The 57671-nt window shown below is 59.3% G+C and carries 41 protein-coding genes, 2 tRNA genes, 3 rRNA genes and 2 pseudogenes (2 of these 48 running past the window's edge); 13 read left to right on the top strand and 35 right to left on the bottom strand.

Annotation, left to right across the window (positions count from 1 at the left end; translation table 11 throughout):
* From GQ39_RS28625 to GQ39_RS28615, 3 genes are all read right to left on the bottom strand, one after another.
* Positions 1 to 1276, bottom strand: partial view of a DUF262 domain-containing protein gene (locus GQ39_RS28625; protein WP_052193656.1) — the 5' portion only. It extends 245 nt beyond the left edge of the window; only the first 1276 of its 1521 coding nucleotides appear in the window; it begins with the start codon at positions 1274 to 1276; its stop codon lies off the left edge, out of view.
* Complete coding sequence (locus GQ39_RS28620; protein WP_047537259.1) at positions 1273 to 2016, bottom strand: hypothetical protein; 744 nt, start codon at positions 2014 to 2016, stop codon at positions 1273 to 1275. The genes GQ39_RS28625 and GQ39_RS28620 overlap by 4 nt, the downstream gene beginning before the upstream one ends.
* A gap of 925 nt (positions 2017 to 2941) precedes the next feature.
* Entirely contained in the window at positions 2942 to 3886 is a 945-nt protein-coding gene (locus GQ39_RS28615) for a LysR substrate-binding domain-containing protein (RefSeq protein ID WP_081997990.1), read from the bottom strand.
* A 91-nt stretch (positions 3887 to 3977) separates the two neighbouring features.
* Between GQ39_RS28615 and GQ39_RS28610 the strand changes: the two genes are divergently transcribed.
* The 3 genes from GQ39_RS28610 (at position 3978) to GQ39_RS28600 (ending at position 6876) form a co-directional block, all read left to right on the top strand.
* Positions 3978 to 4385 (top strand): hypothetical protein, encoded by a 408-nt coding sequence (locus tag GQ39_RS28610; protein ID WP_052193655.1) that lies wholly within the window; start codon positions 3978 to 3980, stop codon positions 4383 to 4385.
* A gap of 177 nt (positions 4386 to 4562) precedes the next feature.
* Positions 4563 to 5798: an MFS transporter gene (locus GQ39_RS28605; RefSeq protein WP_201774176.1), complete on the top strand. Its 1236-nt coding sequence runs from the start codon at positions 4563 to 4565 to the stop codon at positions 5796 to 5798.
* Positions 5799 to 5844: 46 nt separating this feature from the next.
* The gene (locus GQ39_RS28600; RefSeq protein ID WP_052193651.1) at positions 5845 to 6876 is read left to right on the top strand and encodes a polysaccharide deacetylase family protein; all 1032 of its coding nucleotides are present in this window, start codon (positions 5845 to 5847) and stop codon (positions 6874 to 6876) included.
* Positions 6877 to 7280: 404 nt separating this feature from the next.
* On the opposite strand, the gene GQ39_RS28595 is transcribed toward GQ39_RS28600, so the two are convergent.
* From GQ39_RS28595 to GQ39_RS28555, 9 genes are all read right to left on the bottom strand, one after another.
* On the bottom strand, positions 7281 to 7532 hold the full coding sequence (locus GQ39_RS28595) for a DUF2790 domain-containing protein (protein WP_047537250.1): 252 nt from the start codon (positions 7530 to 7532) through the stop codon (positions 7281 to 7283).
* 450 nt (positions 7533 to 7982) lie between these two features.
* Positions 7983 to 9353 (bottom strand): exopolysaccharide Pel transporter PelG, encoded by a 1371-nt coding sequence (gene pelG, locus GQ39_RS28590; RefSeq protein WP_047537247.1) that lies wholly within the window; start codon positions 9351 to 9353, stop codon positions 7983 to 7985.
* Positions 9354 to 10868, bottom strand: a complete 1515-nt coding sequence (pelF, locus tag GQ39_RS28585; protein ID WP_047537244.1) for a GT4 family glycosyltransferase PelF — start codon at positions 10866 to 10868, stop codon at positions 9354 to 9356.
* Positions 10865 to 11854: a HEAT repeat domain-containing protein gene (locus GQ39_RS28580; protein ID WP_047537241.1), complete on the bottom strand. Its 990-nt coding sequence runs from the start codon at positions 11852 to 11854 to the stop codon at positions 10865 to 10867. The genes pelF and GQ39_RS28580 overlap by 4 nt, the downstream gene beginning before the upstream one ends.
* Positions 11832 to 13196 carry a PelD GGDEF domain-containing protein gene (locus tag GQ39_RS28575; RefSeq protein ID WP_047537238.1) on the bottom strand — a complete coding sequence of 455 codons (1365 nt, stop codon included), beginning with the start codon at positions 13194 to 13196 and terminating at the stop codon, positions 11832 to 11834. The genes GQ39_RS28580 and GQ39_RS28575 overlap by 23 nt, the downstream gene beginning before the upstream one ends.
* A 5-nt stretch (positions 13197 to 13201) precedes the next feature.
* On the bottom strand, positions 13202 to 13720 hold the full coding sequence (locus GQ39_RS28570; protein WP_047537235.1) for a transporter: 519 nt from the start codon (positions 13718 to 13720) through the stop codon (positions 13202 to 13204).
* 29 nt (positions 13721 to 13749) lie between these two features.
* Positions 13750 to 17388 (bottom strand): tetratricopeptide repeat protein, encoded by a 3639-nt coding sequence (locus GQ39_RS28565; RefSeq protein WP_047537232.1) that lies wholly within the window; start codon positions 17386 to 17388, stop codon positions 13750 to 13752.
* The gene (locus GQ39_RS28560; RefSeq protein WP_047537229.1) at positions 17366 to 20179 is read right to left on the bottom strand and encodes a bifunctional glycoside hydrolase 114/ polysaccharide deacetylase family protein; all 2814 of its coding nucleotides are present in this window, start codon (positions 20177 to 20179) and stop codon (positions 17366 to 17368) included. Before GQ39_RS28560 ends, GQ39_RS28565 begins: the two co-directional genes overlap by 23 nt.
* 62 nt (positions 20180 to 20241) lie before the next feature.
* Complete coding sequence (locus GQ39_RS28555; RefSeq protein WP_047537227.1) at positions 20242 to 21174, bottom strand: NAD-dependent epimerase/dehydratase family protein; 933 nt, start codon at positions 21172 to 21174, stop codon at positions 20242 to 20244.
* A 443-nt stretch (positions 21175 to 21617) separates the two neighbouring features.
* Here GQ39_RS28555 and rimJ point away from each other — a divergent pair, with 443 nt between their 5' ends.
* A complete protein-coding gene (gene rimJ, locus GQ39_RS28550) occupies positions 21618 to 22205 on the top strand; it encodes a ribosomal protein S5-alanine N-acetyltransferase (RefSeq protein ID WP_047537224.1) in 588 nt (195 codons plus the stop codon).
* An 83-nt stretch (positions 22206 to 22288) separates the two neighbouring features.
* Complete coding sequence (locus tag GQ39_RS28545) at positions 22289 to 23728, top strand: ArnT family glycosyltransferase (protein ID WP_047537221.1); 1440 nt, start codon at positions 22289 to 22291, stop codon at positions 23726 to 23728.
* A 51-nt stretch (positions 23729 to 23779) separates the two neighbouring features.
* On the opposite strand, the gene GQ39_RS28540 is transcribed toward GQ39_RS28545, so the two are convergent.
* Both GQ39_RS28540 and GQ39_RS28535 read right to left on the bottom strand, forming a co-directional pair.
* Positions 23780 to 24610, bottom strand: a complete 831-nt coding sequence (locus GQ39_RS28540) for a phosphatase PAP2 family protein (RefSeq protein ID WP_047537218.1) — start codon at positions 24608 to 24610, stop codon at positions 23780 to 23782.
* A 26-nt stretch (positions 24611 to 24636) separates the two neighbouring features.
* Positions 24637 to 25308 carry a histidine phosphatase family protein gene (locus GQ39_RS28535; protein WP_047537215.1) on the bottom strand — a complete coding sequence of 224 codons (672 nt, stop codon included), beginning with the start codon at positions 25306 to 25308 and terminating at the stop codon, positions 24637 to 24639.
* A 19-nt stretch (positions 25309 to 25327) separates the two neighbouring features.
* Between GQ39_RS28535 and GQ39_RS33940 the strand changes: the two are divergent.
* Together GQ39_RS33940 and GQ39_RS33935 are read left to right on the top strand one after the other, a co-directional pair.
* Positions 25328 to 26614: pseudogene (locus GQ39_RS33940) on the top strand (methyl-accepting chemotaxis protein); the annotation flags it as partial.
* Between the two features lie 42 nt (positions 26615 to 26656).
* On the top strand, positions 26657 to 27520 hold the full coding sequence (locus GQ39_RS33935; RefSeq protein ID WP_442961755.1) for a methyl-accepting chemotaxis protein: 864 nt from the start codon (positions 26657 to 26659) through the stop codon (positions 27518 to 27520).
* Positions 27521 to 27639: 119 nt separating this feature from the next.
* Here GQ39_RS33935 and GQ39_RS28525 read toward each other — a convergent pair whose 3' ends face one another.
* The 7 genes and pseudogenes from GQ39_RS28525 to GQ39_RS28500 form a co-directional block, all read right to left on the bottom strand.
* On the bottom strand, positions 27640 to 28008 hold the full coding sequence (locus tag GQ39_RS28525) for a glyoxalase superfamily protein (protein ID WP_047537209.1): 369 nt from the start codon (positions 28006 to 28008) through the stop codon (positions 27640 to 27642).
* Positions 28009 to 28126: 118 nt separating this feature from the next.
* Positions 28127 to 29584 carry an N-acyl-D-amino-acid deacylase family protein gene (locus tag GQ39_RS28520; RefSeq protein WP_047537208.1) on the bottom strand — a complete coding sequence of 486 codons (1458 nt, stop codon included), beginning with the start codon at positions 29582 to 29584 and terminating at the stop codon, positions 28127 to 28129.
* A gap of 1 nt (position 29585) precedes the next feature.
* Positions 29586 to 29666 (bottom strand): annotated as a pseudogene (locus tag GQ39_RS32740) (MurR/RpiR family transcriptional regulator); the annotation flags it as partial.
* A 34-nt stretch (positions 29667 to 29700) separates the two neighbouring features.
* Entirely contained in the window at positions 29701 to 31146 is a 1446-nt protein-coding gene (locus GQ39_RS28515; RefSeq protein WP_047537206.1) for a SulP family inorganic anion transporter, read from the bottom strand.
* Positions 31147 to 31344: 198 nt separating this feature from the next.
* Positions 31345 to 32238 (bottom strand): NAD-dependent epimerase/dehydratase family protein, encoded by an 894-nt coding sequence (locus tag GQ39_RS28510; protein WP_047537203.1) that lies wholly within the window; start codon positions 32236 to 32238, stop codon positions 31345 to 31347.
* A gap of 103 nt (positions 32239 to 32341) precedes the next feature.
* Positions 32342 to 33253: a LysR family transcriptional regulator gene (locus GQ39_RS28505; protein ID WP_047537201.1), complete on the bottom strand. Its 912-nt coding sequence runs from the start codon at positions 33251 to 33253 to the stop codon at positions 32342 to 32344.
* A 70-nt stretch (positions 33254 to 33323) separates the two neighbouring features.
* A complete protein-coding gene (locus GQ39_RS28500) occupies positions 33324 to 33914 on the bottom strand; it encodes an NAD(P)H-dependent oxidoreductase (protein WP_047537199.1) in 591 nt (196 codons plus the stop codon).
* A 162-nt stretch (positions 33915 to 34076) separates the two neighbouring features.
* Between GQ39_RS28500 and GQ39_RS28495 the strand changes: the two genes are divergently transcribed.
* Positions 34077 to 34391 (top strand): putative quinol monooxygenase, encoded by a 315-nt coding sequence (locus GQ39_RS28495; RefSeq protein WP_047537197.1) that lies wholly within the window; start codon positions 34077 to 34079, stop codon positions 34389 to 34391.
* Here the strand turns inward: GQ39_RS28495 and GQ39_RS28490 are convergent.
* The gene (locus GQ39_RS28490; protein ID WP_047537194.1) at positions 34381 to 35145 is read right to left on the bottom strand and encodes a sulfite exporter TauE/SafE family protein; all 765 of its coding nucleotides are present in this window, start codon (positions 35143 to 35145) and stop codon (positions 34381 to 34383) included. The two genes, GQ39_RS28495 and GQ39_RS28490, sit on opposite strands and share 11 nt — an antisense overlap.
* A gap of 471 nt (positions 35146 to 35616) precedes the next feature.
* Between GQ39_RS28490 and GQ39_RS28485 the strand changes: the two genes are divergently transcribed.
* From GQ39_RS28485 to GQ39_RS28470, 4 genes are all read left to right on the top strand, one after another.
* Entirely contained in the window at positions 35617 to 36501 is an 885-nt protein-coding gene (locus GQ39_RS28485) for a LysR substrate-binding domain-containing protein (protein ID WP_047537191.1), read from the top strand.
* A gap of 46 nt (positions 36502 to 36547) precedes the next feature.
* Positions 36548 to 37123: an NAD(P)H-dependent oxidoreductase gene (locus tag GQ39_RS28480; protein WP_047537188.1), complete on the top strand. Its 576-nt coding sequence runs from the start codon at positions 36548 to 36550 to the stop codon at positions 37121 to 37123.
* Positions 37124 to 37186: 63 nt separating this feature from the next.
* The gene (locus GQ39_RS28475) at positions 37187 to 37558 is read left to right on the top strand and encodes a MerR family transcriptional regulator (protein WP_047537185.1); all 372 of its coding nucleotides are present in this window, start codon (positions 37187 to 37189) and stop codon (positions 37556 to 37558) included.
* A 153-nt stretch (positions 37559 to 37711) separates the two neighbouring features.
* Entirely contained in the window at positions 37712 to 38056 is a 345-nt protein-coding gene (locus GQ39_RS28470; RefSeq protein WP_030128140.1) for a cupin domain-containing protein, read from the top strand.
* A 156-nt stretch (positions 38057 to 38212) separates the two neighbouring features.
* Here the strand turns inward: GQ39_RS28470 and mmsB are convergent, their stop codons facing one another.
* Both mmsB and GQ39_RS28460 read right to left on the bottom strand, forming a co-directional pair.
* Positions 38213 to 39100, bottom strand: a complete 888-nt coding sequence (gene mmsB / locus GQ39_RS28465) for a 3-hydroxyisobutyrate dehydrogenase (protein WP_047537180.1) — start codon at positions 39098 to 39100, stop codon at positions 38213 to 38215.
* 10 nt (positions 39101 to 39110) lie between these two features.
* Positions 39111 to 40637: a CoA-acylating methylmalonate-semialdehyde dehydrogenase gene (locus GQ39_RS28460; protein ID WP_047537177.1), complete on the bottom strand. Its 1527-nt coding sequence runs from the start codon at positions 40635 to 40637 to the stop codon at positions 39111 to 39113.
* A 150-nt stretch (positions 40638 to 40787) separates the two neighbouring features.
* Between GQ39_RS28460 and GQ39_RS28455 the strand changes: the two genes are divergently transcribed.
* Complete coding sequence (locus tag GQ39_RS28455; protein WP_047537174.1) at positions 40788 to 41735, top strand: LysR family transcriptional regulator; 948 nt, start codon at positions 40788 to 40790, stop codon at positions 41733 to 41735.
* Here the strand turns inward: GQ39_RS28455 and GQ39_RS28450 are convergent.
* The 11 genes from GQ39_RS28450 to GQ39_RS28400 all read right to left on the bottom strand — a co-directional run.
* The gene (locus tag GQ39_RS28450; RefSeq protein ID WP_047537171.1) at positions 41732 to 42235 is read right to left on the bottom strand and encodes an OmpA family protein; all 504 of its coding nucleotides are present in this window, start codon (positions 42233 to 42235) and stop codon (positions 41732 to 41734) included. The genes GQ39_RS28455 and GQ39_RS28450 overlap by 4 nt on opposite strands.
* 6 nt (positions 42236 to 42241) lie before the next feature.
* Positions 42242 to 43510, bottom strand: a complete 1269-nt coding sequence (locus GQ39_RS28445; protein ID WP_047537168.1) for a diguanylate cyclase domain-containing protein — start codon at positions 43508 to 43510, stop codon at positions 42242 to 42244.
* Positions 43507 to 44082, bottom strand: a complete 576-nt coding sequence (locus GQ39_RS28440) for a YfiR family protein (protein WP_047537165.1) — start codon at positions 44080 to 44082, stop codon at positions 43507 to 43509. Before GQ39_RS28440 ends, GQ39_RS28445 begins: the two co-directional genes overlap by 4 nt.
* A gap of 119 nt (positions 44083 to 44201) precedes the next feature.
* Positions 44202 to 46310, bottom strand: a complete 2109-nt coding sequence (gene recD / locus GQ39_RS28435; protein ID WP_047537162.1) for an exodeoxyribonuclease V subunit alpha — start codon at positions 46308 to 46310, stop codon at positions 44202 to 44204.
* Complete coding sequence (gene recB, locus GQ39_RS28430; protein ID WP_047537159.1) at positions 46307 to 49999, bottom strand: exodeoxyribonuclease V subunit beta; 3693 nt, start codon at positions 49997 to 49999, stop codon at positions 46307 to 46309. Before recB ends, recD begins: the two co-directional genes overlap by 4 nt.
* Complete coding sequence (recC, locus tag GQ39_RS28425; protein WP_047537157.1) at positions 49996 to 53448, bottom strand: exodeoxyribonuclease V subunit gamma; 3453 nt, start codon at positions 53446 to 53448, stop codon at positions 49996 to 49998. Before recC ends, recB begins: the two co-directional genes overlap by 4 nt.
* 218 nt (positions 53449 to 53666) lie before the next feature.
* Positions 53667 to 53782, bottom strand: a 5S ribosomal RNA gene (gene rrf / locus GQ39_RS28420).
* Positions 53783 to 53937: 155 nt separating this feature from the next.
* Positions 53938 to 56829 (bottom strand): 23S ribosomal RNA (locus GQ39_RS28415).
* Between the two features lie 242 nt (positions 56830 to 57071).
* Positions 57072 to 57147 (bottom strand) — tRNA-Ala (locus tag GQ39_RS28410).
* 9 nt (positions 57148 to 57156) lie between these two features.
* A tRNA-Ile gene (locus tag GQ39_RS28405) sits at positions 57157 to 57233 on the bottom strand.
* 122 nt (positions 57234 to 57355) lie between these two features.
* Positions 57356 to 57671 (bottom strand): 16S ribosomal RNA (locus GQ39_RS28400) (it continues 1221 nt past the right edge of the window).
* The 16S, 23S and 5S rRNA genes sit together here with 2 tRNA genes alongside, the layout of an rRNA operon.

The raw sequence follows: 57671 nt of genomic DNA, 5'->3' as shown, positions 1-57671 counted from the left end.
CATCCAACAGGTTCAGCTCGGCCAGCCTGAAGAAATTGGCCGCGGTTTCCTGCTTGACCTGTTTTTTCTCCAAGCGAATCGCACCCAGCAAAAACTCCAAGCGCAGGGCAAAGGCGGTCAGTTGTTCAACTTCGAACTGATCGACATACATCAGGCTGCACAGCATGAAGATTTCGCGCAGGTACTCCTGGTTATTGCGCAGCAGCTGTTTGTAGATCGTGCGGAACGTGCTCACCTGCAGGCATGGCGCAGGATCATTCATCAGCCGTTGCAGCAACGCTGCGTACTTGTCTGCGTATAGAAAGAACCCAACACCTTCATGGATGGGCTGACGCAACGCCATGGGCAGGCTTGCAGGATTTCGACCGACTCGCAGCTGGCTGCCCTGCAGCACGTAATCGCCATCTCCCGCCAGAGTCATGCAGGACGCTAGCCGATTGTGCCGGGTCGCGTAGAGCGGCACGCTGTCAATGCGGCTACGGCTGTCGGCGACGTGGGGCCAAGTGTCGCGCTGGAATTCTGCTAGGAGCGGTTCGTGCCTCCCCGCAGGCGTGTGCGATCCGCGCCAACGCCGCGCACGCCAGAGAAAACGATTGAATAAGTTAGGGGCGAAGTCCTGACCAGGGCTTAGCACCGCCGGGTGGCGTTGCAGGCTCTCCCAACGCTCCGCACAGTGCCGCTGCAGTGCTGCCTTGAGTTCAGTCTTCCCTTGCGCGTAGTCGATCGCACGCAGGTGATAGGCCTTGAGCAGGTCAGTGGCCTCCAAGCGCACCCCGCGGTTGTTCTGGGTGTCGAAAAAGGTGAAAGCGAGATCGGTGCTGTCCACTTCGATCACTGTCAGCCGTAGCCTTTCGATGATCTGCGGCGCAATCGCCTCCACTTGCTTCAATGCCTGCAACCCTTCAGCAATATGTCGCGCGGATTGGCCCGAATAGCTGAGTGCCTGCCCCACTGGCAACTTGCCGGTAGAGCGGTGGTACAACAGCGACAGCGCGGTGATACGCTGCTGACCATCGATAATGAACCGCTTCGACTGGCTTGCGTCGCGATGCAGTAATACGCCCCCCATGTAGTAAGGCAGGGTGGTATCCGCCTGCTCTGCATACGCTGCGAGGTCACTGACCAATTGCGTCAGCTTATCCGGGCCCCAGACGAAACCACGCTGATAGCTGTCCAATGCCAATGGCCAATCGCTTGTATTCAGCAATTCGGCGAAAGGCAGAGTACTGACCCGTACAAGCGAATTCGGCTTGCCGGGTACAAATTCCCAGCTCAATTTTCGTCCCAACGTCTACGCAGCGTCCTGATCAGTGCGTTCCCCCGCAACGCGCGACCGTCTGGCCCACAGAGCGCGACAGAACCTTCCGGCAACCCAAAGACTTCTTCGATCCTTGCCCGGATGGTGCTCACTTTTGCATCCGAGCGCGCGGCCCGATAGCGAGCCGCCTTCCGGTTGCCGATAACGACCGTCGAGTCTTCTTCCTGGTCATCCGAAGCCTCCAGGCCCTCGGCATCCCAGGCCTCTTCCGTTTCATCCTCCTCGATAGGCTCAGCATCGTCGTCACCCTCTTCAGCCTCGTCAGCTTCAGCGGTCAGGTCAGCCAGTGTCTGGGCGTGGGAGTACCAAGTGCTGGCATCCTCTTGTTCCCACACCAAGCCATCCTGAACATGGAAAGTGCGCAAGGCTGCGGAAGACGGAACGTAATCGCTGAATCGCGACTTCACGGCTGGCAAACGTTCAAAGCCGGCCCCCAAGGCACGCAGCACCTTTTCTGGACCTGCAACCAGCAAAAACTCAGACCAGCACGGCTCGCGGAAATTGACGCTGACAGTACCGTACATATAGAGAGTCGCCCGGAGTGATGCGTCCTGCTCGGCCAATTGGGTGAGTACCTGCATCACCGTGCGGTAGATGCTGAAACCTGCGCCCTCGATGGACTGCGAATCGACCTCGACGGTGGGTAGCGGCGATTTACTGTTGACGAACGCGAGCTCCGTCACCGATTTCTTGATCATTGCCTTCATTCCTTGAGCGGGGCCTTGGATGGGCGTCACGAGCTGATTTGCCAAGATTGCAAACGTTGGGATGAGCGCACAGAGCAGCGAGAGCCATCCCGCGCGGAAGCCGCATGGTTGAGAAAGCATAATGCCACTATTACATGATAAGACTCTACAATCCTCCGTCGAAACTGGCTTCATGCTTGAGGTCGCCACCTGGAACAGCAGCGTCAACCCGGGATCAACTGCGTGACTGCGCCAACCTGCTAGGCAAGCTGGTGCCGGTCATTATTCTGCTCATGCTGGAACACCCAGACAACTTGTGGGGGGGCGTTATCCGGTTGTTGTTCAACTAGATGACTGCGATTGGGGCAGAGGTCGGCTTACAGGCCACACAACTGTTTGTCGGCAGGCCAGGAATACTTGTCACAGTATTCCAATTGGTATTCCGTCTTAAAATACAAACCGATATTCAGTCATTTAATCAATATGTTACTGGCTTAATTCAGCTCACCCCGGCTCCACCAAATGATCAAAAAAAGACGTCCAAGGACGTCTTTTTTTGTGCCTGAAATCCAGAAGAATCAAGGCTTTAGGGTCTATTAGCGTCCAACACAATCCACATCACCGGATATTCCAAGCCCCTCAGTGGTAATTTTTGGAATACCAATTGGTGTCATGGAGCAAGAGAAAGCGGATGAGGTCATGCCGTCGATTTTAAGCTCTCACAGGTGAATTGCAGCAATCACCACTCATTGGACAATTTCAAGTAGCAGTTTGGTCGCTGCTCGAACTGATGTAGGCAAAGGGCTTTTCGCGAATAGTCGAGTGGCGCGGCGGTTGATTTTTAAAGGCGATCCATCCGTTCCAAACCAGACTCTAGAAGCGTCAATAACAATGCTCGGTGAATAAAGACCCACAAGGCTTAAGCGGTTGAGCGGCATCAAGCGTTCAACATCGCTTGCGCCTCCCTGGACAACGCGATGCCGGGCAATCGTTGGAGTCGGTCTATCAGCAAGTGAATGAAGGCCAACGTGGCTGCCGAGAATGAGCGACCACGGCGCCAGCGTAATGCAGCGATACGACTCAAGTCTGCATGATCGATTTCCCGAACTTCAAACCGCATGGCATCTTCGATTGCCAGTCGGCTGGCAATGGTAGCCCAATCGCCTCTACCCACCAGCCGCACCAGCGAATCGACGTTCGCGGCCTCAACGCGCACATCCAACGGTAAGCCGGCCCGCGAGAACGCAGAATCGATTTGCCGTCGCATGGCGAAGTTACGATTGAGCAAGGCCAATCGCAAATCCGCGAGTTCCTCCATGGAGACGCGTTCGCTACAGCGGCCCTCACTCATCGCGCGCAAGCGGATCAGCACCAGGTTTTCCTCGAACAACGTGCACTGGTTAATGTCGGCGCTCGACAGATTTGAAAATGCCAGCCCGATGTCGATCTCATTTTCGGTCAGGGCCCGATCTATTTGTGCGGCGGGCATTTCTTCAATCGAGACTTTCAATTCGGGATGTGCAACCAGCATTTCGGCCACCGCAGGGATCACCAATGCCCGTGAGTAGGTGTCGATCGCTCCGATGCGCAGCCTGCCCTTCACCTCCCTTGATCGTCCGTGCACCGAAGCCAGAGCGGTATCAAGATCCTCCAGCAAGGGCTCCAACAAACTAAACAGCTCAATGCCCGCAGGTGTTAGCGCCACACCGCGCCCGACACGATCCAACAGTTGAACGCCCATCAAGCCTCTTAATTCACGTAAATGCTGAGACAAGGCGGGCTGCGTCAAATGCAGCAAATTGGCGGCACGGGTCACAGAACCCAACCGAGCAGTGGCAATGAAACTACGCAGTAAACGAAGATCGATCGCGGATATATTCATAACGGACGCTTATATTACACAAAGAAAAACATAATTTTATTGTGCATAAAAGGACTGCTTAAATGAAGCCTCACTTGCATATGGGTAAAAAATGACCATGCCCCACATCGTATTTGAAAGCACGAGCGGACTTCTTAGCAGACTGAACTTCGTGCAAGTGATGAGCACTATTCACACCGACATTGCGGCTGCAGGCCATGCGCAGTTAGGTGACTTCAAAAGCAGGGTTCATGCCTGCCACGCAACGCTCGCTGGAATCGATCCTGATGCAGAGTTCGTAATCGCCACGCTGATCACCACCAACCCTCGCCCGACTGGGGTCCAGCGACAGATGGCGCAGATCATCCACGACACACTGGTGGCGGCAATCAACGCATTCGATGCCAAGTTCTGGTGGCAGTGCTGCGTCTTCATCGAAAGTGTCGAGCGCTCGTCCTATCTGAAAACCGACTCGAAGCACCACTGCGGCGTGACACTCACTGCCCCTCAAATACCCTGACACGCAACACAGCCCTTTCGGAAGGTCGTCATGACATACAACTCAAATAATTCGTCATCACCCAGCGTCCCCTTGTTTGAAACTCCATCGCGAGGCGACAGCCTGACCTCTGCTTCACCATCTACCCACTTCCCCCAAGTGCTTAACTCAATCTACCTGCGTATTACCTGGAGATTGATGCCGGTGTTGTTGCTGGCTCAGGTTCTGGCGTTTCTGGATCGGGTCAACGTAGGTACGGCAAAATTGCAGATGGCAACCGACCTGCAACTGAGTGCCAGCGCTTATGGACTAGGTGCCGGTATTTTTTTCATCGGTTACTTCATCTTCGAAGTGCCGAGCAATCTGCTATTGCACCGCTTGGGCGCGCGCGCGTGGATCGCACGCATCATGCTGAGCTGGGGCCTCGTCTCCGCAGCGGCGATGTTTATTCAGACGCCTACTGGTTTCTACATCCAGCGCTTCTTTCTAGGCATTGCCGAGGCCGGATTCTTTCCGGGTGTAATTCTGTACCTGACCTATTGGTTTCCTGCACATCGACGCGGACGCATGACCACTCTGTTCATGACGGCCAGCGCATTGGCGGGCGTGGTCAGCGGCCCCGTCTCAGGCTGGATCATGTCAGGTATGGACGGCGTCCAAGACTTGTCGGGTTGGCGCTGGATGTTTCTCATCGAAGGACTGCCAACAGTGTTAGTGGCCGGCCTGGTTTATTGGGTGTTACCGAGTACGCCGAAACAGGCGAACTGGTTAAATCGAGATGAGAAGGCCCTGCTGGAGACCGACCTTGCAGTGGCAGAACAACAGAAACACGAGCATCGCCTCAAGGATCTGTTCACCCCTATTACCCTGATGTTTTCACTTGTTTATTTCCTGCTCTTGATGGGTCTGTACGGCATCAATTTCTGGCTACCCACGATCATCAAGGGCTCTGGTATCAACGACACACTAACTATCGGCTGGCTGTCGGCAATCCCTTATATGTGTGCGGCAGTGGTAATGAACCTGGTCGCTCGCAGTGCCGACAAAACCCGTCGCTGGGGACTGCATGTTGGGCTCAGCGCACTGGTCGCCAGTGCCGGTTTTTTCACTACAGTCATGAGTGATCAGCAAATTGCCATGTCTCTGTTCGGGTTAACGCTGGCTAGCGCTGGCGTCCTGTCTGCATTGCCGCTGTTCTGGAATCTCCCAACTCAACGTTTGACCGGCGTGGCTGCCGCTGCGGGCATAGCGTTAATCAATTCCATCGGCAACCTTTCCGGTTTTGTCGGCCCCAGCGTCATAGGTTGGCTGATTGACCGAACCCAACACACCAGCGCCGGGATCCTGTTTCTAAGCATCACGGCACTGTTGGCCGGCGTACTGACGCTGCTTTATTCCGCGAATAACACAACCACGCGTAACCAAAGGATTTGAACCGATATCGTGACATGGCATGTCACTCCAACACTAAGGTAATCCCATGAAACCGTATGACTCAGCGCCTGCCGATCCCCATATGCCTACCAACCCGGAGCGACGGACATTCATCCAGCACGCCAGCGCCGGAGCAGCCATTCTCGCGGCAGGTTCATTGATGACACCCGCCATGGCGGCTACAGCGGGTGGCACCAGCACGAGCAAGATCCCAAACCAAAAGGGTAAGTTCTGGCCCGGAGATACCCGTCTAGTGGTGTCGGTATCCATGCAGTTCGAAGCGGGCGGCCAACCGCCAAAAGGAACTGACAGTCCTTTCCCTCACGTTGATTTCCCCGATAGTGTGCCCTCTGACGCCGCGACCAACACCTGGTTCGCCTACGGTTACCGGGAAGGCATCCCAAGGATGCTGGACCTTTGGGATCGTCATGGGGTCAAGGTCACTTGCCACATGATCGGCGAAGCCGCAAAGCGCCACCCTGAACTGGCGAGAGAAATCGTCAAACGTGGTCATGAAGCTGCAGGGCACGGGCCACGATGGAGTTCACAATACGCCATGAGCCTTGATGAAGAACGACTCTTCCTGCAACAAGCGCGAGACATGGTCGAAGAGATCACCGGTCAAAAACCGGTCGGTTATAACTGCAACTGGCTGCGACGTGGTCCAAATACTTTGTCGCTGCTCCAGGAACTCGGATACCTCTATCACATCGATGATCTCAGCCGCGATGAGCCCTTCATTGAGCAAGTGAACGAAAAAGATTTTGTTGTCGTTCCGTACACTCTGCGCAACAACGATATCCTCCTAATTGAGGGCCGAAACTACTCGCCTGGCAAGTTTCTTGAACAGGTCAAACTCGACTTCGATCAACTTTACGAAGAAAGCAGCTCCCGCCGCCGCATGATGTCCATCAGCGCCCACGACCGCATCAGCGGCTCGCCCCAAATGGTACGAGTCTGGGATGAGTTCCTTAAGTACGTAAACAGCCATGCCGGCGTAAAATTCATGCGCAAGGACGAAATCGCCCAGTTCACATTGACCAGTTCGTCGTCACTCAGAGAAATCGAAACGATATGATTCAGCTGTAAAGTTCCATGACCCGATGAGTCAGAAAAATCACAGGGATGTCTATATCTACCCAAGCTGACCTAACACTGTCATCACGAAAACTTTGGTAAACAAGCAGGTGGATTGATCGGTGCGGTAGGCGGGGCAGCAAGTGGGACAGAGCCGGACGATGAAGGCGCCTTGAATCTGGCGGAAGGCGAAGGCGTCGAACCCTGACCGTTTCCAGTCGCTCCGGGTTCACACCGGACAGCCCACCACCGGACGCCACTTTCCAGACATGAAAAACCCCGCACTTGGCGGGGTTGGCCTGCATCATGGACACAGGCGTTTCAAAGATGCCGGGATCTTCCCCCGGCCTGCCCCATTGGGGCGTTTGAACAAACCTGCCACAGGCAGGCTTTGTCGGGACTCGGTTAGTTGCCTGAGCAACCGTTACCCATCGCGCTGTATTGCATGACGTGTTGCTGGCCCTGATGGTCCAGGTAAGTCATCTGGAGAGGGACCACGGCGCAGACGTCATCGGGAACGGCGTCCATGTGAATCACTTTGGCGATGTCGAGGTGAGAGCCGTAGGTGTATTGCTCTACCGCAGACTGATCGGCAAACGCCATCTGGCTACCCAGCATTACAAAAGAAGCAGCAATCAATGTCTTAAACAATTTCATTTCAAGTGTCCCAACGATGCAAACGATTCACGTCTTCAGTCGGAATGAATAAGGCCGAAGGCTCTACGATGCGCGGCAGGGTGGTTTGCTTGGACCCTTATGAGCTTGCGCTTCGTGGCTTTGTTTGGAAGCTGGGCCCATTTTATTCCGGTGGTGTTTTTGATAAAGACCAAAGACTGAAATGCATTATTGGAAAAATGGTAATAATCAGCACCGTCTACCGTGCTGGGGTTTATCCCCACCAGCCAGGCATTCTGAGTGGCAAAGTCGGACCCGAATTGGCGCCATGAAGTGCTGTAGCCGGCTCGAACGGTCCATCAAGGAGTGGCCGGAGCGAGTCGTCTTGCGTCGGTATCGTGGCTCACAAACCCTGTCATCGGATGCAGCCACGCCCAACAAAAAAGGCACTGACGATGATCGCCAGTGCCTTTTCAGCGCCTCGAAAGTGTTTCAGCGCGACAACATAAAGGTGTCGTACTCGAGATCTTCCAGTGCCGTGGACAATCGGTGCAGCCCCAGCAACACGCAAACCAGCAATGACAGGGTAAAGCCATAGCCGAAGAAGCTCGGCCCCAGGTGCATGCTGAGCAGGGTCAACCCGGCGTTCAGCACCGCGAAAATCACGCACAGTTCCAGCACCACGGCGCGTTTGTCGAGGTAGAAAAACACGTTGAGCAGCGCCATGAACACCACCTGGATGCTCACACCGATCAGGTCGATGTAGAACAGCGGCAGGTAGTAACTGGAAATGCCCAGCCAATCCAGCAAGCGCGGAGCGAACAGGAACAGCAGCACCACCGTCAATCCCTGTACCTTGCAGATTTCCAGCAGGCCCTGGCGGATCGACAAGGTCATTTCGGTTTTCAGCGAACCGATGTGTTGCAGGGTTTCGCCTTCGCGGATGGCCCGGAACAGGCGGTCGTACCACTCGGCAAAATCGGTTTCGATGCGCACCAGGAACACCGCCATTCCGGGGATGATCGCCAGGTACGCGAGGAAGATTGGCAAGTCATACAGGATCGACGCACGCAGGGGGCCGACAACGAGATTCGAGGTACCGGGGTTGAACCAGAACAGGAACTTGTCGATCCAGATACCGAAGTTGTAGAAGAACCCGGTCGCCAGCAGGCTGAGAAACACCTGGCGGCGTTGCAGGAAGTCGAAGGCGATCAGCTTCTCCGCGCGGTACTCACGCAGGATGTCGTAGAGAAACAGAAACAGCAGCGTGCTGTGCCCGATCAGCAACGCCAGCAACAAGCCCGGCATCTGCAGGAAGCTCAGCAGGTAGGCACTGGCGACCATCAGCGTGTAACCCACCAGCATCACCAGCAGGATGCGGTTGTAGGCCTTCATCCCTGAAAGAAAGATGATCACCAGCCACAAGTTGCACAACACCACGAAGTTCGACAGCACCAGCAACCGGTAGATCAGCGGCTGGTCGAACAACAGGCTCAGCACCAGGATTCCCAACACCCCGGCACCGACGGTTACCAGCAACAGCACGCCCAGCAGGTTGGGCAGAATCTGCTCGTACTTGTGCTCGAACAACCGGTCGGAAACGAATCGGGTGAAGAACAGTTGCAGACCGCCCGTGAGGATCAGCGAGCTGGCCATCAGGTACGTGACCGTCACCAGAAACTGCCCGACCAGCACATTCGGCAGTAACAGGCCCAGGCTGATGATGCCCACCAGCATCACGCTGATGATCGACAGCACCCAGGGCCCGGAGCTGATCAGTCCGGCGTAGACGTAAGCGTGCAAAGTCGCGGTGTAAGAATCGCGCGACAGGATCTTGCGTAGTTCGAAGCCAATCCCGGCCATTTAACTGTTCTCCATGGCGGCTTGATACAAGTCGCGATAACGCTGCAGCATCAAGGCTTCGGTGTAGTAGCGATTGACCCGCAGCAAGCCGCTGGCCTGTGCAGCTTCCCAGCGTTGCGGGCTGCGCAGCAGTTCGAGGATCGCCACGCTGGTGGCTTGCGGGTCGGCAATCGCAACCACTTTGCCGGCCAGGCCGAGGTCGCGGTCTTCGACGCTGCCGCCTTCGATCAGCTCGCGGCAGGAACCCACGTCGCTGCTGACGACCGGCGTACCGGCGGCCCAGGCTTCGAGAATCACCAACGGTTGCGCTTCGCTGATCGAGGTCAGCACCATCAAGCCCAGTTGCGGCAGGATGTCCTGGATGCGCTGGAAGCCCAGGAAACGCACCTTGCCCTCCAACCCCAGACTGGCCATCAGGCTGCGGCATTCGCTGACATATTCCGGATCTTCCTCTTCCGGACCGACGATCCAGCCTTCGGCCTGGGGCATGGCACTGATCACCCCGCGCATCGCCCGCAGGAAGGTTTTGACGTCCTTGATCGGCACCACACGCCCGATCAAACCCACGACCGGCGCAATGCCGGGAGCGCGGGATTCGAGGGCGGCGGTCCATTGCGGCAGGTCAATACCGTTGGGAATGACCCGGGTGCGGAGCGGATCGGCGCCGTCCTTGATTTGCCGCTGTCGGTTACCGTCATACAGCGAAATGATGCTGTCGGCGCTGTTGTAGGTCAGTTGCCCGATGCGCTCGAAGAAACGCACCCATAACGTACGGATGTAACCCGAGCCGGCATCGAGGCTGCGGTTCAGCGCCTGGCCGGAACTCTCGGCGATCCAACTGGCCTGGGCCAGGTCGATCTTGCGCTCCTTGGTATAGATCCCGTGCTCGCTGAGCAGGTAGGAACAGTTCCAGCGTTGCTTGAGAATGCAGCCCAACAGCCCGGCGTAACCGGTGGAAATCGAATGCAGCACCCGCGCCCGAGGCATTTTGCGCGACGCCTCGGCGAGCATCAGCAAAGGCGACTGCATCGAGCGCAGGGTCCAGAAATAGTTGATGAAGGACGGGTCGGCGCAATGCAGGCGATACCCCTCGCTCAACGCCTCCCAACTGGCGCGGCTACGCAGCACATCGTCGAGGGTCAGATGGCCCTGGGCGATGTTGTCGAGCAAGCGCTCACCCAGTTCGGGCTCCGGCGCGTCCGGGTGATGCAGGAAGCGATACAAACCCTGCAACTGTTGCAGATCGGCGTCCCGTGGCGTGCCTCGGGTGTCGGTCGGATGCGTGGCGTCTTCGAGAAAGACTTCTTCGATGTGCAGTACATTCGCCGGCACTTGATAACGTCGCTGCGAATACGCCGAACGCTGTCCGCCAATGAACATCACCGAAAACGTCAGTTCCGGCAGACCGAGGATCATCTGGTGAATCCAGCTCGACACGCCACCGCGCACATAAGGCCAAGTGCCTTCGAGCAGCAGGCAGATGTCGGCCATCGGTGCCTCTTGCTTGTGACTCATGTCCAGCTCCTCACCAGGTCAGCGAAGGGTGGTCGCTGACGGGTTTTCTCGGGGAGGCTCGCCAGCAACCCGGGAATCTCGCGATAACGACCCGCCTCGAATGCCAACTCGGCCTGGAAAGGCAGAATCTGCGCCACGCCCATACCGTTGTCCTGGGCCTCCTGGAGTAACACTTCGGCACGCGCGATATCACCACGCTCCAGGGCAATGCGTCCGGCCAGCAGAAACAGTTCACCGCCCTCTCCCGCTTCCAGGCCCTGCTCGGCATGCTCGCCGGCCTGATTGAGCACGTGCTCGAGTACGCTGCCTTGCGCCAGCCCCAGATACGCCAGCTCCCAGTACCAGCGCGCCAGCGTGCCATGCAGCACGCCGGCGGCTTTGCCCTTTGCGCCGTTCAGCTGGCCAAGGGCGATCTGGATATGCAAGTTGATGTCACTTTCCTGTTTGTCCAGCATCGAATACGCCAGCAACCGCACATCATCGCTCGGGTCGCCCAGTGCCAGTTTGAGGATCGGTACCGCCTCCTTGCCGCGCATGCGTCGCGTCGCCAATAGAGCGGCCAGACGCTGATCGGGGTCCGGCGCATGGCGCAGCACGTCCTGCAAACCGCCGTCGGCAAAAATCGGTTTATGCAGTTGCTGTTGCGCCCGATATGGCAGGCTCGGAATGCCGACCGCTTGCCAGGCTTGTTTGTCGCGTTTGCGTGGCAGGTACAGCGCCGGAAAAATCGCTGCGACCACGCCCACCGTGCCGAGCACAGGGACAAAGAACGCCATGCTGAAAATGAACAGCGGGCTCCACGGCAGCGGCGAACGATACCGCGCCGGCAACAGCAGCCACACTGCCGCGCACAACATCACGCAGGCCAGGCCATGAGTGAGGGTGAACACCAGCAGTTGCTGCACCTCGGGCACGTCCACCCACAGACTGGTCCAACTGCCTGCCTCTAACAACAAGGCTCCGCTAAACAGCCACTTGCTGATCATTCAGACCACACTCGTTGAACAGGAAGTTACGCAGCCCGTTGTGTTCACCAGGCTCCAGGTTGAAAGGCATGACCCGTACGCCGAGGCTGTCCATGTCACTCTCAATGCCAAAGTGTTCGTGTATCAGCAGGTTGATGCGTGACAGATAACCTTCGGTGCCTTGGGGGCTGGTCAACGGCAAAAGCACCAGCAGCAACTGATGGTCGCGGTTGTTGCGCAGCGGCAGGTGCAAATCCAGACCGCGCTGACTGCGCTCCAGCAAGCGTGTCAGCTCTTCGTTGGCCCGGGTCATTTCAAAGGCGAACAGGCCGGCCGACAACTTGTGCTGCTCGACGTCCACCAGCGAACGCTTGAGTTGCAGTGTGAAGTGCTGCGCATCGGCATTGACCAATTGCAGCACCTGCGTGTCGCGCAGCAACAGGTCGGCGATATGCCCGGCCAGCAGCGCCAACAGGCTCAGGGTACGATCCTGGAAAGCGAAGAACGGCATGTGTCGTACAGCCAGCACCGCCAACAAACGGCCCTCGGCATCGATTAACGGAATACACGCCTGCAATGACGAGAATTGCGCCGAACCGCCGGCATCGATCAGTTCCTGGCGCACGCTCACCAACTCGCCGCGCTCCAGGCACAGCTTGACCAGACCGTCTTCGGTGTCCAGATCCCCCATGACCCCGATGGTCGCCAACGGCTTGGGCAACAAGTGCCCGGCGTGATCGTCCACGCGATACAAACCGGCTACCCGCAGCGCACCGTATTGCCCCAGCACCGCCACGATCGGGTCGGCCAATGCACCCAGCGCATCGCCTTCCTCCGGCATCACCCGCAGTTTTTCGCGCAGGCCCAGCAACGAGCTGCGCAAGCTTTGGTCACTGCCCGCCACGCGCTGTTCCAGCAGATCGTGGGAGACCCGCAGAATCTGATGGGCGCGAGTGAATTCATCGAGTCGATATTGACGGTAATCGTTGGCCATCTGCAGACGCTCCAGTCGGCGTTCCCACAGATCGCGCACCTCGCCCACCAACATCCCGCAGACCAGGACGCCGACAATCCAGGACGGCTCAAGCTCTGCATAACCGGCATGGCCGCTGAAGCGCAGCGCGAACACCGCCATCACCAACAACACGGCGCTGAGCAAACCGCGCACAAATCCGTAACGCACACCTAACAGCAGCGGCGCCAGGATCGGCCAGGGGAACCCGCCGTGCATTTGCATCGGGTCTTCCGGCGTCAGCCACAAGCCAAGGCCGATCGCCAGGCCTGTCACCAGGAACGTTTCCAGCCAAGACACCGGGCCGCTGGCGCGAGGCGCCAGGCTGTAATCCTTGTGTGGAGAATTCATTGCGATCACTCGAACCGAAGGGCGCCAACAAGCGTATCGAGCACTTTTTGCGCAGTGCCCGCGAGGCTTTCACGGGACCAGCCGGCACGTGCGCCACTTTTGCTCCAGAGCACCCGACCGCTGTCCGCATCGAGCACGCGCAGGCTGATGCCCACCGCCGGTTCGCCATCCAGGCCGTTCTTGTACTGCCACTCTTCAACGCTGCCGGTGACCACATAATCGAGTTTCTGCTCACGCGCCCAATCCAGCGCACCGGCCAGACGCTCGTTGTCATCCATCAACGCTTGTTCGCCCTGGGTGCTGGCCGGGTAAACCCGTGGTTGCAGACCATGGCTGCTGAGCACGCTAAGCAGGATTTGCTCGCTGCGCTCACCGGCCTGCGGTGTCTGTGAATAGTTGACCATCGGCACAATGCCCCACTGCGCAGTGCGCGGCAGGCTCGGGCTGGCGTCGCCGGTGAAGCTCGCGCAACCAGCGACGAACAGGACCGCCAGCGCCAGGCCCAGATTACGAATTGCTTGCATACGTTTTTCTCCCGTAGAAAATTCCATGATCAGCGTCCGAAACGCACGCCGTAGCTCACACCCAGTGTTCCGCCTGACTTGCCATCCCCGCCCTGTGGCGCGGATTGGTAGCCGAAGGTCAGGGCCAGTTCGTCATCACCCAGCACTTCAACGCCAATCCCGGTGTTGATGCCGTAGTTGAAGGTTTGATCCGTCCATTGCCAGCCTGCCGTCAGGTCCACCAGCCAGGTGTATTGCGGCTTGGTCCGTACCAGTGCGCCGGGCAGACCACGACGCCAGGAACTGCCGAAATACAGTTGGCCGTAGCGGCTTTGCAGCAGGTCGCTGGCGGTGACGGTTTCGATGTCCAGAGGATTGATCGGATCAGGCAAACCCGTATCAGGGTCGAACGTCTGCACGGGCGCTGCTCTGATGACCGGGCCACCAAAGTTACTGGACAGGTAATTCAGCGACTTATCCTTGACCTGGTTTTTCTGATAGTCGACACCGCTGCGCACGGTCCAGTTGGGACCGGCGAATTCCAGCGTGTGGTTGAGTTCCATTTTCAGCGCGTGACCATTGCCGAGGTCGTCACCGGCACGGGTGGAAAACGACCGCTGTGCGACCTCCCAACTGAACTGATCGCGAGCGGTCAGGCTGTGACGTCCCCCGAGGAACACCCGATCCTGCTGACCGAAAGCACGCATCAGGCCGCTGTCTTCGCTCTTGCGATGCCAGTCGACGCCGGTCTCCAGTTCATCACTCACGTCCAACTGCCAGGTCCGGGAAAGGCCCAGGCCATTGCGGTCGTCGTCCTTGCGCTGGCTGGTGTCGGCGAACAGTTTGTAGCTGCCGTTTTCCACCGAACGTTGCAAGGTCAGCGCAGCGTTATGCTCTTCGCCGATTCTCGATGGCTCGATCTCGTCGCCACTGTAGTCGCCCTGTTCCAGCTCAAGATCGGCGTACCATTGATCACCCAGGTTGTGCGCAATTTCCAGGCGCGGCGCCTTGAACGCGAGACCGCCGAAATCCTGGTCATGCCACGACAACTGCGCGCCTTGCGGCGTGCGTTCGTGGATTTCCACGGCCTGACGACGCAGTTGTTCGCGCACCGCTTGCGGCTGCTCGTCGCCGAGCGCCGTCAGGCTGGTGTCGAGGGCTTCGTTCAGCCGGCCCAGACGACTGAGGGCCTGCGCGCGTTGCGCCGGGTTCAGATCGTTACTGGCCAACAGCGTTTCGACCTGTTCGTTGTTACGGCTACGCAGCGCTTGCTGAATCTGCTCATAACGCTCGACCTTCAAGCCCTGACCGCGCGCCCAGTCCAGCCATTGGTCCTTTTGCGAGTCCTGGTTGGTCGCATCCAGACGCGCCAGTAACCGTTCGAACCACAATTGCAGCATCGCCGGCGAGCCGTCCTTCCACTTCAGCAATTCGTGCTGGGCCTTTTTCGGCGAGTAACTGCTGGCCATCAAACGCAACCAGATGCCATAGCGCCCGGACGATGGCTGGACATTGTCCACCTCGGGGCTGCGCAGCAACTTCAGGCGCAGGCGCTGGGCCGCATCCTGATAGCCGGCGCTCTCCAGCGCATCGGCGTAGGCCGCTTGCACCAGCCAATCCTGCGGACTGGTCTTGAGGTACATCCGATACCAGGCCAGCGCTTCGCTATCGCGACCGAGCATCTGGCTGGCACTGGCGAACGGTAGCCACAAAATCCGGTCTTCACGTGCCCGGGCTTTCCATTGGGTCAGCAACGGCTTGAGTTCGGCGGTATTGCCCTGATCGACGTAGAGCCACATCAAGCGCTCGCGAAACAGGTTGTCCTCGGGGAATCGCGCCAGTCCTTCCTGATACAGGCGCTGCGCCTCTTCGGGCTGGTCTTTGTGCACGGCCAGTGCGCCGCGCACGGCCAACACTTGAGCCTGCCCGTAAGCGGCCGGGTATTGCTCGGCATCCTTGAGCAACGCCTCCACTTGTGACCAGTCCTGCAGTTCCTCGGCTTGCTGCAACGCTTCGACCAGGCGCTGCGGGTCATGGCTGCGCTGCCAACCGCCGACCATCAACTGCAAGGCGCGCCGGGGATTGCTGGTGCGATAAAGGGTGATCAATTGACTCTCGTCGCCGCTGTTGAGCGAGCCCTTGAGCGCCAGCATTTTTTCCAGGGACACCTGCAGTTCATCGTCCAGTTCCAGGTCCCAGGCCAGCGCGGCACGGGATCGCCAGTAATTCGGATCGGTGATTTTGCGGTTATCGACCTGCAACACCTGCCATGCGGCTTTGTTATCAAACAGCTTCAGGTAGGTATCGACCCAATCGACCCGTTCGGTGGTGGTCAGGGCAAAGCGTTTCGAGTAGTCCTTGTAGACCTTGGCCTTGGACGCGTACTGCCCGGTGTTTTCCAGGTTTTGCAGCAGACGCGTCCAGGCCAGACGATGCTGGGGGTACTTGCGCAAGTAAGTGTGCAGCCAGGCCTCAGCCTGTTGCGGCGTGCCCCGGGATTCGTGGCCGTAGATCAGCGCGTCCAGCTCGATGTCGGTCAGCGGCCGTTGCTCCATGATCTCGGCGAGCAATGGAATCGAGCGGTCGAAGTCGAACTGCTGACTCGCCAGGCGCCAGGCGTGCTCACGGGTTTGCGCGTCTTCGCGCAATTTCAGCAGGCGAATCCAGTAGTCGAGGGCCGTCTCGGTTTCGCCGCTCCACTCGCCGAGCTGAGCCATTTGCTCCAGTAATTGCGGGTCTTCAGGATGTTCGAGCAGCAGTTGCTGACCGCTTTTCCAGGCGCCCGGCAAATCGCCGAGTGCCAGGCGCATGCTGAAATCCTTTTGCAGGATTTGCGGATCGTCAGGTTGCAAGACGCGCCATTGTTGCAGGAAGCGTTGCGCCAGATCGAAGCGTTTGCTCGCGATCGCCACATCGACGCCCTGCTGCACCCAAGCCGTATCGGTTTGTGGATTGATCAGCCCGTCGACTTCATCGGCGAGCACCTGCACGGCCTGGTCGCCCTGCCCGGAGGCCAGGAGGCTGTTGAACGCCAGTTGCGCGTATTCACGGCGCTCGGCCGCCTGTTCGGTGGCCTTTTTCAGTTCCAGGTAAATCTCGGCGGCACGTCCCGGTTGCTCGCCAGCCAGGTACCACTGCGCGGCAGACTTGAGGGCATCGCTTCGCTGCTGCGGATCACGCGCGGCGATCTCTTCATAGACGCTGGCGGCAAAGGCTGGCGCCTGCAAGTTCAACGCGAGCTTGGCCAGGCTTTGCAATTGCGGCAGCGGCAACAGGTGATGATCGAAACTTTTCAAGCGTTCGACCAACGCCTGCTGCGTGATCAGATCGCTGCCCTTGGCCGCTTCCAGCGCATCCAGTTCAAGCCGGTAATAGGCCTGCAATTCCCGGTTCGGCTTGGGCCAGTTCTCCAGATGCTGACGGGCCTTGGTGTAATCGCCGAGACGGATCAACAGATCGATCAGTTGCAGGCGCAGGTGATCGTCTTCGGGGTGGGCCGTCAGCAGCAGCTCGGCATAGTTGGCCGAGACGGCATCCGGTTCACGGCCATCGGGCTGGAACACTTCTTCGCGCTGGAACGTCGCCCACAGCAGGCCACCCACGGTGACCGCCACCACCGCCAATGCCCATGGATTGAGCAGGCGACTGCCTTTAGTGACTGAGGCGTTAGTTGCAGAGGAGCTGACCATTACTCACCTGCTTCATCGGTAATTGAAAAGTCCACAGGCCGGCGGACGCCTTGCCTGTAAAACGCTGTCCATCCACTTCGACCCGGCAGGCGCTCGCCGAGCGCACCGAGAAGCTCAGGTCGACTTGACCGGCAAACGAAAAGCTCACGCGTTGGTCATCCAGGTAACGCCAGTCCAGCAACGGCAAATTGGCTTCTTCAAGGGCCGGGCGTGGATCCCGGTCAGGGCGCAACACCAGCAATGCACGGTCACTGCTCAAGTGCACGTAGCGTCCCTGAGGCACATCACGCACCCCCGCAATACCTTGGGAACGCCGCAGATCCGGCCACCCCATTTGCGGATCAAGGCGCACGGTGCGCAACGCATCCATGCCGCGAATCTGCCAGTCGCCCTCGGCGGTGCGCGCCAGACTGGCCTGATACAGACCGTGCAGGCGATCAAGGTAATCGCTCATCCACAGCGACATCGGCTGCTGTTCGCGCATGTAGCCGTAGATCTCGTTCATCGCTTTGATCGAGGCCTGCTTGGTGCTCGAATAGAAGTGGTAATAGAGGTGCAGGCCGCGCAGGCGTCGCGGGCTGTCGGTCAGCTCAAAGGTGTCAATCACATCGCGAAAACCGTAATACGGTCCTTTCCAGAGATTGGTGTAGAGGTTTTCATTGATGATCGGCGCGTAGTACTGCAGACCGCCCGAGGTCGGTCGCAACAGCGGGTTCAGACCGGTCAGCGACGGGTTGGCCTTGGTCAGCATGGTCTCGGCGCCGTTGACGTTTTTCAGGCCCGCGTCATAGGCCAGTTTGATCGTGGCCGCCGACGGCAAGGCGTCGCCCGGCCAGAAGACCAGCTTCACCGGTTTTTCCGGGGTCGTCAGTTGTTGATTGATGTAGTCACGCGAACCAAAAATCTCGCGGCGGAAATCCAGTTTGTCGTAATTCGGAATGGCCATTTTCAAGCCATATTCCGGATTGAAGCCTTCGCGTTTCTGCGCCACTTCCGGCTGCATGAAAAACGGATGGCTAAAGGTGTGCGTCGCCACTTCGACTTTCGGGTTGGCGAACAACTCGCGAGCGATGGGCTCCAGCTCGCGGGCCAGGAACGGAAACATTCCGCGCGGGGAAATCTCGCCCTCGACGATCGACACCGAGGTCAGGAACGGGTTGGGCCGGATGAAATCATCCAACACCTGTTTGCCCGCATAAGGCGTGCCACGCACCTCGGCGCGCGAGGGAAAGCCGTCGCCATCGATGTGCACCGTGGCGATGCGCCGCCCGTTTTCGGTGGTGGTGTCCGGCCGTGGCTGCACCGGCAGCCGCAGGCTGGCCTGGAGAAACGCGAACGGATCGAGAATCCAGCGACTGCGCTCGTTATTGGTCTCCAGGATGTACGGCGCGAGTGCCAGACCGCCCCAACTGGCTACCGCGACAGGGGTAAACGTTTGGCCGCCTTCGCCAGTCAACAGCAACGATGCTTTAGGACCATTGGGCAGCACAGACACCGCACTCAGGTCACGGGATCGCGGCTGCACCGGTGCTTCGAACGCCCCGAGCAGCGACTTGTCCTGATAGGTGATCGTCAGCGCTTGAGTGGCCGGAGGTGCCCGGCGTTCAAGGCCCAGGCGCTTGAGCAGCAGCTTGTCTTCAACCGGCAGACCGGCGAAAAATACCAGCGGCACCTGTTCGTCCAGACGCTTGCCCAGCCAGCGATTGAACGCCGGACTGTCCTGCGGCGGGCCGCTGGTCATCCAGGTAATGATGCCCGCATACAAACCGCTGAAACGGTGCTCCGGCAGCGTTTCGTCAGCCGCCAGATAGTCGACCCGATAGCCCAGGTATTCGAGCAGACCGCCCAACAGCGTGTGCCCGGCGTTGCGAATCACATCGCCTTCGCGCGGGTCGTAAATCAAGGCGATGCGACGTGGCTGGACTTCAATGCTGCTGATGCCCATCGAGTCCAGATCGGGGGTGCCAATGTACGGAATGAAACCTTCTTCACGCAGACGCTTGGCCAGCTTGCGCGCTTCCTCGCGGCGCTCTGGCGGCAAGTAGTCGATGGCCACCAGCGCAATGCCTTTGGCGCGCAAGGGTTGCAGCTGGGTTTCCAGCCACTGGCGGTCAGCTTCGGGCACCGGACGATACCGTTTGGCGGACGCGTCCCAACCGGCATGGATGGACTCGACGGCCACGGCGGCTGCCACGCCATCAAGCTCTGCCAGCACTTCAAAACCGCGATTGAAAAACAGCTTCAGGTCCGGCTGACGCTGGTGCAGCTCCCGCAGGAAACTGGCCAGGGCATGGCGTTGCGCTTCTTGCTCCGCTTGCGGCATCAACTGGAAGCTGTCGAGCGTGTCGAGGAACAGCCCGGCGTAACCTTCGGCTTGCAATGCCTTGGCGCGGCTGAACAAATGCTCACGCCAGGCCGGCGCGGCGAGGTCCATGACCTGGCTGTCCCAGGCGCCGTTGCGAATCGGGCTGACGGCTTTGCCCAGGCCGGCCTTGTCGATGGCCGCCTTGTTACCGCTGAATTCACCGACGGACAGGTAGGCAAACGGCTGGCTGCCCAACTTGCGCAGGGTTTTGACGTCCCCCGCCGACACATGCCCCGGCTCGACCACCGACCAGTCGAACTGGGCCAGCTCGGAGATCGGCGGCTCGTCGGCATACCAAAAGGTCACGCTGGAGGGTGGCGCCAATGCGGCAGCCTGTACGGCAGGGCCACTGACACACAATGCCAGAGCAGCTAACAGTCGCTTGGCGACCGAGCGGACACGCGTCCTGCGAAAAACGATTTCCATAACTCACTCTTGAAATGACTGAACCGTTACCGCTTGAACATCGGGCAGTAAAACCGGCCGAATCAAAGACTGCGGATAAGTTGCGCTAGACCATTGCCGATGGACGTCGGTTCCGGAAGATTGAAGCGTGCGAGCAGGCGCGCATTGTTGGCGCGCGAATGGCGAATATCGCCCTGACGTGGCGCCAGGTAATTCACCGTCAAGGGGTTGCCTGTGGCCGCGCCCAGTTCAGCGATCAAATCATTGAGGCTGGTGGAGCGGCTCAAGCCGATGTTCACCGCACCGGATTGCGGTTCGCTCGCCTCCACCGCCTGGAGCAGGATGCTCACCAGGTCCAGGACGTAGACGAAGTCGCGGGTCTGCTCACCGTCACCGAAAATCGAAACCGGCTGCCGGTTCATCGCCCGCTCGGTGAAAATGCTGATCACACCGGAGTACGGCGAAGACGGATCCTGGCGCGGGCCAAAGATGTTGAAGAATCTCAGGATCACCGGTTCCAGGCCGTGTTCGCGACGATAGAAATCCAGGTAATACTCGCTGGCCAGTTTGTCGCTGGCATAAGGCGTTAGTGGCGACTTGGCGGTGTTTTCATCAATGGCCGAACCTTCGCCATTGTTGCCATAGATGGCCGCGCTGGAGGCGAACACGACACGCTTGATCCCGGCCTTCAACATGTTTTCACAGACGTTGAGCGTGCCGACAAAATTGCTTTGATGGGTGCTGACCGGATCGTCCACCGACGCTTGAACGGAGGCCACGGCGGCCAGGTGAACTACCGCGCTGCAATCACGCATGGCCTGACCCACCGTAGCGCTGTCGGCGACATCACCGACGACCAGGTTCAGGTTGGCATTATCCATTGGCAAGTTACTGACTTTGCCGGAGGACAGGTTATCCAGTACACGCACTTTGTAACCTTTCGCCAGCAACGCTTCCACCAGGTGTGATCCGATGAAACCAGCACCGCCAGTAACGAGTATTCGCTCCACAAACATGAAAATTCTTCCTGAAAAATCAAGCGGATACTTGGATTTGAAGTCCGCCAACGGTTTGAGCTCGCGCCATCACAGTCGCGAATGCCCCGTGAAACTTGCCAGTCGCGAGTGACATTTTTATGGCGGTAGGCCATCAAAACGCCGCCGATAATGGGAGATCGGTCGACGACTGTCAATAGACCGTCTATTTTTCTCATAACCCTCAAAACAATAGAAAAACAGCCATTTTTTTGACGACATTTATCCAGATTTCGTGCCGGATCACTTGTACGGCCTTGGGGGGAGCGCCAACCCTCTGACAGATGAACTTTTCTTCACCCCATCGATTGGCCGCAACCTGTACATTTTTCTCGCTCATTCAAGAAACTACGGTTTGCCCGCCCTCCCGCGGGCTTTTTTTTGCCTGTAAATTGTGGGTCGTCCACCGTAACCTCGAGCGCCCGATGACGATCCTCACCCTCCCCTGCAAACGCCTGACGCTGGCCATCCTCAGCCCCAGCCAGGCTGCGCTGGAAAGCGACTTCTACCAGCGCAATCAGGCACACCTCGCCCCCTGGTCACCGGTTCGCCCCGACGACTACTACCGTCCGGAAAAAATCCGCTCGCGCCTGGCGCAACAGGCCTTTGCCTTCGAAGACGGCTACGCGGTGCACTTTGCAGTGCTGGATCGCGACGGCCAGCAGATGATCGGCGCATGCAATTTCAGCGGCATCATTCGCGGGGCATTTGAGGCGTGTTACCTCGGCTATCACATCGACCAATCCCACCAGGGCCAGGGTTTGATGCATGAAGCCCTGCAAGCGGGCATCCGTTACATGTTCGAGACAATGAACCTGCACCGGATCATGGCCAACTACATCCCCGACAACGAGCGCAGCGCCCGGTTGCTGGAGCGCCTGGGTTTCGAGCGCGAAGGCTATGCCAAGGCGTACCTGAACATCGGCGGGCGCTGGCAGGATCATGTGCTGACGGCGCTGGTCAGCAAGGTCTACGAAGACCCTGATCAATGCTGGTCAAGACAGCTTTCCTAGGCTTTCACACCTCGTTCACGTTTTGTTAAGGATTCGCTTCGTATGCTCGGGATTCGTACTCCCTCCCCGGTCCCCGAACGCCTATGTCGCGCTCCACTTCCTCACTGTTATTGCTTGCCGTGCTGCTGTTTTTCTTCGCCCTGGGCAATCACCAGCTGCAAGGCTCCACCGAGGCGCGGGTCGCCGGCATTGCCATGGAAATGCACCTGGACAACGACTGGGTAACCCCTCGCCTGTTCGGCGAACCCTTCCTGGAAAAACCGCCCCTGAGCCTGTGGCTCGACGCCGGAGCCATCGGCGCGTTCGGCAGCACGCCGTGGGCGGTGCGGCTGACCTCGGCCTGTGCCGGGTTGTTCAGCGTGATGCTGTTGTTCGCGATGCTGCGGCGCTTCGGCCGGCCAACAACCCTCGCCTGGACCGCCGCATTGCTGTTGGCGACCATGGCCAGCTATTGGAGCAACGTGCGTGGCGTCGGCGAAGACGCGTTGCTCGCCCTCGGTGTGACGCTGACGCTACTGGCGTTCTTCCAGGGGCACCGACAATCGAGCCTGAGCAATGCGCTGTTGTTCGCCCTGGGAATCGCCATCGCCACCTTGAGCAAAGGCATCCTGGGGCTGGCGATGCCGGGGGTGGTGATCTTCGCCTTTTTGCTGGCCGAAAGCCTGATGGACAAGCGCCTGCACCTGGCGCACTGGCTTCGTCCATGGCTGCTGACGCTGCTGGGATTGCTGCCACTGATGATCTGGCTGGCGCTGCTGTATCAGCGCGGCGGCATCCAGGCAGTGACGGAACTGCTGTTGACCAACAGCGTCGGACGCTTCAGTGGCTCCTTCGTGGAAGCCGGTCATTTCGAACCGATCTACTACTACCTGGCCAAACTGCCCGAGGCATTTTTGCCCTGGAACATTCTGGTGTATCTGGGGCTGTGGCATTTCCGCAAAAGCCTGATGGCCAACCGTTACCTGTTGTTCTTTACCCTGTGGATACTGGCCCAGTTCGTCATGCTGACGTTGGCGTCGAGTAAACGCACGGTGTACCTGATGTCGATGACACCGGCAGCGGCCGTCATCGCCGCCGAGTACGCGAGCGTCCTGTACGCAAAACTGAAGGCCCGGCAAGACGTCTCGCCCCTGGCGAGCAGCATTCTCCGGCATCGTCGCAGCGTGGCGGTTGGCACGCTGTCCGTGGTAATCGCCAGCTACCTCGCCGCGGCACAATGGGCGCTCCCCCACGCCGATCGCACATTGTCGTTCCTGCCGCTGACCGAGCAGATCCGGGCCCTGCAGGCCAACGGTCAGCAAGTCGCGCTGTATCAGGCCAACGAACGACTGGGCGGCGCCAGCGTGTTCTACACCCACCGCGTGCTCAAAGGACTGGATACCGAGGCGCAGCTGCATGAGTTCCTGACCGCGTCGCCTTCCAACGTGGCGGTCATGGGCGCCGATGCAGAACCGCCCGCGCCATTGAAAGTGCTCAAATCCATGACGGTCGGGAAACAGCATTACTACTTTGTCGGACAATAAAAAACCCGTGATCCCTGGGGATCACGGGTTTTTCGTATCCGGCGCCTGAAGTTAACTGGCCGTTTGAGCCTGCGCTACAGCTACCCGCCGCTCGTGCTTTTGCAGAACCGGCTGATCCAGCCGCACCCGGCCGTAAAACGCCAGCGCCGTCAGCAAACACGCCAGCCACACGAAGATCCCGGCCCAGAAGGTGTGGGACATGTAGTGCCAGCCTTGCAGAACACGCGTGGTGCCGTAGACGAAACCCAGCAGCAGCGAACCGTACATCACCGCTTTGGAAAAGCGCCAGCGGTAGCGACGTGCCACGAAATACAACGCCAGCATGGTGAAACCACCCGAGGCATGGCCGCCTGGCCAGCAACGGCCATCGCCTGCTTCCCTGAACAGCTGGAAGTTCTGGTACCACTCGATGTGGGCGATTTTTCCACCGTAAAGCGTCGTTTCAATCGGGCAGTACACGCTGGTATGCGACTTGAGGAAATGGATCACTCCCGTGCAAATCGCGAACGCAAATACCACAAACAGAAAATCCCGACGATGGTCCCTGGCAAACCGAAGCACAGGGGCGGCTTTGGTCCGCTCCAGAAAGTTGCCCAGGCGCGGATGTTTTTGCGGGGTGACCAATGGCCAGACAAACGACAGGATCGCGCCGATCAACGCAATTTCAGCAGTCCAGTTGGGAATGATCCGCGCCCACTTGTGGGTGAGCTTCTCAAAGAAGTGAACCTGGTCGATGGGGAAGGTTTGGGTAATCGGATCAAAGAACAGATTGCTGAACGCGATGTCGATTGACGTCATGTCGAACATCAGGAAAACCACGGCGGCGCAGGCCAGCGGAATACCGAAATTCAACCAGTAGAAACGGTGGGAAGTACTCTGCATCGTGCGTCCTGATCAAAAAGATGAATTCATTTGCTCGTCACCGATTGCCAGTCCGAGGCGTCGATGAACCCTAGCATGCGAGGTGTCTGTGGCGTTTCGGCGGAAATGAACAACGAAGCGCCGTAGCCCGGAGTGGAGCCTGACAACTTGAGGTCTTTCTCGAGCTGCTCCATGCATTCGCTGTGGGTCACCAGGATCAGGTTGCGTCCGGCCACTTTATGCGCCAAAGCGTCGCGCAGCATAGTGCCCTTGCAACTGATCAGCCAGTCCTCACCGGTGCCAACCTTGTTGAACATGTAGGCCGCTGTCTGTGCTGTACGCAGCATCGGGCTGTTGTAGATGTCGGCCTTGCTCAGCCCCAGCTGCTCGAAGTGCTGACCGACTTCCACCGCGACGCTACGCGAACGTTCGGTAATGCCATCGTTGCCCACCAGACAGGCGGCGCTGGAGTGATCACAACGCTCGACATGACGTACCAGCACGATCATGTCGCCCTTGGCCCAACCGGCCAGCAATGCCTGAAAGCCGGCCACATTACCATGGGCCAGGTCCGGCACGGCGGCAGGCCGCAGAAGAAAAAGGATCAGGGGTACCACCAGCAACGCCGAGGCCAGCACCACGATTGCGTTGCGATAACGGGCAAATCGGCTCAGGTCGATCGAGCGTTTTACTCCGAACAGAGTCAGTCTCAATTCCATATCTAGTCGCCTCGCCGGCATGCACCATTATTTTTATGCGGCGAGGTTAGAGAGGCAGGCGTCGACTGCAGGTGAAACCCATGTGAAAAAAAGCTTAAGAAATGGCGCTGTCCGACGCACGGTCGGCCCATACACAAAGTGCAACACTTTCGCGCAAAAGCCATTTCAAAAAACGTTTCAGCTCCAGGAATCGCTGCCGATACACCCTGCTTACATAGCTTGGTGGCTCCCAAAAACAACAATCTTCCAGCCAACCACGATCAAGAAGCACTGCGTTACTGGAGGAATTTTCATGAATAGCTGGTTCGGCAACATCAGCGTGAACCTGAAACTGGGCCTGGGCTTTGGCCTGGTTCTGGCACTGACTTGCGTCCTCGCCTTGACCGGCTGGACCAGCCTGGGCAGTTTGATTGACCGCAGCAACTGGATGAGCGACATCACCCAGCTCAACGCCAGCCTGACCAAGCTGCGCGTGGCGCGCCTGCAATACATGCTGACCAACGGCGACGAAGCCACCGCCCAGAATGTGCAGACCACCCTCGAAGCCTTTTCCGCTCAACAACAAGCGTTGCTGGTGAAGTTCAAGAGCCCGGAAAACCTCGAGCTGCTCAATGAGCAAGGCACCGTCATCGACGCCTACAAGACGTCCCTGAACAAAATGCGCGGCGCCTACCGTGCCGGCAGCAGCGCCCGCGATGCCATGACCGCCAATGCTGAAACGGCCAACACGCTGATCAACGATCTCAATAACCGCGTGCAACAACTGCCGCCGGGCGATCAGCGCTTCGAACAGTTCCAGGCCATCACCGCCGCCAAGGAAGCCTTCTTGCTGGCCCGCTACGAAGTACGCGGCTACACCGCGACCACCAACGCCGAAACCGAGCAAAAGGCCGTCGCCCAACTGGACGCCGCCATTGCCAGCCTGAAACAGCTCAACGCGCATTTCGCCGACGTTCAGCCAGACGCCCTGCAGCGACTGGAAACCGCGCTGGGCAACTACCGTAGCGCCTTGCAGGCTTACAAAACCGCAAACGGTGACGTGGTGCAGGCACGCAAGGAAATGACTGACGAGGGTGCCGCCATCGTCAGCCTGAGCGATGCGCTGTATCAGATTCAACTCGACCGCCGTGACGCCGAAAGCGACAACGCCCGCACCCTGCAACTGGTCAGCACATTGCTGGCATTGTTGGTGGGCATCATTGCCGCCGTCGTCATTACCCGACAGATTACCGGCCCGCTGCGCGACACCCTGGCCGTGGTCGATCGCATCGCCAGCGGCGACTTGTCCCATGATGTCCAGGTGACGCGCCGCGACGAACTCGGTGTATTGCAACAAGGCATCGCGCGCATGGGCGTGACCCTGCGCGACCTGATCAGTGGCATCCGCGACGGCGTCACCCAGATCGCCAGCGCTGCCGAAGAATTATCGGCCGTGACCGAACAAACCAGCGCCGGGGTCAACAGCCAGAAAGTCGAAACCGATCAGGTCGCCACCGCCATGCACGAAATGACCGCCACCGTGCAGGAAGTCGCGCGCAATGCCGAGCAGGCCTCGCAAGCGGCAGCCGCCGCGGACGGTGAAGCTCGCGAAGGTGAAAAAGTGGTGGCCGAAGCGATCGACCAGATCGAACGCCTGGCCAGCGAAGTGGTGCGATCCACCGAAGCCATGGGCGTGCTGCAACAGGAAAGCGACAAGATCGGCAGCGTCATGGACGTGATCAAGGCCGTGGCCGAACAGACCAACCTGCTGGCGCTCAACGCGGCCATTGAAGCGGCGCGCGCCGGTGAAGCCGGACGTGGTTTCGCCGTGGTGGCCGACGAAGTCCGCGGCCTGGCCCAGCGTACGCAAAAATCCACCGAAGAAATCGAAAGCCTGGTGGCGGGTCTGCAGAACGGCACCCAACAAGTGGCAATGGTGATGAACAACAGTCGCGTCCTGACCGACAGCAGCGTGGCCCTGACCCGCAAGGCCGGCGCTTCACTGGAAAACATCACCCGCACGGTGTCCAACATCCAGTCGATGAACCAGCAGATCGCAGCCGCCGCCGAACAGCAAAGCGCGGTGGCCGAAGAGATCAGCCGCAGCATCATCAACGTGCGCGACGTCTCCGAACAGACCGCTGCGGCCAGCGACGAAACCGCAGCGTCCAGTGTTGAACTGGCGCGGTTGGGCAATCAGCTGCAAGCGATGGTGAGCCACTTCCGGGTCTGACGCTGGATCAGCGCTGAACCACAGATCCCATCGCGGGCAAGCCCGCTCCCACAGGTTCAGTGAGTACCCTGCGGGAGCGGGCTTGCCCGCGATGGCGATCTGATTGTCACCGCACATGCTCACACACTGATCGCATTGGTAAACACCAACCGATTGCCGAACGGATCGGCGATGGTCATGTCCTGGCTGCCCCACGGCATCGCCTGGATCTGCGGGTGAGCGAAGGGGTATTGCTTGGCCAGCAATTGTTGCTGGAGCGCTTCCAGTTCATCGGTCTCGATGCGCAGGGCCGAGCCCGGCGTGCTGTCACCCTGGTGTTCGGACAAATGCAGCACGCATTCACCGTGGGAAACCTGCAGGTACAACGGGGAGTCGGGTTCGAAACGATGCTGCCAATCGATCTTGAACCCGAGGAAGTCGACGTAGAACTCAACGGCCTTGATTTCATCGAAGATCCGCAGGATCGGGGTGGTTTTGCCCAAGCTCATCGCGTTGCTCCCAGACGGAAATGGCCCGGCGTGTAGACGGGCTGTACCTCAGCAATTCGGCTTGGTCATGGCATTCTTTAATCTCAATGTGCCACTACTGTGATGCAACGCCCAAACCTCACTCAAACCCGTCTCGCAAATCCCCTTCCCGCGCCAGAAACCGCCCTGCCCTGCGCCCGTTCGCCTGACCGTCGCAGTAACTCAGAACCCCGTTGACCCACACGCCGTCGATGCCTTCGGCCGCCCGTTGCGGATCATTGAAGTCCGCCACGTCGCGAATAGTCGCCGGGTCGAACAACACCAGGTCGGCCCAATGTCCTTCGCGGATCTCGCCCCGCGCCTTCAAACCGAATCGCGCCGCTGAGAGCCCGGTCATTTTGTGCACGGCGGTGTGCAGCGCAAACAGTCCTGCGTCACGGCTGAAATGTCCGAGCACCCGAGGGAACGCGCCCCACAAACGAGGATGGGGAAACGGGTCTTCCGGCAAACCGTCGGAGCCGACCATCGACAGCGGATGCGCGAGGATTCTGCGTACGTCCGCCTCGTCCATCCCGTAATACACCGCACCGGCCGGTTGCAGTTGGCGGGCGGCATCGAGCAACGACAGGTTCCACTCGGCAGCGATGTCCATCAGGTCGCGGCCGCCCATCTCCGGATGCGGCGTCGACCAGGTGATGGTGATGCGATGGGCGTCGGTGACTTGTTTGAGGTCCAGGGTCGAAGAGCTCGCCGCATAGGGATAGCAATCGCAGCCCACCGGGTGGGTTTGCGCGGCACGCTCAAGGGATTCCAGCAGCTGCGGGCTGCGGCCCCAGTTACCGGCGCCAGCGCATTTGAGGTGGGAAATGATCACCGGGACTTTCGCATGACGGCCAATCCGGAACGCCTCGTCCATGGCCTCCAGTACCGGTTCGAACTCGCTGCGCAAGTGGGTGGTGTAGACGGCGCCGAAAGCTGTCAGCTCTTCGGTCAGTTGCATGACTTCGTCCGTGGACGCCGAAAACGCGCTGGCATAAGCCAGGCCCGTGGACAGTCCCAGCGCACCGGCCTCCAGGCTCTCGCGCAGCTGTTCGCGCATCGCGGCAATTTCGCCGGCCGTGGCGGTGCGATACAGATCGTCGAGATGGTTGCTGCGCAGTGCGGTGTGGCCCACCAACGCGGCGACGTTCAGCGTCGTGTTCGCCGCTTCGACCGCCGCGCGGTAATCGCTGAACGTCGGATAAACAAAGGCGGCGCGGCTGCCCAGCAGGTTCATCGGGTCCGGCGGATCGCTGCGCAAACTCACCGGCGAAGCACTGATGCCGCAGTTGCCGACGATCACCGTGGTCACGCCCTGGCTGAGCTTGGGCAGCATTTGCGGCTGGCGGATCACCACGGTGTCGTCATGGGTGTGCACGTCGATGAAACCCGGCGCCAGCACGCGACCGGCGGCGTCGATCTCCTCGGTGGCGCGGGCGTCGTGCAGGTCGCCGATGCGCTCGATGCGACCGTTCAGTATCGCCAGGTCGGCGGGGTAGCCGGGGCTGTTACTGCCATCGATGATCAGCGCGTTGCGAATCAGCGTGTCGTACATCATCTCAGTCTCCCAACGGCAAGTGATCATCGCCGCCGCGGTAATCGTCCAGGGCGAGTTTGACCCGCCGCAGACGTTCTTGATGGTGGACTTTCATCGCACCTGCCACGGGCGGGACCTCAGTCGTGCTGCACGCGCGCCCGCTTGAGCAGCTTCTTGCAGCGTTCGGACAAGTGCAACACCCGCAGGTGCTTCCCAGCCTTTTCATAGCGCTCGCGCAATGTCTTGAGCGCGGCGACGGCCGAGTAATCGACGAAGCTCAGGTGGCGACAATCGAGGGTCACCACGGAAGGGTCATTGGCAGGATCGAACTGATTGAGAAAGGGTGCGGTCGAGGCGAAGAACAGCGTGCCATGCAGCAGGTACAGCTTGCTGCCGTCGGCTTCGACGTGAGTGTCGGCATACAACTCACGGGCTTGCTGCCAGGCGAAGTTGAGGGCCGCGATGATGATGCCGCACAGCACGGCCGTCGCCAGATCGGTGAACACCGTGATCACCGTCACTGCGATGATCACCAGCACATCATTGAGCGGCACCTTGTTCAGCACCCGCAGCGAGGCCCAGGCAAAGGTCTGCTGCGACACCACGAACATCACCCCGACCAAAGCTGCCAGCGGAATGCGCTCGATCAGCGGCGACAGAAACAGAATGAACAGCAAGATCGCCACCCCGGCGACCACACCGGACAAGCGACCACGACCACCGGAACTGAGGTTGATCACGGTCTGGCCGATCATCGCGCAACCACCCATGCCGCCAAACAGGCCGGACACCACGTTGGCCGCGCCCAACGCCACGCATTCGCGATCGGGGTAGCCGCGGCTCTCGGTGATTTCATCGGTGAGGTTCAGGGTCAGCAGGGTTTCCAGCAAACCGACCAGCGCCATCAGGATCGCGTAGGGCGCGATGATGCGCAGGGTTTCCAGGTTCCAGGGAAGGTCCGGCAGGGCAAATGTCGGCAGGCCACCGGCGATGTGCGCCATGTCGCCCAGGGTTCGGGTCGGCAGGCCGAGCAGGTAAACCGCCAGGCCAACGCCCAGAATCGCCACCAACGCTGGCGGGACCGTGCGGGTCAGGCGCGGCAATACATAGACAATCGCCATCGTCACCGCGACCAGGCCGATCATCATGTACAGCGGCGCACCGCTCAACCAGGCCTCACCGCTTTTGAAGTGCTCCAGTTGCGCCAGGGCAATGATGATCGCCAGGCCGTTGACGAAGCCGAGCATCACCGGGTGCGGCACCATCCGCACCAGTTTGCCCAGCCGCAGCAGCCCGAACGCCAGCATGACCAGGCCACCGAGCAACACCGTGGCCAGCAAGTACTGCACGCCGTGCTGCACCACCAGCGCAACAATCACCACCGCCATCGAACCCGCAGCCCCGGAAACCATGCCCGGCCGACCACCGAACAGCGCGGTCAGGGTGCAAATGATGAACGCGCCATACAGGCCCATCAGCGGGTTGAGGTGGGCCACCAGCGCGAAGGCGATGCATTCGGGCAGCAAGGCGAAAGACGTGGTGAGGCCGGCCAGGGCATCGGCGCGTAGATGTTTTGGTTTCATGGGGACCGCATGCAGGGAGTCGCAAGAAAGAGTTTGCGGATGTTACGGAATCGAGGGGGGCCCGGCCAGTTTATGCGACTTCGAAAATGCTATCGCGAGCAGGCTCACTCCCATAGTGAACCGCATTCTCCATACCGGCGCGGTCTAATGTGGGAGCGAGCCTGCTCGCGATGAACGATGACGCGGTCCAGCGCGAACTCACACCATCTCGTTAAGAATCCATTCAACCACCGACGTACGCTTCGGCACCCAGCCCAGCAACTCCCGCGCATGCTTGCCGCGAACCCGGCTGTTGGAGCCCAGGCCATAGTTGGCCATTTCATAACCCCATTCGGCTTCGGCGTCTTTCAGCGCCCAGTCTTGCGGCTTGCCCAGTTTCAACGCCTCGGCCATCGCCGTGGTCATGTCGATGAACGACGCTTCGCCGCTTTCGACAAAGTAGAACGTGCCGGGGACGTTTTTGCTCAGCGCCAGCAGGTACAGGGCCACCACGTCTTCGATGTGCACGTTGGACCAGATGTTCTGACCGGTCCCGACGTGGCGCACCACGCCACTTTTACGCGCCTGTTTCAGTAAACGCGGCAACTGCACGCTGTCGCGATGGACGCCCAGGCTGTGGCCGTAGATCAGGGTGTTGCAGATGACCGCCGAATTCACGCCGTCCCTGGCCGCCGCCAGGATCAGGTTGTCGATGGCCACCCGTGCAGCCTTGTCGACGGTCGGTTCCGGCAGGTTGTCTTCGTAGTAGATGACATCGCTGGACTTTCCGCCCGACGCATCGCCGACGATGCTCGAACCGCTGGTGTGCAGGAATACCTTGTTGGAACCGCGCAGGGCGTCTAGCAGGGCTTGCACCGCACCGCGATGGTCACTGCTGGCGGCGTTGATCACCGCGTCGGCGGCGCGGGCCTGATCGGCCAATAGTGCGCTGTCGTCAAGAGTGCCGATGACCGGGGTGATGCCCAGCGCTGTCAGTTCATCCGCTTGTTCGGCGCTGCGCACCAGACCGGTGACCCGGTGACCGGCGCGGATCAGGCCCGTGGCGATCGAGCCGCCGATGAAGCCGGCGGCGCCGGTGACGAATACATTCATGGAGGAACTCCCTGCGTTGATAAGTGATGCACCGAGTATCAAGCAGCGATCCCTGACGAAAAATCCCTGCCGGGCCAATTCACTCTTGCGCAGGAGTCACGAATCAGTCGCTGAAATCATCGGCTGCGTACAGCGCCAATTTGCTCTGGATGAAATCCAGGAAACATTGAATTCGCAGGGCCAGTTGCGAGTTGCGGTAATACACCGCGTTGATCGGCTGGCGATAACCACTGTTGAACTCGGCCAGCAAGACTTTCAAGCGTCCGGCGCGGATGTCGTCGATGGTCATGTAATGCGACAGACTGGCGATACCCTGCCCTTCCAGCGCCAGATGACGAATGGTTTCGCCGCTGGAGGCACTGAGCGAGGCCTGGATTGGCCAGCGGTCACCGTGCACGTAGCGCAGCGGCCATTGGTTGAGGCCTTCGTTCTGGGTGAATCCCAACAAGGTGTGGGCGGCGAGGTCGGCCACGGCGGTGGGTGTACCGTGCTTTTCCAGGTACGCCGGGCTGGCGACGATGTGCAGCGGACTGCAACCCAGGGAGCGGGCATGCAGGGTCGAGTCGGCCAGGGTGCCGATGCGGATGGCGATGTCGGTGCTCTGTTCGAGCAGGTCGATGATCAGATCGTTGCTGTTGAGTTCCAGTTGAATGTCCGGATAGAGCCGACGGAACTCATCGATGTAGGGCACGATCGCGTGCAGCATGAATGGCGATGCGGCGTTGATGCGCAAACGCCCGGACGGCGTTTGCTGGCGCGAGGACAGGCGCTCTTCGAGTTCGTCCATCTGATCGAGAATCAGCTTGGCCTGTTCGAAGAAATACTTGCCCTCCTCGGTCAGGTCCATGCGCCGCGTCGTGCGGTTGATCAACGTGGTATCAAGCTTGGCCTCCAGCCGCGACAGCGTGCGGCTGACCGCCGAAGGCGTTTGCCCAACCTGTTCGGCCGCCGCAGAAATCGACCCGCACTCAATCACGCAGACGAAAATCTGCAATTCATCGGATCTGGCTTTCACGTGTGTTCCTTATCGATAGTCCTGCACAGGTCTGCTGTGTTCTGCCCCAGCTATCGATAGTAGCGGAGCCTCAAGCCTTCAGGCCAAACACCTCAATCAAATGCTGCTCGTAGCGCACCACATCGGCTTCGATGTTCGGGCGTTTCATCACGTCAACACAGAGGAATGTCGGCAATCCGGTCATGCCGAGGAATTCGTTGGCCTTGTGGAAAGGAAAGTACACCGCGTCCACGCCTTTGCCTTCAAAGAAGTCGGTCGGGTCGTCAAAGGCTTGCTGCGGTGCGTTCCAGGTGAGGGACAGCATGTACTGTTTGCCCTGGATCAAGCCGCCGCTGCCGTACTTCTGCGATGCGTCGGAACGGGTACGACCGTCGCTGGCATAGAGACTGCCATGGCCTTCGGTGAACACTTCATCGATGTACTTCTTCACGGTCCACGGCGCGCCCATCCACCAGCCGGGCATCTGGTAAATGATCACGTCGGCCCAGAGGAACTTGGCGACTTCTTCCGCGATGTCGTAGCCCTCGTCGATGAACGTGGTTTTGACATCCACGCCACCACGGTCCAGCACGCTCAATGCGGTTTCGTGGAGGGTGGTGTTGTAGCGGCCATCGGAGTGGGCGAATTTTTTGCCGCCATTGAGCAACAGGACTTTTTTCATGAGGGATCTCGGAAAGGGTCAGAAATGGATGGCGGCAGCGTACCGATTCGCCTCGCGTGGAATAAGCGCCTTCATCGCAAAATTCATTTGACCCACAAGCACGAATCGACGGCTGATTGTTGACTTAGACTGATGCCCATTCTGACTTGAGGAGCATTTTCGATGAGTGAACTGCAAGGCTTCATCCTGCACGCCAAGACCCGCCCGGAAAAATCCGACGCCTTCGAAGCTTTTTTCAGCGGCTATGTAGAAGCCAGTCGCGCCGAACCCGGTTGCATCGAGTACCACATGCTGCGCGACAAACAGGACCCGACCCTGTTCATCTTCTACGAGATCTGGCAGTCCCAGGCCCACCTCGACGTGCACTCTAATCTGCCGCACATGAAACAGTTCCTCGATCAACGCGACGAATACCTGGAGCGGGATTTCGAGATCCGCGCCATCGACATGATCAGCCCGTCGTCCGCTAGCCGCTGATCAACAAGTGGCCGCCGAGCACGCCGAGGCCGATGAAGAACACGCGCTTGAACAACGCGGCGCTGATCCGTTGGCGCAGCGATTGCCCCAGCCACATGCCGAGCACTGCCGGGATCAGCGCCAGCAAGGACGCGCTCAACTCGCCGCCACCGAGCGCGCCACGCCATAACAAGCCACCCGCCAGGGCGAGTGTCGACACGGTAAACGACAGGCCCAGCGCCTGTACCAGTTCATCCTTGCTCAAGCCCAGCGCTTGCAGATACGGCACCGCCGGGATCACAAACACACCGGTGGCCGAGGTGATGACGCCCGTCAGTCCACCGCACAGTGGACCGAGCCAAGGTTCGCTGCGGGCACCCGCGCGCAAGGTCGGCAGAAACAACCCGCTCAACGCATAGAGCAACAGCGCCGCCCCCAATCCCCGCACCACCCAGTGCCCGCCAGCCATGCCGATCCAGACAGTGCCGGCCCCGGTGCCGATGAAAATCGCCAGCAGCATCGGCCAGAGTCGTTTGATCAAACCGCGCAAATGTCCGCCGAATGCCAATTGCCAGACGTTGGTCAGCGTCGCGGGAATGATCAACAGCGCAGCAGCCTGTGACGGGGCCATAGCCAGACCGAGCAAGCCCATGGCGATGGTCGGCAGACCCAGGCCGATCACACCCTTGATCGTGCCGGCCAGCAGAAAGGTCGCCATGACCAGTAATGTCAGGGTGAAACCGAGATGTTGGTAAAACGAGGCAAGTGTATTCATGGGGCCATGGTGAGCCCGCCGTGGTCGCTTGAAAATCTGCCATATACTGAGGCTGCCTCTCTTTAAACAAGAGGCTGAGAAATGAGGCGCAACGACTGACGCCATCGCGAGCAAGCTCGCTCCCACAGTGGACCTGTGAAATGACACAAATCCCCTGTGGGAGCGGGCCTGCCCGCGATGGTCGTTAACGATAACGCGTGTTTACTGGTTAAACGCGGCGCTCTTAAGTCCATCGCGAGCAGGCTCGCTCCTACAGTGGACCTGTGAAATGACACAAATCCCTTGTGGGAGCGGGCCTGCCCGCGATGGTCGTTAACGATAACGCGTGTTTACTGGTTAAACGCGGCGCTCTTAAGTCCATCGCGAGCAGGCTCGCTCCTACATGAGACTTGCGAACGACACCAATCCCTTGTGGGAGTGGGTCTGCTCGCGATGGGTCCCCTTCAGACAACAGATAGCCAAAGGCTGACGATGCACTTCGACCTGACCGACCTGCGCCTGTACCTGAATATCCTCGACAGCGGCAACATCACCGCCGGTGCCGCGCGCAGTCACCTGTCCCTGGCGGCGGCGAGCGCACGAATCCGTGCCATGGAAGCATCAATCGGCGTTGATTTTCTCGAGCGTGGCCGGCGTGGCGTCACTCCCACGCCGGCGGGAAAAGCGCTGGCGCAGCACGCCCGGCTCTTGCTGCAACACGCCGAACGCATGCAGCAGGACCTCGCCGAATACGCCAATGGCGTCAAAGGTCAGGTGCGGCTGTTGTGCAACACCACGGCGCTCACCGAGTACCTGCCGGAACTGCTCGCGGACTTTCTGCGCGAACATCCCAACCTGGACATCGACCTGCAGGAACTGCCCAGCGCCCGCATCACCCATGCCTTGCGTCAGGGCGCGGCCGACCTCGGTATCGTCTCCGATGCCGTGGACACCGACAACCTGCAGACCCAGCCGTTTCGTGACGATCCCCTGGGGTTGATCGTGCCCCGTCATCACCCTCTGGCCGACACCCGGTCGATCGCCTTCAGCGAAACGCTGCACCACGATTACGTTGGATTGAACGCCAACAGCGCGTTGGCGGTGTACCTCGAAGAGCAAGCGCTGCATCTCGGCGCGCGCTTGCAGATCCGCATCCGCGCGGATGGTTTCGATGGCGTGATGCGCATGGTCGCTCGCGGCGCGGGACTGGCGATTGTGCCGTTGGCGGCGGTCGAACGCTGGCCGGGGGAAGCCCCTTTCAACTGCATCGCCCTGCAGGAACCCTGGGCCCGACGCACGCTCCAGCTCTGCGCCAGGGATTTCGCGACACTGCCCGGTTATGCCAAGGCCTTGCTGCATGCCTTGACTCTCCCCTGAGGGGCAGACTTTACCCTTGAGGCTTTCAACTTCAAGGACAGCGGCAATGGGCAAACGAATGCTGGTGATTCTGGGTCATCCGTCGAGCAACAGTTTTTGCGCCGCCATCGCCGAGCGCTACACGCAATCGGCGCTGCAAGCCGGGCATGAGGTGCGCCAATTGCTTCTCGGGAAACTGGACTTCGATCCCATCCTGCGCGAAGGCTATCAACAGGTTCAACCACTGGAAGCGGACTTGCGCCAGGCACAGAAAGATATTTTGTGGGCCGAGCATCTGACGCTGGTCTATCCGATCTGGTGGGGCGGGATTCCAGCCTTGCTCAAGGGCTTTTTCGATCGCGTTTTGCTGCCCGGTTTCGCCTTCAAGTACCGCGAAGGCAAGGCCTTTCCCGACAAACTGCTGCACGGTCGCAGCGCCCATTTGCTGGTAACCATGGATACGCCACCCTGGTACTACCGCTGGATCTATCGCATGCCGGGGCTGCACGAGGTCCGCAAAACCACACTGGAGTTTTGCGGTATCAAGCCCACCAAGACCCTCACGTTCGGGCCGATTCTCGGGGCCAGCGCAGCGCAACGGCAGACCTGGCTCGAACAGGTGCATGCTATCGCCGCTCATTGAATGTCCCGGATAATGCGCAGGGCCTGCGGGCGCATTGTTCGGGACATTTAAAAAGGGACTTTCATGTACATAGGTCAAGCCGCGCGACTCTCGGGAAGCACCGTCAAAAGCATCCGCCACTATGAAGCCATCGGCTTGTTGCCCCCCGCGCAACGCCAGGGAAAGTACCGCACTTACTCGCAGCAACACGTCGAGTTGCTGATGTTCATCAAGTGCGCCCAACAGCTGGGCTTCAGGCTCAAGGAAATGCAGGCGATGTTCGAACAGCACCGGGGCGAGGCCTTTCCATGGGCACTTGCGCGAGTCGCCATCGCCGACAAAAAACGCGAGCTGATGGACAACATCGACGCCCTCCAACAACGCCACCGGGCGCTGGAGGACTTAGAGGCGAGCTTGCAGAATGCTCAGGAACAGTGCCGGCTCGACAGTCTTTGATAACCATCGGCCGGCATCAGGGCTTCGAAAGACTTACGCGGACGGACGCTGCCCGCTGCGTTTCTGGATACCTCGATGTCGAGCACAGACAACTGATGCACCACCAAGCGCTATAGGGTGCGACTTCAGTTCTCCCTAACGCTCGGAGTCATCATGTCCGCACCGATTACTGTTCTTCGCGACACTCACCCGCTGCCGGTGCTCGACGCCTGCAAATGGGAAAAACTCGAAGGCGATCCGCATACCGTCAACCTCAACGCCTACACCAGCGAAGACGGCAGCAAGATCATGGGCACCTGGATCTGCACGCCGGGCAAGTGGTATGTGGAATACGTGAAGTGGGAGTACTGCCACTTCCAGGAAGGCTACTGCATCATCACCCCGGAAGGCATGGCGCCGATCCACCTGCGCGCCGGTGACATTTTCGTCATCGAGCCAGGCATGAAAGGCACGTGGGAAGTGGTGGAGACCGTGCGCAAGTATTTCGTGTTTGCCTGATACAAAAAAACCGGGAGATCACCCGACGTGATCTCCCGGTAAATGTCGATAGGTCCATGCTGCCCCTGCTCGCGATGTCGGACTCACATTCAACATTTTCGTCGACTGTCACACCGCTATCGCGAGCAGGCTCGCTCCCACAGGTTTTCCGAGCGATTATTGCGGTTTGCGATAACTGTTGATGATCGCCGAGAAGTCGTTCCCGCCTTCCCCACGCAAACTCATCGCCTGATACAACTGCTGGGCCACCGCGCCGAGCACCACCGGTTGGTGCGCCTGACGCGCCGCTTCGGTGGCCAGCCCCAGATCCTTGAGCATCAGTTCGGCACCGAAACCGCCGGTATAGCCGCGTGACGCAGGCGCCGTTTCGACGATGCCCGGCCACGGGTTGTACATCTCCGAACTCCAGCAACGCCCGGTGGAGCTGTTGATGATGCCCGCCAGCACCTTGGTGTCGATGCCCAGGGCATCGCCCAGGGCCATGGCTTCGCTGACGCCGACCATGGATATCCCCAGCAGCAGGTTGTTGCAGATTTTAGCGATTTGCCCGGTGCCGACCTCACCGCAATGGACGATGTTGCGGCCCATTTGTGCGAGTACCGGTTGCAGGGTGGCGAACAGTTCCGCGGTGGCGCCGACCATGAAGGTCAACGTCCCGGCGGCTGCGCCACCCGTGCCGCCGGACACCGGGGCATCGGCCATGGCCACGCCTTGCTTGGCGGCAGCGGCAGCCACGTCACGCGCGGTCTGCGGGTCGATGGTGCTGCAATCCACAGCCGGTACGCCTTTGCCGATACCGGCCAGAACGCCGTCTTCACCCAGCCAGACACTGCGCACATGCACGGCCGCCGGCAGCATGGTGATCACCAGCTCTGCCCCCTCAGCCGCTTCCCGCGCCGAGGCACTGATGCTGCCGCCCAACTGCTCGAGTTCCGCCAGCACGGTTTTGTTCAGGTCGACCAGGCGCAGGGCATGGCCGGCCTTGATCAGGTTGCGCGCCATCGGCGCGCCCATGTTGCCCAGACCGATAAAAGCGATTTTCATGTCCGGCTCCTTAACGCAAGTTGATGGTGGTGTTCACACCGTCGTTGACGCTGTCGTCATCGAACCAGCGACTGGTGACCGTCTTGGTCTGAGTGTAGAACTGCACCACTTGCTTGCCGTACGGGCCGAGGTCGCCGAGTTTGGAACCACGGGAGCCGGTGAAGCTGAAGAACGGCACCGGCACGGGAATCGGGATGTTGATACCGACCTGGCCGACGTCGATTTCGCTCTGGAACTTGCGCGCCGCCGCACCGCTCTGGGTGAACAGGCCGGTGCCGTTGCCGAACGGGTTGGCGTTGACCAGGGCGATGGCCTCGTCGAGGGTATTGACCTCCAGCACCACCAGCACCGGGCCGAAGATTTCCTGGGTGTAGATCTGCATGTCGGTGGTCACGCCGGAGAACAGCGTCGGGCCGACAAAGTTGCCCTGTTCGAAACCGGGAACCGTGATGTCGCGACCGTCCAGCTCCAGTTTCGCGCCTTCCTTGATGCCGCTTTCGATCAGGTCGAGAATCCGCGCCTTGGCCTTTTTCGAGATCACCGGCCCTACGTCGGTGCCCGGCTCACTGCCCGCGTTGACCTTGAGCTTTTGCGCCAGCGCCTTGAGGTCAGGCAGCCACTGCTTCGCTGCACCCACCAGCACCACCACCGACGTGGCCATGCAACGTTGCCCGGCTGCACCGAAACCGGCGCCCACCAGCGCATTCAGCGCTTGTTCGCGATTGGCATCCGGCAGCACCACGGCGTGGTTCTTGGCGCCCATCATCGATTGCACGCGTTTGCCGTGCTTGCCGGCCAGGTCGTAGACGTGAGTGCCGACCGCGGTCGAGCCGACGAACGAAACAGCCTTGATGTCCTTGTGGGTGCAGAGCGCATCCACCACGTCCTTGCCACCGTGCACGACGTTGAGCACGCCCGCCGGAACGCCGGCTTCGATCGCCAATTCCACCAGCAGCATGGTCGACAGGGGGTCCTGCTCGGACGGCTTGAGCACGAAGGTGTTGCCGCAGGCGATGGCCATCGGAAACATCCACAGCGGAATCATCGCCGGGAAGTTGAACGGGGTGATGCCGGCGCAGACGCCGATCGGTTGACGCAGGGTGTAGGTGTCGACGCCACCGGCGACGTTTTCAGCGAACTCGCCCATTTGCAGGGTGCCAATGGAGCACGCGTGTTCGACCACTTCCAGGCCACGGAAAATATCGCCCTCGGCGTCGGCAATGGTTTTGCCTTGCTCGTTGCTGAGCACGACGGCGATGCGTTTGGAATGTTCGCGAATCAACGCCTGCAGCTTGAGCATGATGCGCATCCGCGCGCCGATCGGTGTCAGCTTCCAGGTCTGGAAGGCGCGATGGGCGGCGCTGATCGCGGCGTCGACTTCTTCGGCGGTGGCAAACGGCACCTTGGCCAGCACCTGTTGGGTCGCCGGGTTGATGATGTCGTGCCATTCAGTAGTCTTGGACTCGACCCACTCACCGTCGATCAACAACTTGACCTTGTGCAGCGTGGTTTCGTTAGGCGTAAGCGAAGCGTTCATGTGGGTCTCCGGATGTTTGTTTTTATCTTGGGAGCCAAGGCGAAAAAGTCGCCTTGCGATGAGGCGTGTGTCGCGAATTGGTTGTGGGACTGTTTTTGGAGTATAGATGTGCAAACTTCTAATAAGAACGCACATAAAAGCCGGTCCATCATGCAAAAAAACATCACGTCCTTAGGCTCCCTGAACTGGGATGACCTCAAGTTTTTCCTCGAAGTCGCCCGAACCCGCAAGGCCAGTACCGCGGCCAAACGCCTGGCCGTCGACTACACCACCGTGTCGCGGCGCATCAGTTCGCTGGAAGCGTCATTGGGGACGTTGCTGTTCGAGAAGTCCCGGACCAGCGGCTTCGTCCTGACCGCCGAAGGCCAGCGATTGCTGGGGTACGCCGAGTCGATCGAAAGCACGTTGCACATGGCCTGCGAGCAGGTGTCGGGCTCCGGGGTGGCGTTGTCCGGGCATGTGCGCATGGGCTGTACCGAAGGGTTCGGCAGTTTTTTCATCACGCCTCAGCTTAGCCATTTCGTCGACGCCTACCCGGCCATTTCGGTGGACATCCTGCCGCTGCCGCACTTCATCAGCCTGTCCAAACGCGAGGCGGACATCGTCATCGCCCTGGAGCGCCCGGAACACGGGCCCTACGTGTGCTGCAAACTGACGGATTATCGCCTGCAGCTGTATGCGACCCAGGAATACCTGGACAAACACCCGCCGATCCGCCGCCCGGCCGACCTCAGTGAGCATTCATTCATCAGCTATGTCGACGACCTGGCGTTCAGTTCGGAGCTGCTGTACCTGGCCAACGTGTTGCCCGGCGCCAGTGCCAATCTGCGCAGCACCAGCGTGATCGCGCAATTCGTGGCAGCGCAGCAGGGCCGGTCACTGGCGATCCTGCCGTGCTTCCTCGCCGCTCAGGACCCACGCCTGCTGCCGGTGCTGCCGGAAGAAATCAACATCACCCGGCAGTTCTGGATGTACTGCCGCGAAGACCTGCGCAAGCTCAAGCGGATCACCCTGTTGTGGGATTACATCCGTTCGGTCACTGAGCAGAATCAGCGGCTGTTGATGGGGGAAAGTCGGGAGATGTTGTTCGCCGATTAGTCGGCGCTCACCACGATGGAGACGCGGCGGTTTTCCGCGCGGCCGTCCGCCGTGTCGTTGGAGGCCACGGGCTGGCGGCTGCCAAGCCCACGCAGTTGGATGTTGTCCTGTTTCATACCGGTGGTGGCCAGCACCGTGGCGACGCTTTTGGCCCGGCGCAAGGCAAGCTGTTCGTTATAGGCTTCTTTGCCGGAAGCATCAGTATGACCATCGACTCTGACGCGCTCGATCCCGACACCCAGCAACGATTTGCCAATGCGCTCGACGATCGTGGTGCTCTGCGGGTTGAGGCTGTCGATATCACTGCCAAACAGCACTTTGCCGGACAGGCCGAACGCCCAGCCTTCATCGGTCAGCTTGAAACCTTCCTGCTTGAGCACGGCAATCTGCGCCGGGGTCAGACCTTTTTGCGGTACCGACTGGCAACCCGTCAGGGTCAGGATCGCCATTACCAGGGTGATCGTGAACAGTCGCCGGGAACGCTGAATGAGTGAGAACACGGGAAATTAGCTCCTGATTTGGACATCGGCGACAGGGTGCTCCGCCCCTGCCGTGTGTTGAGCGCCACGGGCAAGGCGCTTGGCTTGATACATCGCCGTGTCGGCCGCGTTGAGTAACGCGACCGGTGTAGCGCCATGATCGGGGTAAACGGCAATGCCGATGCTGAGTGAGGTCAGCACTTGATGATCGCCCGGCAACGGGATGGGGACTTCCATGCTGGCCAGGATTTTGTCGGCAATGCGCTCGGCGTCTTCGATCTTGTGCAGCGGTGTCAGCAGCACGGCAAACTCATCACCGCCCAAGCGTGCCACCAGATCCTCTTCCCGCAGTTGCATCCGCACCCGATTGGCCACGGCGACCAATACGGCGTCCCCCGCGGCATGACCGAAGTTGTCGTTGATTTCCTTGAACCGGTCGCTGTCGAGAAACAACACCGCCGCCCGTTCGTTGAGTTTGTTGGCGTTGCGCAATGCCCGTATCAACCGCCCCTCAAAAAACGCCCGGTTCGGCAACCCCGTGAGGCTGTCGTGACTGGCCTGGTGGGCCAGGGTTTCGTTTTCGCTTTGCAGGTGGGTTTGCCAGGATTCCAGCTCATCGAGCAAGGCATTGAAGTCGTTGCCCAGGTTGTCGAGTTCGGCAATGGAAGCGGCGGGGACACGTTGGTCGAAAGCACGCTCGCTGCGCACGGCATGCGCCACCGAGGCCAGATTGCGAAGTGGACCAATGATCCCGCGAAGCTGTCGGCGTGCCAGAGAGAGCGCGACCCAGGTGCTGATCGCCGAACACAACACAATACCCATCAGGCCGCTGAGCAAAAAGCGCATCAGGTTGCCGCCATGGCCGGTCAGCAAAATGCGTCCGATCTCCCGATCTTGATGGATGATCGGCAGGTTGATGGGTTCTTCCAGAAAGACCTTGGCCATCTGCATTTCGAGTCTGGAGAACAACCCGGTTTCCGGCCGCTGCCAGCGCGCCAGCAATTGACCACGTGCGTCCAGCACCTGGGCGTCGGCCACTTCTTCGGTGGATGCAATCAGCGCCAGCGCCTCCGTGGCGGCAGCTTTGTCGTTGAACACGACGGCGGCTTCCACGGTGTAATTGATCGAACGTGCGATCAGGTGCAGGTTGTGGTCGGCGTAGACGCGCAAGGCCAGTACGCCAAGCAGGGTCAACGAAACACTGGCCATCGCCACACCCACCAGCGCGACAATCAAATGACCGCGGCCGAGGACGGAACGCAACGCCGGGCGACTGCCCGGTTTGAATAGACTCATGGCGCCGCCGGTTTGCGGCGGGACAGTTGCAGCACGCTTGGGTGAATGCGTACGCCGCTACGGGCAACGGAATCGAGGTTGACTTCAAACGACACCTGATCGTCGCTGACCCGCAGGCAAAACAGACTGCCCACGGTGCATTGATCGTCGCTTTCGCTGATGCTCAGCACGGGGCGGCCGGTCAGCGAGGCGAACAGCCGTCCGCGCTCTTCCTGGGTCAATTTGCCGATGTAGACCGCATCGCATTCACCGGCAATCGACGGATTGTCAGCCAGCAGCCGCTGCACCGTCACGGGCCTGCCGGTCGCCAGGGTCGTGCCTTTGACCAGATCGTCGGTGTATTCGGTGGGGCCGACAATGCACAGACGAAGTTGCGCAGGCTCAATCGGCCAACGGGCGTAGCTGAGAATCCCGAGCACCACTTGCGTGACCGATTTGGCACGCTGGTCGGCCATGCCCGCCGGTGCCTGCGACTGAGCGAAAACCACGCCAGACAACACAAAGAGAAAACCGGCAAGCAGCGCTTGTTTGCAGCAAACCACACGCCCCGTCGTCCTGACAGCCACCTTCATGCAGGGATTCTCATCGAACGTAACAAATTGATGCCGCAACGATAGCACAGCGTTTAGACACCAGCGAGACTGTGCACGATCGTACTTCGAACCGTTTGCGCAGCCTCGCGACGCCTCGCTCAGCCTATCGTTTCGACTTCTTCCTTGAGCGCCAGCATCAACCCGCTCAAGCGTTTGACCTTGCGCCTCACGGCCTCCTCAAACACCCCTGCACGCGGCTCGATCAGTGTGAACCAGTCCTTGGCCCGGGTAATCCCGGTGTAGATCAACTCTTTGGTCAACACCGGGTTCAGGGCATCGGGCAGAATCAACGCGGTGTGGGTAAATTCCGAGCCCTGGGATTTATGCACGGTCATGGCGTACACGGTTTCAACGTCGTTGAGTCGACTGGGCAGGACGAAACGCACGCCGCCCTGTCCGTCGTTGCGCGGGAATGCCACGCGAAGCACCTGCTTGCCAGCGTCAGGCCCATCACGCTCGGGAAGCTTCAGCGCAATACCGATATCGCCGTTCATCAGGCCCAGGCCATAGTCGTTGCGGGTCATCAGCACTGGTCGTCCCTCGTACCACTGCTGGTCGCTGTCGATCAGACGGGCCTTGAGCAACGCGTCGGTCACTCGCCGGTTCAAGCCCTCGACGCCCCATGGTCCCTTGCGCACCGCGCACAACAACTGAAAAGCGTCGAAGGCTTTCAGCACTTCCCGCGCCCACTCCATCCAGCACGCATCATCGAGCGGATTGTCGAGGGCTGGCCGTTGGTTGCGCAGCAGGCTCAGGTAATGCCGGTAACCTTGTGGTCCTTCGCCATGACCTTCGAGCAACAGGCGTTCCAGCGCCCGGTCCTGTTCATTCTTGAGGGACAGGGAAAACACATCGTCATGGCTTCGTGCCGCCAGCAATCTACGGGCTTCATCCGGTTGCTGTTGATTGACCCAACGGGCGAGTTGACCGATTCCACTGCCCTCGCCAAACCGCCGCGAGTGACGCAGCATCACCACTTGCTGGGCCAGTGGATGCGTGCCTTGAGTGTCTTCCTGCAAGCCACTGGCCGCCAGGCTTTCGCCACTGACCGCTTCCAGCCACTGACGTGTTTGCGGGCTGTACCAACCCGCCTCGGCATCGCGGCACAAATCGCCCAGCACGGCACCGGCCTCGACCGAGGCCAGCTGATCCTTGTCGCCCAGCAACACCAGGCGAGCATGGGCTGGCAGCGCGTCGAGCAGGCTGGCCATCATTTCCAGGTCGATCATCGAGGCTTCGTCCACCACCAACACGTCCAATGGCAAGCGATTGCCCGCGTGGTGGCGAAAATGTCGCGTACCGGGACGGCTGCCGAGCAGACGGTGAACGGTGGTGACATCCGAAGGGATTTTCTGGCGTATGGCGTCGGTGACTTTCAGCGTTCTGACTTGCTGACTGATGGATTCGGTCAGGCGCGCCGCCGCTTTGCCGGTCGGCGCCGCGAGACGAATGCGCAGCGGTTTGCCCGCCTCTACCGCTGGCGCCTGAAGCAACGCCAGCAAGCGCACGACAGTGGTCGTCTTGCCGGTTCCCGGTCCGCCGGTGACGATACTGAAGGCGCCTCGGGTAGCGAGGGCGCAGGCCAGTTTCTGCCAGTCGATCACGTCCCCCGGTTTGGCCACACCGAACAAACCCGTGAGGCGCTCGGACAAGTCGCCGGGGGTTGCTTCGTGTTCGGCCAGGCGTTGACGCAGCGCGTTGTCGATACGGCGCTCGTAAGCCCAGTAACGGCGCAGGTACAGACGCTTGCCGGACAACACCAGTGGACGGCTATGCACCGCCTCACACCCGTCGGCCGCCAACGCGACCAGACTGCTGGAGGCCAGCACCTTGCACCAATGGGCGCCGTCCAGCGCGACCAATAACTGCGATGGCAACACCATCGCGCCACTGTGCAGATCCCCCTCCGGTGGCAGCGACAGCGCGAAGTCCGGCTCCTTCAAGGTCTCGAACAAGTCGAGGCAAACATGCCCGTGGCCCAACTGGTGACTGGTCAATGCCGCGGCCAGCAACACCAATGGATCATCGTCCGGCGCCAGTTCATGAAGAAAGGCCACGAAGGCTTTGTCCAGTGCACGCAACCAGCCACGTTCGACCCAGCGGGTGAGCAGCAACAGCAAGTCGTCAGCACGGCTCAACGGGGCAAGATCGGCGAGGCCCTCGGCAGCCAATGAAGTGGGCAGCAAGTCAGCGAAGGTGCGGCTCATAGCAATACTCCCTGTTCCCAGGCGGGTTCGGCCTTGGGTTCTGGCTGACCTTGAAACAGCCGGTCCATTCGTTCGATCAGCTCTTTTGGAGGGCGGGCGAAGTACACGCCCTGGCTGGATGCCCGCGTGCCGCGCAAGAACAGGTACAACGCGCCACCGACATGCCGGTCGTAGTCGTAATCGGCCAGTCGGGCCTTGAGTTGCCGATGCAGCGCCAGGAGGTACAGCACGTATTGCAGGTCATAGCGGTTGTCGAGGATCGACTGCTCCATGGCCTGCCCGGTGTACGCCGCGTCGTCGACGCCAAGCCAGTTGGATTTGTAGTCAGCGACGTAGTAACGACCGTCGTGCTCGAAGGTCAGGTCGATAAAGCCCTTGAACATGCCATTGAGCAACACGGGTTCGGCGGCTACCCGCGCCACGCCGTTGTGCGTGTATTGGCACACCAGCGCGTCGAGCTTGAGCACGTCGACTTTGTGACTGGCGAACCAGAATTCCATTTCGACCTGGTACTGGGTCAGTTGCTCGAACACCACCGGCGGGTGCCCTGTACCGACCGGCAACGGCGATTTGAGCAAGTGCTGCAGCCAATCGCTCAACGTGGTGATCCAGCCTTCCCAGCCACGGCGATTGCAGCGACGGGCGATCGCATCTTCCACGGCCTGAGGGCTGGCGGAAAAACCTTCGCCGCCCGCCCATTCGAGCAATCCATGAAGAAAGGTGCCCGGATTCGGACCGCGAGGGAATCGATGGATATCGGCGCCCCCGGCGACCATTTCATGGGGCGCTTGTGGATCGAGACGTTCGTCGTCAAAGAGTTTCTGCGCCTGCGGACTCTCCGGCGCTTCAACGCTGCCGACACTCAGGATGTCGCTGATTCGCAACGCGCTGTAGGAAGCGATCCACCAGTTTTCGCTGGCCTTGCGCTTCGGCATCAACGGGGCCAGCAACGCTGCTTCGTTCTGCGGTGGGTGGTAATGCTCGGCGGTGGCTTCGGGCATTTCGCCATAAACCAACGCGCTGCAGCCCTGTTGCAGGTCTTCCAGCCAGCGCTTCAGCCCCGCCGACTCAGCCAATGCAGCGCCGCCGCCCAACAGATAACCCAGCGCCGAAAGGTGCAGCACCGAGCTGTTGTTATTGCCGCGCTTGAGGTCCGTCACGCCCAGCCAGCAGGCATGCTGCGCCCGGGTCAGGGCGACATACAGCAAGCGCAAATCTTCGGCCAGACGTTCATCATCGGCCAGGGCAATCAACTCGGCGGTCGGACTCAAGGTCACCTGGGCCTTGCCCGTGGCGTCGTGGTAATGCAACGGCAGTCGGCTGCCATCCACCGGTTTCGCCGAACAAATGAACGGCAGGAACACCAAGGGATATTCCAGCCCCTTGGATTTGTGGATGGTCACGACCTTGACCAGTTGCTCATCGCTTTCCAGACGCAGGATCTGCTCTTCGCCGGCCTGGCCGGACAATGCCAGATGCTCGGACAGATGTCGGATCAGGGCCTGCTCGCCATCCAGTTCGGCCGCCGCCTGCTGCAACAACTCGGATAGGTGCAACAGGTTGGTCAGCACTCGCTCGCCATCGCTGCGTGCCATCAACGCCTGGGGCAGCTGGAAGTCATGCAGCAAGCGTCGCAACATGGGCAACACGCCCTGCTTGCGCCAGACCTCGCGATAATTGCGGAACTGCATGACCCGCGACTCCCAGGCCAGTTCGTCCTGATTCAGCCGCTCCAGTTCCGCCAGCGACAGATTCAGCGTGATACAGGCCAATGCAGCCCGCAGAGGGCGTTCGACATCCGGCTCGGCGCAGGCCTTGAGCCAGGCCAGCACATCGTGAGCTTCTTGAGCGGCGAACACCGAGTCCTTGTCCGACAAATAAACGCTGCGTACGCCACGGGCCGAGAGTTCTGCACGCACAGCCTGGGCTTCCTTGCCATCACGGACCAGGATCGCAATGTCCGCGGGTAACAGCCCTCTAAAGTCCTTGCCATCCTGAGTGAAACCCGCACGCCCCTGTTGCCCGCCATTGAGCAGTCCGGTGATCTCGCTGGCACAGGCGGCCGCCAGTTGTTGCCGGTAAACCGCACCGGACAACGGTTGCTCGGCGGACAAGTGCCAGATGTTCAGGGCCGGTACGACCTGACCATCGACGCACAGGACTTCTTTGCGGCCCTGGGAGTCTACCGGCAGGAACGGCACCGGGTTGTCGCCGTTCGTTTCGCGGAACAGGAACGCACCACGCCCGGACTCACGGGATTCCGCACGCTCGAAGACATGGTTCACGGCACCGACCATGCCATGACTGGAACGAAAATTGGTGCCCAGGGTGTGCAGTCGGCCAGCGGTGGCCTGACGCGCTCGAAGGTAGGTATAGATGTCGGCACCGCGGAAGGCGTAGATCGCCTGCTTCGGGTCGCCGATCAGAAACAGGCCGTTTTCGGGGTTGTTGTCTTCGATGCGGTAGATGCTCTCGAAGATCCGGTACTGCACCGGGTCGGTGTCCTGAAACTCATCGATCAGCGCTACCGGAAACTGCTCGCGGATCAAGGCGGCCAGGCGCTCGCCGCCATCGGATTGCAACGCCGCATCAAGACGCAGCAACATGTCGTCAAAGCCCATTTCCGCACGGCGACGCTTCTCTTCTTCGAAGCGTGCACCGACCCAATGGGCGGCGTGTTGCAGCACGGCGGCATCGGGCGTCGGCAATTGCTCAAGTGCGGTTTTCAGGCCGGGCATTGCGTCCAGGCCAGGATGACTGGGCACGTCGCCCTTCTTCCAGGCCTCGGCCATACCCTCGGGCGTCAGGCGCGTGAAACCGGTGCCGATGTCCAGTTGCTCAAGGGATTCATCCTCGGCCCAGGCTTTGAGTTTCTCGAACCAGGGCTCGAAGTAACGCGCCTGCATTTTGCGACCGTCGACATTTTTGCTGGCGACACCCTCGTGGCAGATGGCGAGCAACTCGTCCGCCCACTGACGCCAGGGCCTCTTGAGTTCGAGCAAGGCCGCCCGTCGTTCCTGCAGACACTCGCTGATCAGCTCGACAGGTTCCTTACCTTCAACACTGTCTCGCTCACTGGCGAACAGTCCGCGAACGCGCGGTAACAGTGCGGCCGGGCCGCCCCAATTGTTACGCACCCAGTTCAGGGTATCGCCTTGCATCGGGTAGCAGAACAGTCGCCAGTAATCGCGCAAGACCTCGCCGAGCAAATCGCTGTGATCGGTTTCCAGGGTCTGGGTAAACAGGCTGCCACTGTCAAACGCGTGTTCACGCAACATCCGCTGACACCAACTGTGGATAGTCGAAACGGCGGCTTCGTCCATCCACTGGGCGGCGATGTCCAGGCGGTTCGCGCAACCGGGCCACTGTTCGGGCGGGTACTCGTTACGCAGGTCTGCAATCAGCCCATCGGGTGCCGATGTTTCATCACGGAAATACCGGGCGGCTTCTGCCAGCCGTGTGCGAATACGTTCGCGCAGTTCTTTGGTGGCAGCATCGGTGAAGGTTACGACGAGGATTTGCGGAGGCAACAGCTCGCGCCCGAAACCACTCGGGTCACCGCCATGGCCAAGGACCAGGCGCAAATACAATGCGGAAATAGTGAAGGTCTTGCCGGTCCCGGCACTGGCTTCGATCAGTTGACTGCCGCGCAGCGGGAATGCCAGGGCAAGAGGCGTCTTGCTGGTCATGGGCGCGCCTCCTCGCTGGACAACGAGCGCCAAGGCGCCTCGAATAGTGGCCGATACAACGCGCTGCACCAATCGACGAACGTCTCATCGGCGGTCAGTGCATCGTAATCAGCGAATTGACGGGCCAGTGCCACGCTTTCCCTTCGCTCCCCGTCAGTGTTCACGCCATCACCTTCATACGCTTTGCGAGCGGCCGCTTCGGCTTTGACCGGCTCGGTTTGACCCAACCAGGCGAACGCAGTCTTGACGGCAATCGGCAGCGGCTGGCGCATGCCCGATTGCCAGGCCAGCAACAGGTCCCCCAGAATTCGTGATGCAGACGCCTGCTCCATCGGATCAAGCACCAGGCTGTCGTCACTGGCCACCAATGCAGTCGTCATGGCCATGCCGCTGGCGCAAGCGACCAGATGATTGACCCAGGGTCGCGTCAGGCGATGCCATTTGCGCGCCTTGATCGAACCGATGCTGTTGGGGATGGTTGTGACCGAGAGCAAACCACCGTCCGCTCGTTGGTGCAGACCGCTGAGCCAACCCTCGACAGGCAGACCATGCAACTCCAGATTGACTGGCAGGGCACTGGTCAGCGGCGTCGGCCATAAGGCCAGGAGCTGATGGTAGCGTTGCAGCAGATCGGGTAACGGCTCTATCAACTCTCGCTGAAGGCATTCGCCAAATCCTGCCATCGGCAGCAGCCCACTGTTTTGCAGGCGCCGGGCCTGCGCCTCCAATGCCTGATCGACTTCGCCCGGTTGCGTCAGTGCGGCGTCGAGCAAACTGTCGCTGAGGCTATAGCGTTGCAGTGCATCGAGCACAAAGGGCTCTTCATCCGCCAAAGGCACTTCGGCAGCTTCGAAAAACACCTTCAAGCGCTGGCTGAAGAAATGCCGCACAGGGTGACGCAGGAAATCCTGCAGTTGACCCAGACCCAGCGGCTCTTCCGGAACGTGGGCTTCCAGCATTTCGATATCAGCCGCGTGTTCGGCTGCGTGATGAAGCACCTGCCATTCGTTGGCGTAGCTAAACAGTGCATCGCCTTCATGGAAGTAACGCGCGCTGAAAGGCTGCAAAGGGTGTTCCTGGGTGAGGGCCTCGAGCAGCTCCTCGTTGGCGTCGGTCAATCGCCAGCCGCTGGCCAGGTGGTCGCGGAGCTGGCCGATCAGCACCGACGCCGGGCGCTCGCTGTTATCGCGGATACTACGGCCGACCCAACTGATGTAGAGCTGGTCACGGGCCGACAACAGCGCTTCCAGCAGCAAGTAACGGTCATCTTCGCGTCGTGATCGATCACCGGGGCGGTAGTCACTGCCCATGAGGTCGAAATCCAATGGAGGCTGTGCGCGCGGGTAGTCGCCGTCATTCATCCCCAGCAGACAGACCAGTTTGAAGGGAATGGCTCGCATGGGCATCAAGGTGCAGAAGTTAACGGCTCCGGCCAGAAAACGCTGAGACAAGCGTCCCTGATCGAGACCGGCCAGCCAGGCCTCACGGACGACGGTCAGGGGCAGTTCATCCTGCAAACCTACCGATTCACAATTCTCGAGCCAGGTTTCGCGCAACGCTTCCAGTTGGGTCAGCAAATAGTCGTCATGTTCGTTACTGGCCTGGAAGAACAATGACATCAACGCCTGTAATCGCACGCTCCATTGCTGGGGCGATGCCGGCTGCGTAAGTTCGTGGTGGGCGATCTCCAGCGCATCGAGCAACGCCACCAGCGGGCCAATGAGCGCGGCATCCAGCCCGCCGATCTCGTCGTAGGGTTCGATACCGTCGCAAGCGCTGCCACTGCCCACGGCATAACCCAGCAACATCCGGCGCAGACCAAAACGCCAACTGTTTTGCTCCAGCGCTGGCGGCAGTCCCAATCCTGCCCGCTGCTCGGCATTCATGCCCCAGCGAATACCCGCGCCTTCAATCCAGCGGTGAAGGGTGGGCAGATCACGCTCCTCGACGCCGAAGCGAGCGCGCAATGCCGGGACATCCAACAGATCGAGAATTTCGCTGACAGGGAAACGGCTGTCCGGCAGCTTGAGTAGATGTTCGACGGCGATCAGCAGCGGGTCGCGGCCACGCTGGCCTTGGTCAGCGAGCGTGAAGGGAATGAAACGCGGATCATGACGATCAAGCTGGCCGAACACTGCTCGTATATGCGGGGCATAACTGTCGATATCCGGGACCATGACGATCACATCCCGTGGACGCAAATCTGCATCGGCGCTGAAACGTGCGAGCAATTGATCGTGAAGGATTTCGACTTCACGTTGAGCGCTGTGCGCGATGTGAAAACGGATCGACTGATCTGTCTCCAGATCTACAGCCGGCCAACGTTCGCGAGTCTCGTTCAGGGGACGCAGCTCAAGGATATCGTCCTGCAACTGATTGAGCATGTTCAGGGGCTGGCTGTCACTGAACAGGTCGATGCGGCCGTCGCGAAACGCAGAGCGATAGCTGTTGGGATCATCGTAGCTATCGAGCAGGTTGATATAGTCCCGCCCCTGCTTGCCCCATGCGGCCAGCAACGGATGGGCATGCTGATGAAGGGTTTGCGGGTCGAGCACAACCGGCATCCCGCTCTTGCGAGCCTGGCGTTTGTATTGATGCCGCAACAGGTCCTTATCGGCGACGATGTCCGCCCAATGGTGGCGACACGGGTTATGCACGCACAGCAGCACCTGGCTGAAACGAGCCAGTCCGGCCAAAGCTTCCAGGGCCTGTGCGGGCAGAGACGAAATGCCGAAAACGATGACCCGGGAAGGCAGCCCGACAGGGGCAACGTCGAGACGGTTGATCCGCTCGATGAACCGCTGGTGTACACCGGCGCGGCTTTGCGCCATGCCCTCTTCGCCGACATCCAGCAGCAGTGCGCGCCACAATTCCGCTTGCCAGCAATTGGCCGGGGTCAGCGGTTTGGCTTCACCTCTGCCGTTGCGTAATTGATGCCGGCCTTCAGCCCAGTCTTCGAGCCAGTCGGCCCGGTACACCTGGTACTGGTCGAACAAATCCGCCAGCCGCTCAGCCAATTGATAGCGTTTGCGCAGATCGGTGTCATGGGTCAGGAAGCGCTGAAGGGGCTCGAAATGCGGTTGATTGATCAGTTGCGGCAGCAGACGCATCAGGCGCCAGGTCAAGGGAGCCTTATCGAGCAGGGAAGTGACCGGAATTTCGTCACGGCCAAGGACCATGCGATACAGCTGCCACATGAAGCTGCCCGGTAACTGTACGTCGATGGCAGCGGCGATACCGCAGCCGCCCATGTCATCTTCTTCAGAGTCTTCAGCCAGTGCCAACTTGAGCCATTGGGCAATGCCATTACTCTGCACAAGTGCAATTTCATTTTCCAAGGGAGCCAGCGGGTAGCGCCGCATCCAGCTGACCACCAGGCTGCGTAACTCGTCCAGGCGGTTGCCGTGAACCACCATAAAACCAGCACTGAGGGACGTTGCATCCGGCATAAAGGCTTCCTTGGAAAGCTCAAAATCGAGGGACGACTTTAGCATTGAAGGCGACTTGCTTCATTGTAGGAGCGAGCTCGCTCGCGAAGAACTTCAGGGCTGCGGGTGGCCTCAGACAGTAACGTCATCGTTGACGACCATCGCGAGCAGGCTCGCGCCTGCAGCCGGAAAAAACAAAACCCCTACCTGCATGCGCAGATAGGGGTTTTGGAATTTAATCTTGACGATGACCTACTCTCACATGGGGAAACCCCACACTACCATCGGCGATGCATCGTTTCACTGCTGAGTTCGGGATGGGATCAGGTGGTTCCAATGCTCTATGGTCGTCAAGAAATTCGGGTACCGAACCGTCTTTCGACGCTTCAGCAAATTGGATATGCGATAGTTTGTGCGGCTTTTGTGAATGGTTGCGAACTTTCGGTTCATGGCGTCTTCACACACCGCAATCTGGTGCCTTTTCAGGTCAGCAAATTGCTTGGGTGTTATATGGTCAAGCCTCACGGGCAATTAGTATTGGTTAGCTCAACGCCTCACAGCGCTTACACACCCAACCTATCAACGTCGTAGTCTTCGACGGCCCTTCAGGGGACTCAAGGTCCCAGTGAGATCTCATCTTGAGGCTAGTTTCCCGCTTAGATGCTTTCAGCGGTTATCTATTCCGAACATAGCTACCCGGCAATGCCACTGGCGTGACAACCGGAACACCAGAGGTTCGTCCACTCCGGTCCTCTCGTACTAGGAGCAGCCCCTCTCAAATCTCAAACGTCCACGGCAGATAGGGACCGAACTGTCTCACGACGTTCTAAACCCAGCTCGCGTACCACTTTAAATGGCGAACAGCCATACCCTTGGGACCGGCTTCAGCCCCAGGATGTGATGAGCCGACATCGAGGTGCCAAACACCGCCGTCGATATGAACTCTTGGGCGGTATCAGCCTGTTATCCCCGGAGTACCTTTTATCCGTTGAGCGATGGCCCTTCCATACAGAACCACCGGATCACTAAGACCTACTTTCGTACCTGCTCGACGTGTCTGTCTCGCAGTCAAGCGCGCTTTTGCCTTTATACTCTACGACCGATTTCCGACCGGTCTGAGCGCACCTTCGTACTCCTCCGTTACTCTTTAGGAGGAGACCGCCCCAGTCAAACTACCCACCATACACTGTCCTCGATCCGGATAACGGACCTGAGTTAGAACCTCAAAGTTGCCAGGGTGGTATTTCAAGGATGGCTCCACGCGAACTGGCGTCCACGCTTCAAAGCCTCCCACCTATCCTACACAAGCAAATTCAAAGTCCAGTGCAAAGCTATAGTAAAGGTTCACGGGGTCTTTCCGTCTAGCCGCGGATACACTGCATCTTCACAGCGATTTCAATTTCACTGAGTCTCGGGTGGAGACAGCGCCGCCATCGTTACGCCATTCGTGCAGGTCGGAACTTACCCGACAAGGAATTTCGCTACCTTAGGACCGTTATAGTTACGGCCGCCGTTTACCGGGGCTTCGATCAAGAGCTTCGCGTTAGCTAACCCCATCAATTAACCTTCCGGCACCGGGCAGGCGTCACACCCTATACGTCCACTTTCGTGTTTGCAGAGTGCTGTGTTTTTAATAAACAGTCGCAGCGGCCTGGTATCTTCGACCGGCGTGGGCTTACGTAGCAAGTACTTCACCCTCACCGGCGCACCTTCTCCCGAAGTTACGGTGCCATTTTGCCTAGTTCCTTCACCCGAGTTCTCTCAAGCGCCTTGGTATTCTCTACCCAACCACCTGTGTCGGTTTGGGGTACGGTTCCTGGTTACCTGAAGCTTAGAAGCTTTTCTTGGAAGCATGGCATCAACCACTTCGTGTTCTAAAAGAACACTCGTCATCAGCTCTCGGCCTTAGAATCCCGGATTTACCTAAGATTCCAGCCTACCACCTTAAACTTGGACAACCAACGCCAAGCTGGCCTAGCCTTCTCCGTCCCTCCATCGCAATAACCAGAAGTACAGGAATATTAACCTGTTTTCCATCGACTACGCTTTTCAGCCTCGCCTTAGGGACCGACTAACCCTGCGTCGATTAACGTTGCGCAGGAAACCTTGGTCTTTCGGCGTGGGTGTTTTTCACACCCATTGTCGTTACTCATGTCAGCATTCGCACTTCTGATACCTCCAGCAAGCTTCTCAACTCACCTTCACAGGCTTACAGAACGCTCCTCTACCGCATCACCTAAGTGATACCCGTAGCTTCGGTGTATGGTTTGAGCCCCGTTACATCTTCCGCGCAGGCCGACTCGACTAGTGAGCTATTACGCTTTCTTTAAAGGGTGGCTGCTTCTAAGCCAACCTCCTAGCTGTCTAAGCCTTCCCACATCGTTTCCCACTTAACCATAACTTTGGGACCTTAGCTGACGGTCTGGGTTGTTTCCCTTTTCACGACGGACGTTAGCACCCGCCGTGTGTCTCCCATGCTCGGCACTTGTAGGTATTCGGAGTTTGCATCGGTTTGGTAAGTCGGGATGACCCCCTAGCCGAAACAGTGCTCTACCCCCTACAGTGATACATGAGGCGCTACCTAAATAGCTTTCGAGGAGAACCAGCTATCTCCGAGCTTGATTAGCCTTTCACTCCGATCCACAGGTCATCCGCTAACTTTTCAACGGTAGTCGGTTCGGTCCTCCAGTCAGTGTTACCTAACCTTCAACCTGCCCATGGATAGATCGCCCGGTTTCGGGTCTATTCCCAGCGACTAGACGCCCTATTAAGACTCGCTTTCGCTACGCCTCCCCTATTCGGTTAAGCTCGCCACTGAAAATAAGTCGCTGACCCATTATACAAAAGGTACGCAGTCACAGAACAAAGTCTGCTCCCACTGCTTGTACGCATACGGTTTCAGGATCTATTTCACTCCCCTCTCCGGGGTTCTTTTCGCCTTTCCCTCACGGTACTAGTTCACTATCGGTCAGTCAGTAGTATTTAGCCTTGGAGGATGGTCCCCCCATATTCAGACAAAGTTTCTCGTGCTCCGTCCTACTCGATTTCATGACTAAGAGATTTTCGCGTACAGGGCTATCACCCACTATGGCCGCACTTTCCAGAGCGTTCCGCTAATCTCAAAGCCACTTAAGGGCTAGTCCCCGTTCGCTCGCCACTACTAAGGGAATCTCGGTTGATTTCTTTTCCTCAGGGTACTTAGATGTTTCAGTTCCCCTGGTTCGCCTCTTAAGCCTATGTATTCAGCTTAAGATAACCATCTTATGATGGCTGGGTTCCCCCATTCAGACATCTCCGGATCAAAGTCTGTTTGCCGACTCCCCGAAGCTTTTCGCAGGCTACCACGTCTTTCATCGCCTCTGACTGCCAAGGCATCCACCGTATGCGCTTCTTCACTTGACCATATAACCCCAAGCAATCTGGTTATACTGTGAAGACGACATTCGCCGAAAATTCGCGCTGCTCAATAAAGAGCAACTCACAAATTTTACCTTAGCCTGATCCGTTACCAGTGAAAGTAACGTTCAGTCTATCTTTCTATCACATACCCAAATTTTTAAAGAACGATCTAGTCAAAAGACTAGAAATCAATATTCACATCGGAATATTCATTTCTAAACTCTCAAACGCTTCGAAGCAGTTAATGGTGGAGCCAAACGGGATCGAACCGTTGACCTCCTGCGTGCAAGGCAGGCGCTCTCCCAGCTGAGCTATGGCCCCATACAAAATTGGTGGGTCTGGGCAGATTCGAACTGCCGACCTCACCCTTATCAGGGGTGCGCTCTAACCAACTGAGCTACAGACCCAATTTCGAGCGCGTAACTGTTAGCTTGGAGCTATCAGCTTGGAGCTTAAAGCTGCTTCTATCGTCTTCTTCAATGAATCAAGCAATTCGTGTGGGAACTTATGGAGCAGCTGAGTCGTCGATTAAGGAGGTGATCCAGCCGCAGGTTCCCCTACGGCTACCTTGTTACGACTTCACCCCAGTCATGAATCACACCGTGGTAACCGTCCTCCCGAAGGTTAGACTAGCTACTTCTGGTGCAACCCACTCCCATGGTGTGACGGGCGGTGTGTACAAGGCCCGGGAACGTATTCACCGCGACATTCTGATTCGCGATTACTAGCGATTCCGACTTCACGCAGTCGAGTTGCAGACTGCGATCCGGACTACGATCGGTTTTGTGGGATTAGCTCCACCTCGCGGCTTGGCAACCCTCTGTACCGACCATTGTAGCACGTGT

This window comes from Pseudomonas sp. 11/12A (assembly GCF_000800055.1).
Classification (GTDB): Bacteria; Pseudomonadota; Gammaproteobacteria; order Pseudomonadales; family Pseudomonadaceae; genus Aquipseudomonas; species Aquipseudomonas mohnii.
This window is presented reverse-complemented; position numbering and strand designations above follow the sequence as displayed.

What these genes read in the sequence shown, in the direction of transcription:
- GQ39_RS28620 (WP_047537259.1), bottom strand. Translation starts at nt 2,016, where the DNA reads ATGATCAAGAAATCGGTGACGGAGCTCGCGTTCGTCAACAGTAAATCG.
- GQ39_RS28615 (WP_081997990.1), bottom strand. Translation starts at nt 3,886, where the DNA reads ATGAATATATCCGCGATCGATCTTCGTTTACTGCGTAGTTTCATTGCC.
- GQ39_RS28610 (WP_052193655.1), top strand. Translation starts at nt 3,978, where the DNA reads ATGACCATGCCCCACATCGTATTTGAAAGCACGAGCGGACTTCTTAGC.
- GQ39_RS28605 (WP_201774176.1), top strand. Translation starts at nt 4,563, where the DNA reads ATGCCGGTGTTGTTGCTGGCTCAGGTTCTGGCGTTTCTGGATCGGGTC.
- GQ39_RS28600 (WP_052193651.1), top strand. Translation starts at nt 5,845, where the DNA reads ATGAAACCGTATGACTCAGCGCCTGCCGATCCCCATATGCCTACCAAC.
- GQ39_RS28595 (WP_047537250.1), bottom strand. Translation starts at nt 7,532, where the DNA reads ATGAAATTGTTTAAGACATTGATTGCTGCTTCTTTTGTAATGCTGGGT.
- pelG (WP_047537247.1), bottom strand. Translation starts at nt 9,353, where the DNA reads ATGGCCGGGATTGGCTTCGAACTACGCAAGATCCTGTCGCGCGATTCT.
- pelF (WP_047537244.1), bottom strand. Translation starts at nt 10,868, where the DNA reads ATGAGTCACAAGCAAGAGGCACCGATGGCCGACATCTGCCTGCTGCTC.
- GQ39_RS28580 (WP_047537241.1), bottom strand. Translation starts at nt 11,854, where the DNA reads ATGATCAGCAAGTGGCTGTTTAGCGGAGCCTTGTTGTTAGAGGCAGGC.
- GQ39_RS28575 (WP_047537238.1), bottom strand. Translation starts at nt 13,196, where the DNA reads ATGAATTCTCCACACAAGGATTACAGCCTGGCGCCTCGCGCCAGCGGC.
- GQ39_RS28570 (WP_047537235.1), bottom strand. Translation starts at nt 13,720, where the DNA reads ATGCAAGCAATTCGTAATCTGGGCCTGGCGCTGGCGGTCCTGTTCGTC.
- GQ39_RS28565 (WP_047537232.1), bottom strand. Translation starts at nt 17,388, where the DNA reads ATGGTCAGCTCCTCTGCAACTAACGCCTCAGTCACTAAAGGCAGTCGC.
- GQ39_RS28560 (WP_047537229.1), bottom strand. Translation starts at nt 20,179, where the DNA reads ATGGAAATCGTTTTTCGCAGGACGCGTGTCCGCTCGGTCGCCAAGCGA.
- GQ39_RS28555 (WP_047537227.1), bottom strand. Translation starts at nt 21,174, where the DNA reads ATGTTTGTGGAGCGAATACTCGTTACTGGCGGTGCTGGTTTCATCGGA.
- rimJ (WP_047537224.1), top strand. Translation starts at nt 21,618, where the DNA reads ATGACGATCCTCACCCTCCCCTGCAAACGCCTGACGCTGGCCATCCTC.
- GQ39_RS28545 (WP_047537221.1), top strand. Translation starts at nt 22,289, where the DNA reads ATGTCGCGCTCCACTTCCTCACTGTTATTGCTTGCCGTGCTGCTGTTT.
- GQ39_RS28540 (WP_047537218.1), bottom strand. Translation starts at nt 24,610, where the DNA reads ATGCAGAGTACTTCCCACCGTTTCTACTGGTTGAATTTCGGTATTCCG.
- GQ39_RS28535 (WP_047537215.1), bottom strand. Translation starts at nt 25,308, where the DNA reads ATGGAATTGAGACTGACTCTGTTCGGAGTAAAACGCTCGATCGACCTG.
- GQ39_RS33935 (WP_442961755.1), top strand. Translation starts at nt 26,657, where the DNA reads ATGGGCGTGACCCTGCGCGACCTGATCAGTGGCATCCGCGACGGCGTC.
- GQ39_RS28525 (WP_047537209.1), bottom strand. Translation starts at nt 28,008, where the DNA reads ATGAGCTTGGGCAAAACCACCCCGATCCTGCGGATCTTCGATGAAATC.
- GQ39_RS28520 (WP_047537208.1), bottom strand. Translation starts at nt 29,584, where the DNA reads ATGATGTACGACACGCTGATTCGCAACGCGCTGATCATCGATGGCAGT.
- GQ39_RS28515 (WP_047537206.1), bottom strand. Translation starts at nt 31,146, where the DNA reads ATGAAACCAAAACATCTACGCGCCGATGCCCTGGCCGGCCTCACCACG.
- GQ39_RS28510 (WP_047537203.1), bottom strand. Translation starts at nt 32,238, where the DNA reads ATGAATGTATTCGTCACCGGCGCCGCCGGCTTCATCGGCGGCTCGATC.
- GQ39_RS28500 (WP_047537199.1), bottom strand. Translation starts at nt 33,914, where the DNA reads ATGAAAAAAGTCCTGTTGCTCAATGGCGGCAAAAAATTCGCCCACTCC.
- GQ39_RS28495 (WP_047537197.1), top strand. Translation starts at nt 34,077, where the DNA reads ATGAGTGAACTGCAAGGCTTCATCCTGCACGCCAAGACCCGCCCGGAA.
- GQ39_RS28490 (WP_047537194.1), bottom strand. Translation starts at nt 35,145, where the DNA reads ATGAATACACTTGCCTCGTTTTACCAACATCTCGGTTTCACCCTGACA.
- GQ39_RS28485 (WP_047537191.1), top strand. Translation starts at nt 35,617, where the DNA reads ATGCACTTCGACCTGACCGACCTGCGCCTGTACCTGAATATCCTCGAC.
- GQ39_RS28480 (WP_047537188.1), top strand. Translation starts at nt 36,548, where the DNA reads ATGGGCAAACGAATGCTGGTGATTCTGGGTCATCCGTCGAGCAACAGT.
- GQ39_RS28475 (WP_047537185.1), top strand. Translation starts at nt 37,187, where the DNA reads ATGTACATAGGTCAAGCCGCGCGACTCTCGGGAAGCACCGTCAAAAGC.
- GQ39_RS28470 (WP_030128140.1), top strand. Translation starts at nt 37,712, where the DNA reads ATGTCCGCACCGATTACTGTTCTTCGCGACACTCACCCGCTGCCGGTG.
- mmsB (WP_047537180.1), bottom strand. Translation starts at nt 39,100, where the DNA reads ATGAAAATCGCTTTTATCGGTCTGGGCAACATGGGCGCGCCGATGGCG.
- GQ39_RS28460 (WP_047537177.1), bottom strand. Translation starts at nt 40,637, where the DNA reads ATGAACGCTTCGCTTACGCCTAACGAAACCACGCTGCACAAGGTCAAG.
- GQ39_RS28455 (WP_047537174.1), top strand. Translation starts at nt 40,788, where the DNA reads ATGCAAAAAAACATCACGTCCTTAGGCTCCCTGAACTGGGATGACCTC.
- GQ39_RS28445 (WP_047537168.1), bottom strand. Translation starts at nt 43,510, where the DNA reads ATGAGTCTATTCAAACCGGGCAGTCGCCCGGCGTTGCGTTCCGTCCTC.
- GQ39_RS28440 (WP_047537165.1), bottom strand. Translation starts at nt 44,082, where the DNA reads ATGAAGGTGGCTGTCAGGACGACGGGGCGTGTGGTTTGCTGCAAACAA.
- recD (WP_047537162.1), bottom strand. Translation starts at nt 46,310, where the DNA reads ATGAGCCGCACCTTCGCTGACTTGCTGCCCACTTCATTGGCTGCCGAG.
- recB (WP_047537159.1), bottom strand. Translation starts at nt 49,999, where the DNA reads ATGACCAGCAAGACGCCTCTTGCCCTGGCATTCCCGCTGCGCGGCAGT.
- recC (WP_047537157.1), bottom strand. Translation starts at nt 53,448, where the DNA reads ATGCCGGATGCAACGTCCCTCAGTGCTGGTTTTATGGTGGTTCACGGC.